Below are 57,671 nucleotides of genomic sequence, written 5' to 3'. Positions count from 1 at the left end.
GGATGACCGTGACGTACATGGTCTTGGCGTTGACGAGCGCCTCGGTGCTCTGCTGGACGATGCGGTCGTCCTGGTGCTCGGTGGACAGGCCCAGGTAGCCGTCGTTGTACGACGAGTCCTGCTCGCGCAAGGTCTGGATCAGCGTGTAGCTCGATGCGATGTCGCAGAAGGCGATCATCTTCACGCCCAGCAGGCGGTGCTCGAACTTGAGGTTGTACTGGACGTTGATCGGCAGCGTCTTGAGCTTGTCGAGCTGCGCGAACAGGCTCGCGCCGTCCTGCGTCAGCTTGAGGGTCACCGCGCGTCGGTTGGCGCCGACGCCGCCGAGCTTGCCGGTGCCCACGAGGGTCCGGACGAACTCGGCGTTCGTCGGGTCGCCGCCCGACTCGCCCGCGACCGTGACGGTGACGTCCCCCTCGACGAACGGCACGTACGCGAGGTCGACCTCGCCGCCCGCGATCTTGGCGAGATCCGCCTTCACCTGGTCGAACATCGACGACACGAGCTCGACGGTGAACGCCATGATCCCGCCGCCGACCTGCTGCGTGGCCGGGTCGGTGATGCCGGCCTCGTCCTTGCGGTAGACGATCAGCGAGAAGAGCGGGTTGCCCTTGTCGTCCTTCGCGATCTGCGGGCTCTCCGGCAGCAGGTAGTACTTCGGCAGCGCCGTCGTGTCCGCGCCGGTGGGCAGCCCCTTGCCCTTGACGGTCTGGACGTGGCCCTCGTCGTCGATGGTCCAGGTCGGCCGGTCGGCGATCGCCTGCTCGAAGGCGGCCAGCTCGTTCGCGTCGTCCTGGTAGACCGTCGCCCCGCGAACGGTGAGAGCGTTGGTCATCGTCAGCATGAGAGCTCCAGGGGTCGGTGGGGTGCGAGGTGGGGACCGAGCAGGCACGCGTCGCGGCGGCCGACCCGTGGGCGCTCGCGCTCCCGGTGCTCGCCGGGCCGCACGTCGACGCCGTGCCTGCGCTGCTGGCCCGGGTCGCGGCGCTGCGCGGCGCCGGTGCGCCGCTCTTCGAGGTCGTGGTGGGCACGCCGGTCGCGGCGTACGGTGCGCGGCTGACGTTCGAGACGGGCCGCCACGAGGCGGTCGCGAGGCAGGCCGGTGTCGGCGACCACCCGTGGGGCCCACCGGACTGGGTCGGGCTGCGGACCGCCGCCGGCGGGGCGGTGCGAGCGAAGGCGTACCACCGGCGTCCTCCTCTCGTCCCGACACTGGTCCACAGGGGTATGCCGGCCACGGCGAGGCCCGTGATGGCGGCGCTCGACGGCCAGACGACCGAGGTGTACGCCGTCCTGCCCGGCGCGACGGCATGGGAGAGGTTCGCGGCCGAGGCGCTCGCGCCGCTCGGCTGCGCCCCCGCGCGGCCCGGCGTGAGCATCGTCGCGAGAGCGGGCGGCTGCGCGGTCAGCGTGCGGCACGACGGCGACGAGCTCACGGGGATCACGCTGTTCGCGACGTCCGACGCGCTGCGTCCCGACGGCGCCGTGGAAGCGGAGTGGCTCGCCGGCATGACGGCCGACGAGGCCGCGTCCCACCGGCAGCGGGTCGCCGCAGCCGCGACCGTGAGCCGCACGCCCGGACGGCGCTACCGGATGCTCGCGTGGCACTACACGAGGGCGGGCCTCGTCTCGCGGGCGGCGTCCGTCCACAGCCGCGACGTCCTACCCGACCACTGACCGCGCCGGCGCGACCCGAGCCCACACCGTCATCCGCCGGCTCGACCGGCGCGCGCACCGCGGGCAGCGGTCGGCCTCGGGGTCGTGCGAGCCGGCGGCGCCGAACAGGTGGTGGCACTCGGTGCACAGCCAGCGCTGGAGCGGCACGTGACCGCGGTCCGCGGCGGCGGGCTCGATGAGCTGGTTCTTGTGCGGCTCGCGCCGCACCGAGCCGGCGCGGCGCGGGTGCGGCTCGGGGCAGCTCGTGCCCTCGAACGCGCGCCCGCACACGTCGCAACGTCCCCACTCGACGGTCCGGCACAGCAGCCGGCCCTCGCGCTCGAGCGCGCGGAACAGCATGCCGCCCGCGAATGCGCCGCCCATGATGCGCCGCTGCGCGGTGCCCCGCACGGCCTGGTCGACGAACGCGCGCAGGTGGCAGCGGTACGGGTCCCACGTCCGCAGGTCGTGGTCGGCGAAGCAGCAGCCGCGCCCGCACCCGGTACAGCCGCGCACGTGGTGGCCGCAGTCGCACAGTCCCGTGAGCGACAGACCGAACAGGGCCGCGAGCGAGCCGTGGTCGTCGCGCTCCACGACCGCCAGGCCCGTGGTCTCGGTCAGCATGCGCGACGTGACGGCGATCGAGGCGCCGGCCTGCTCGACGAGCGCGTAGAGCGCGTTCTCGGTGGGCTGCACGGCGACCGCGGGTCGCGGTCCGCGCAGCGGGCTCCAGCCGATCGACCAGGCGAGCGCGAGGTCGTACACGTTGGCACCGGTCGACGCACTGATCCGCAGCATCGCCTCGTGCTCGACGGGCGCCGGCGCGAGGTCGGAGAAGTAGACGACGGCGCTCGCGAGCAGCGCGTCGCGGGCCGGCGGCGCGACGTCGGACACGTCGTCGTCCGCGACGGCGTCGAGGTAGCGCAGGTACGCCTCGTGCTGGTGCTGCCACTCGATCGCGTCGCGGCGGGTGCGGCGCCACGCCCGCGCCTCGGTGCGCAGACGTCGGTAGTCGGGCAGACCGCGGTCGGCTCCGCGATCCAGGGTCATCGTCATGACGAGCTCCGCTCGGAGGCGCAAGACTGGTGACGTCTAGGAGGCTAGCCCGCTCGGCGAGATACGGGATGGGTGCGTGGTCCCCCCGGGCAAGCGGTGCTCGTGGGCCCGATCCACGGGCGGCACCGGCGCGGGGTGGCGGACCTCTGGAGGCCCCGCCGCACCCGGCGTAGCGTCGAGCCGACCGGAGGACCTGCGACGGAGGGCGACGACGATGAGCATGATGGCCGACATGATGAAGTCCATGCCGAAGGCCGAGGCCGGCATGGACATGTCGATGATGCAGGGCTGTGTCGAGGCGTGCTCCGCGGCGGCGATGGCGGCCACGATGTGCGCCGACGCCGACGGCGGCGAGGGCATGGGGCGGTGCGCGTCGATGTGCTGCAGCACCGCGGACGTCGCCACGACCACGATGCGGATGATGATGCGGCCCGCCGGCTACGACATGGGCGCCATGAACGCGATGATGACCGCCTGCATCGCCATGGGCGAGGCCTGCGCGGCCGAGTGCGACATGCACGCCGCGATGTCGGAGCACTGCCGGATCTGCGCGGCGGCGTGCCGCGCGATGGTCGACGCGTGCCGGTCGGCGATGTCGTCGATGCCCGCCGCGTGAGCCGCCGGGGCGAGGCTGGCTAGAGCGCGGGCTCGCCCGACTCGTCGAGCGTGGCGCGCGCGGCGAACCACGTGCCGCCGACCGCGAGAAGCTCGGCGACCGGGTGGATCGCCACCGGCTCCCCGGGGGCCGGCTGCGCGCGCGTGGTCAGCACGTGGACGCGCCCGTCCAGCGCGAGCACGGTGACCTGCGCCTCCGACCGGAGGGTGACGAGCCCGTCGCGCCACGAGGACGGGGAGGCGGCGGCGACGGCCTCCTGGATCGGGAGGACGTCGACGAGGGTGCGCTGGGGCATGTCTGCTCCGTGGGTCGTTGCCCGGGCCGGACGTGCGAGCCCGGCGGGGCGATGCTGTGTCGGTGGCCGCGTTCGCGGCGGGCGTCGCGGTGCGACGCGGGGGGTCCTGACCGCGGCGGGCGAGGCCGGGAAGGGGGCGCCGCGCGGCGGCTGCAGGACCAGCGCGGCTACAGGACCAGGGACGACGGGGTCGTCAGCGACACATTCGACACAGGCACCGGACCGTCGACGACGCGTCGACGGACCCCGCGAAGCGCGAGGTCGGCACGGTGGAGCCTGCGGTCAGCATGCGTCGAGTGTGCGGAGCCGTCCGGATGCTGTCAAGGCGTCCACATGCTGGACGAGCGCACGGGGCCGCGGGAGACGGCGGCCGTCACCGCGCCGCGCACGCGACGCAGGTGGCCGCTGCGGGCCGGACCGCGAGCCTGGCCGCGGCGATGGGCGCCCCGCACCGTTCGCACACCCCGTACCGGCCCGAGTCGACCCGCTCGAGCGCCGCGTCGATCTCGGCCAGCCGCTCGCTCGCGGCGCGCGCGAGCGCGTCCACCTGCGCGCGCTCGAACGCGATCGTCGCGCCCTCGGGGTCGTGCTCGTCGTCGGCGTTGCTGTCCCGCGACGCGGCGACCACCGCCGCGTGCTCGGCACCGAGCCTGCCGAGGGTGAGCTCGACCTCGCGCCGGAGCCCGAGCAGCCGGTCCCGGGCGGTCGTCACCGGGGCTGTTCCGCCGTGGCGGCGCCGCGCCGCGTGCGCTCGACCGTGACGAGCTCGCGCACGGCGGGCGCGACCTCGGCGGCGACCCGACGGAGCTCGTCCGGGTCGTCGCTCGCGACCACGAACGTGGAGACGCCGTCCTCGATCGCGAACGCCGCCAGGCGCTCGGCGTCCTGCTCGCTCGAGACGTTGAGCAGCCGCACGATGTCGTCGGGGCCGCGACCGGCGTCGGCGGCGGCGTCGTCGATGCGGGCGTTGCCGGCCGCGAGGTCGCCGACCCCGAGGTACGAGAGCGAGGGGAGCCAGCCGTCCGCTGTCGTGCCGACCAGCCGCAGCGCTCGCGGCTTGAGCGCGCCGACCCAGATCGGGATCGGGTGCGCCGGCGCAGGTCCGCGCTTGGCACCGCGCACCGGGTAGTGCTCGCCGCCGCGCAGCGGCGTGCGGTCGTCGACCCGCCAGATCGCCCGGACCAGGTCGACCGCCTCGGCCAGCGCGTCGATCGACTGGCCCGCAGTCAGCCGAGGCCGGCCCATGGCCTCGATCGCGTCCCAGAACGCCCCGGCGCCGAGCCCGAGAGCGAACCGCCCGCCGGAGAGCAGGTCGAGCGACGCCGCGGCCCGCGCCGTCACCGGTGCCGGTCGCAGCGGCAGGTTGAGCACGTTCGGCGCGAGCTCGATCCGGCGGGTCGCCGCCGCGACGTACGACAGGAGCGTCCACGTGTCGAGGAACGCCGGCTGGTAGGGGTGGTCCTGGAACGTGACGAGGTCGTAGCCGAGCTCCTCGCTGAGCCGCGCGAGGGCGACCGTCCGTTCGGGTGCACCGGCGCTCGGCGTGACGAACGTCCCGAACCTGACGGGGTGGCCGTAGTCCACGCGCGAGCCTCCTTGCCTGCACCGAGGCGGTCGCCGAACCCGCTGTCGTGCGGTGTCGATACGCGCCATCCTCGACCGTCTAGGGGCAGCACGCCCGTTCGGGCGCGCACGGCGAGGGGAGTCGGCGATGGCCAGGACGACGAGGGTGATCAGCGTGTCCGTCGAGGTGACCGACCAGGACGCGGCGCTCGCGTACTACGTCGACGTCCTCGGGTGCGAACTGCGCACCGACGTGGAGGTGTTCCCCGGCGGTCGGTGGGTCGAGGTCGTGCCGCCAGGTTCCACCGTCGGCATCGCGCTCGTGACGAGGGAGAGCGGCATCCCGGTCGCGCTGCGGCTCGGCACGAGCGACGCGGACGAGGCGCACGCACGCCTCACGTCCGCGGGAACCGCACCCCATCAGGCGGTGATCCGCGAGGCCTACGCACCGCCGATGTTCGCGTTCGACGACCCGGACGGGAACGCGCTCGTCTACCTCGAGGACGCGCCGGGCTGACGGCAGCGCGGTCGGGCGAGCCGTTCGCCCGGTGCGTGGCGGGTCGGACCGCCTCCGGCCCGCCCGCGTCCTCGTCGTCGGCGGGCCGCCGCCGCGCTGGTCGCGGCGGTCGCGCCGGTAGCATCGAGGTCGCCCGCCGCGTCGGTGGGCGTCCCACAGCCGAGGAGGCCACTGCCGTGCCCGAGCTCACCGCCCTGACCGTCGACGGAGTCGCGACCACGGTGGAGCCCGGCACGACGACGGGCGCCGACCTGTTCGCCGGCCGCAAGGACGTCGTCGTCGTGCGCGTCGACGGCGAGCTGCGCGACCTGTACCGGCCGATCCCCGAGGGCGCGCAGGTCGTCGAGGCCGTGACGATCGACTCGCCCGACGGCCTCTCCGTGCTGCGCCACTCGGCCGCGCACGTCCTCGCGCAGGCGGTCCAGGAGATCAACCCGACCGCGAAGCTCGGCATCGGGCCGCCCATCACCGACGGCTTCTACTACGACTTCGACGTCGACACCCCGTTCACGCCGGACGACCTGCGCGCGATCGAGAAGGTCATGGGCCGCATCGTCAAGGAGGGCCAGACCTTCCGCCGGTGGGACGTCACGGAGGACGAGGCGCGCGAGGAGATGAAGGACGAGCCGTACAAGCTCGAGCTCATCGGCCTCAAGGGTGACCCCGGCGCGGGCGAGGGCGCGTCGGTCGAGGTCGGCCTCGGCGGGCTGTCGATCTACCAGAACGTGCGCGGCGCCGGCCGCGAGAGCGAGCAGGTCGTCTGGCAGGACCTGTGCCGTGGGCCGCACCTGCCGAGCACCCGCCTGATCGGCAACGGCTTCCAGCTGACCCGCTCGGCGGCCGCGTACTGGCGGGGGAGCGAGAAGAACCCGCAGCTCCAGCGCGTCTACGGGACCGCGTGGCCCACCAAGGACGAGCTCAAGGCGTACATGGACCGGCTCGCCGAGGCCGAGCGCCGCGACCACCGCCGCCTCGGGACGGAGCTCGACCTGTTCTCGTTCCCGGACGAGATCGGCTCGGGTCTCGCGGTGTTCCACCCCAAGGGCGGCATCATCCGCATGGAGATGGAGGAGTACTCGCGCCGTCGGCACGTCGAGGCGGGGTACTCGTTCGTCAACAGCCCGCACATCACCAAGGCGAAGCTGTTCCAGACCAGCCGCCACCTCGAGTGGTACGCCGACGGCATGTACCCGCCGATGAAGCTCGACGCGGAGTACCACGAGGACGGCACGATCAAGCGCGAGGGCCAGGACTACTACCTGAAGCCCATGAACTGCCCGATGCACAACCTCGTGTTCGCGGCGCGCGGGCGGTCCTACCGCGAGCTGCCGCTGCGCCTGTTCGAGTTCGGCACGGTCTACCGCTACGAGAAGTCGGGCGTCGTGCACGGTCTGACCCGGGCGCGTGGCTTCACGCAGGACGACGCGCACATCTACACGACGCGCGAGCAGATGCGCGACGAGCTCTCGAGCCTGCTCACGTTCGTGCTCGACCTGCTGCGCGACTACGGGCTCAACGACTTCTACCTCGAGCTGTCGACGCGCGACCCCGAGAAGTCGGTGGGCGACGACGCGACCTGGCACGAGGCGACCGAGACGCTGCGCGAGGTCGCGACCGAGTCGGGCCTGCAGCTCGTCGACGACCCGGGCGGCGCGGCGTTCTACGGCCCGAAGATCTCGGTCCAGGCCAAGGACGCGATCGGGCGCACCTGGCAGCTGTCGACCATCCAGCTCGACTTCTTCGAGCCCGAGCTGTTCGAGCTCGAGTACACGGCGGCAGACGGCACGCGCCAGCGGCCCGTCATGATCCACCGCGCGCTCTTCGGGTCCATCGAGCGGTTCTTCGCGATCCTGCTCGAGCACTACGCGGGGGCCTTCCCGGCGTGGCTCGCGCCCGTCCAGGTCGTGGCGGTCCCCGTGGCCGAGCCGTTCGAGCCGTACCTGCAGGAGGTCGTGGACCGGCTGCGCACGCAGGGCATCCGCGCGGAGCTCGACACGAGCGACGACCGGTTCGGCAAGAAGATCCGCAACGCGAGCACGCAGAAGGTGCCGTTCGTGCTCATCGCGGGCGGCGAGGACCAGGCTGCCGGTGCCGTCTCCTTCCGCTATCGCGACGGTCGCCAGGACAACGGCGTGCCCGTCGACGAGGCGGTCGAGCGGATCGTCACCGCGGTGCGCGAGCGCTCGCAGGTCTGACCCGTGGCCGATCCCGACGACGAGCGCCCCACCGTGCCCGCGGTCGAGCCGGCGGCGGCGTTCGCCGGCGTGCCCGACGGGTTCGAGCGCCTCTGGACGCCGCACCGCATGGCGTACATCGGCGGCGAGGGCAAGCCGCGGGACCCGGAGTCGGGCGCGGGGTGCCCGTTCTGCCACATCCCGTCGCTGCCCGACGAGGAGGGGCTGATCGTCGCGCGCGGGCGCGTGGCCTACGTCGTCATGAACCTCTACCCGTACAACTCGGGGCACGTCCTGGTGTGCCCGTACCGGCACGTCGCGGACTACACCGAGCTCACGGACGACGAGGTGGCGGAGGTCGCCGAGCTGACCCGCACGGCGATGCGCGTGACGCGCGAGGTCTCCGCGCCGCACGGCTTCAACCTGGGGATGAACCAGGGCGAGGTCGCGGGCGCCGGGATCGCGGCGCACCTGCACCAGCACGTGGTGCCGCGCTGGGGCGGCGACTCGAACTTCCTGCCCATCGTGGGCCGCAGCCGGGCACTGCCCGAGCTGCTCGGCGACACGCGGAGCCGGCTGGCGGCCGCGTGGCCTGCGCGGCCCCAGGCCGGATCGAAGGGATGATCGGCGAGTGCTGAACCGACTGCGGGGTGCGATGACGCGCATCTTCACCCCGGTGGCCGCGGCCCTGCTGAAGGCGGGCGTCTCGCCCGACGCCGTGACGATCACGGGCACGCTCGTCGTCGTCGTGACCGCGCTGTGGGCGTACCCGACGGGCCACCTGTTCCTCGGCACGCTGATCATCGCGATCTTCGCGCTCACGGACTCGCTCGACGGCGTGATGGCCCGCCAGGCCGGGCGGTCCGGCCCGTGGGGCGCGTTCCTCGACTCGACGCTCGACCGGTTCGGCGACGGCGCGATCTTCGCGGGCCTGGTGCTCTGGTACACGGCGGGCGGCGACGACCGGCTCACGGCGATGCTCGCGCTGGCGTGCCTGGTGCTGGGCTCGATCGTGCCCTACGCCCGTGCCCGCGCCGAGGGCCTGGGCATGACGGCGTCGGGCGGCATCGCGGAGCGCGCGGACCGGCTGTTCATCGCGCTGACGGCGACGGGCATCGTGGGGCTCGGCGTGCCGCGGGTCGTGCTGACGGTGGTGCTCGCGCTGCTGTGCGTGGCGTCGGCCGTGACGATCGTGCAGCGCATGGCCAAGGTGCACCGCCAGGCCGTCGGGGCTGCCGAGTGAAGGTCGACGTCGCCCGGGCGTACGCGACGGCGTGGCGAGTGGCCGGTCACGTGCCGGGGCCGGTGCTGCGGTTCGCGGGCAACGTCGCGGCCGACGTGACGTGGCTGCTGCGCCGTGGCGGGGTGCGACAGCTCGAGAAGAACCTCGCCCGCGTCCGGCCCGAGCTCGACGGGCGCGCGGTCCGGCGCCTGTCGCGGGCGGGCATGCGCTCGTACATGCGGTACTTCGGCGAGGCGTTCGCGCTCTCCACGTGGTCGCACGAGCGCATCGACGCCCGCGTCCGTGCCGTCGGGCGCGAGAACGTCGACGTGCACCTCGTGGAGGGACGCCAGGTGATCCTCGCGCTCGGCCACTGCGGGAACTGGGACCTCGCCGGTGCGTGGGCCGAGCGGCACCTCAGCCACGTCACCACGGTCGCCGAGCGGCTCAAGCCCGAGGAGCTCTTCCAGGAGTTCCTGCGGTTCCGGGAGGGCGTCGGCATGCGGATCATCGCGCTCGGCGACGGCGACGTGTTCCGCGAGCTCGTGCGCACGGCCCGCACCGGCCCCGGTGTCCTGCCGCTGCTGGCGGACCGCGACCTCACCGCGCGCGGTGTCGAGGTCGACCTCTTCGGGCACCGGGCGCGCGTCGCGGCCGGCCCGGCGGCCCTCGCGGTCACCACGGGCGCGCCCCTGGTCACGACATGGATCCACCACGAACGGCTCCGGGGCGCGGCGCGCCGCGCCGCGGGGAGCCCGTGGGGTCTCGTCCTCGAGTTCTCGCCCGCCGTCGCCGTTCCCGACGGCGTGCCGCGCGCCGAGCGGGTGCGCGTCGCGACGCAGGCCTGGGTCGACCAGCTCGCGGACGGCATCCACCGTCGGCCGCAGGACTGGCACATGCTCCAGAAGGTGTTCGTCGAGGACCTCGACGCCGAGCGGTACGCGGCGACCCTCGCCCGTGAGTCGGCGACCGGCGCCGGTGCACCGGCGGCACCGCTCGCGCCGGACGCCGCCGCGGAGCGGGCATGACGCCCCGCCCGCCCGAGCGCGCGCTCCGCGTCGGCATCGTCTGCCCGTACTCGTTCGACGTCCCGGGCGGCGTCCAGTTCCACGTGCGCGACCTCGCGGAGGCGCTCCTCGCGCGGGGCCACTCGGTCTCGGTGCTCGCGCCGGCGGACGACGACACGCCCGTGCCGCCGTACCTGACAGCCGCCGGTCGCGCGGTGCCGGTCCGGTACAACGGCGCGGTCGCGCGGCTGACGTTCGGCCCGCTCACCGCGGCGCGCGTACGCAAGTGGCTCGCCGCGGGCGAGTTCGACGTCCTCCACCTGCACGAGCCCGTGACGCCGAGCCTGTCGATGCTCGCGCTCTGGATCGCCGACGGGCCGGTCGTCGCCACGTTCCACACCGCGCTGATCCGCTCGCGGTCGCTGCAGCTCGCGTACCCGCTGGTCCGGCAGTCGCTCGAGAAGATCTCGGCGCGGATCGCCGTCTCGGAGGACGCGCGACGCACGCTCGTCGAGCACATGGGCGGCGACGCCGTCGTCATCCCGAACGGCGTGTACGTCGACGCGTTCGCCGACGCGACGGCGGACCCGCGCTGGACGGGGACGCCCGAGGCGCCGACGATCGCGTTCCTCGGCCGGCTCGACGAGCCGCGCAAGGGCCTCGGGGTCCTGCTCGGTGCGGTCCCGGCCGTGCTCGACGCCATCCCGGGCGCGCGGTTCCTCGTCGCGGGTCGCGGCGAGAGCGGTCCGCAGCAGGCGGCCGAGATCCTGGGGGACCGCGCGGGCGCGGTCGAGTTCCTGGGCGGCGTGTCCGACGAGGACAAGGCGCGGCTGCTCACGTCCGTCGACGCGTACGTCGCGCCGCAGACCGGCGGCGAGAGCTTCGGCATCGTGCTGGTCGAGGCGATGAGCGCGGGCACCACGGTCGTCGCGAGCGACCTCGGCGCGTTCTCGCGCGTGCTCGACGACGGCGCCTCCGGGGTGCTCTTCGCCACGGGGGACAGCGCCGACCTGGGCCGCCGGCTCGTCGAGGTGCTGCGCGACGACGCGCTGCGCGCGCGCGTCGAGGAGCACGCCCGCGGGTCGGTGCGCCAGTACGACTGGTCCGCCGTCACCGACCAGGTCACGGCCGTGTACGAGATGGTGGTCGCCGGGCGCGACGCCCCCGTGGGCGAGGACCCGTCGTCGCTGCGCGGGGCTCGCCTGCTCGAGCTCAGGCACCGGGGGAACGGCCGATGACGTGGTCGGAGGTGTCGTTCTGGGTCGTCGTCGGGCTCGCCCTCGTCGTCTGGTGGGTGTGGGTCGCCGCGTCGCGTCTCGACCGGCTGCACCGCAAGGTCGGCGCGTCGCGCGCCGTGGTCGACGCGCAGCTCGTGCGGCGCGCCACGGTCGCCGCCGAGCTCGCGACGAGCGGCCTGCTCGACCCCGCGAGCTCGGTGCTGCTGGGCGAGGCGTCGTGGGCCGCCCTCGCGGTGGGCGGCTCGAGCGCCGCGTCGACGGTCGTCCTGCCGGCCGACCTCGCCGACCTGCTCGTCACGGACGGTGCGACCAACGACGTCGGCGAGTGGCACACGCCCGCCGGCATGCCCGACCGGGAGCGCATCGAGAGCGAGCTCTCCGCGACGCTGCGCGAGGTGCTCGACGACGCGGACGAGGTCGCGGCGCTGCTCGAGGACCCGACGGGCGACGAGCTGCTGGCGGGCCTGAGCTCCGCCTGGTACCGGGTGCAGCTCGCGCGCCGGTTCCACAACGAGGCCGTCGCGCAGACCCAGGCGGTCCGGCGCGGGCTGTTCGTCCGGACGCTGAGGCTCGCCGGCCGCGCCCCCGAGCCGCGCACGCTCGAGCTCGACGACGCGTGGCCCGAGAACCTCGACCGGCCCGGTGCGCGCACGCTCGCGCGGGCCGAGGACGAGGCCGACGAGCTGCGCTGAAACGCGCTCCGGTCGGCCGCCGACCACGCATTACGATGATCAGAAACCACCCGCTGCTACCTGTGAGGCCTGACGTGACCAGCGAGAACAGCCAGCCCGCCACCACGACGCACGAGGCCGCCGGCCAGGTCGGCACCGCTCGCGTCAAGCGCGGCATGGCGGAGATGCTCAAGGGCGGCGTCATCATGGACGTCGTCACGGCGGAGCAGGCGAAGATCGCCGAGGACGCGGGCGCCGTGGCCGTCATGGCGCTCGAGCGGGTCCCCGCCGACATCCGCGCGCAGGGCGGCGTGGCGCGCATGAGCGACCCCGACCTGATCGACGGCATCATCGAGGCCGTCTCGATCCCCGTCATGGCGAAGGCGCGCATCGGCCACTTCGTCGAGGCGCAGGTGCTGCAGAGCCTGGGCGTCGACTACGTCGACGAGTCCGAGGTGCTGACGCCCGCCGACTACAGCCACCACATCGACAAGTGGGCGTTCACGGTGCCTTTCGTGTGCGGCGCGACGAACCTCGGCGAGGCCCTGCGCCGCATCACCGAGGGCGCGGCGATGATCCGCTCGAAGGGCGAGGCGGGCACGGGCGACGTCTCGAACGCGACGACCCACATGCGCACGCTGCGCGACGAGATCCGCCGCCTGACGTCGCTCCCGGAGGACGAGCTGTTCCTCGCGGCGAAGGAGCTCCAGGCGCCGTACGACCTCGTCAAGGAGGTCGCGCGGGCGGGCAAGCTCCCCGTCGTCCTGTTCACCGCGGGCGGCATCGCGACCCCGGCGGACGCGGCGATGATGATGCAGCTCGGCGCCGAGGGCGTCTTCGTCGGCTCGGGCATCTTCAAGTCGGGCAACCCGGCGGAGCGCGCGGCGGCGATCGTCAAGGCGACGACGTTCTTCGACGACCCGGACGTGATCGCCAAGGTCTCGCGCGGCCTCGGCGAGGCGATGGTCGGCATCAACGTCGACGACGTGCCGGTGCCGCACCGCCTGGCCGAGCGCGGCTGGTGACCGACTCCCACGCGCAGCACGAGGCCGCGGACCCCGCCACGGGGTTCGCGGCCTCGGCCGTCTCGGTACCGCGTGCGCACGAGGACGGCGGGGGACCGGTGCACGCGCTCGGTCCCGAGTGGCAGCCCGGCCCGGACGGCCTGCTGTTCCGGCGCGCGGCGCGCGTGATCCTGCTCGACGAGGACGACCGCGTGCTGCTGATGCGCGGGCACGACGTCGACCAGCCCGAGCGCAGCTGGTGGTTCACCGTCGGCGGCGGCATCGACGACGGCGAGGACGCGGCCCACGCCGCCGTGCGCGAGCTCCGCGAGGAGACGGGCATCGCGCTCGCCGTCTCCGAGCTCGTGGGGCCCGTGTTCACGCGGTCCGCGATCTTCGACTTCTACGCCGCGCACTGCCGCCAGGACGAGGAGCTGTTCCTCGCGCGCGTGCCTGCGGCCGCGTTCGCCGGCACGGACCGCGCGGGCTGGACGCCGATCGAGCTCGACGTGATCGACGAGCTGCGCTGGTGGTCGCTCGACGACCTGGAGCGCGTCGACATCGAGGTCTTCCCCGAGAACCTGCACGCGCTCGTGGCGTCGCTGCTCCCCGCGTGGGACGGCACGACGCGCCACCTCGGGCTCGCGAGGGAGTAAGGCCGGGCCCGGGACCCGTCGCGGCCGGCGAGCCAGCCGTCAGGTGACGGTCGAGCGCCGCTCGTGCCGCGGGTCGAGGTGCTCCTCGTCGGCGAGCACCGCGGCGTAGGCGCGCGCCGCCGTGACCATGTCGGCGTGCGTCAGGTACGGCGCCGCGACGCCGAGGCGCACGATGTCGGGCGCGCGGAAGTCGCCGACGACGCGTCGCTCGGCGAGCGCGCGGACGACCCCGTAGGCGTGCTCGTGCCGCAGCGAGAGCTGCGAGCCGCGTCGCTCGTCGTCGCGCGGCGTGACCACGTCGACCCCCGGCACGAGCGACTCCAGGCACTCGCGCAGGAAGGCCGTCAGCGAGAGCGACCGCTCCCGCACCGCGTCGGCATCGACGCCGTCGAGCGCGGTGAGCGCGGCCTCGAGCGCGAGCAGCGACAGGAGCGGCGGCGTCCCGGTCCGTGCGCGGTCCACACCGTCGGCAGGCGCGTACTCGCCGGCCATCGCGAACGGGTCGGCATGGCCGTGCCAGCCGGGCACCGGGTTCACGAACTGCGGCTGGTGGCGGCGCGCGACGTAGAGGTACGCAGGGGCGCCCGGCCCGCCGTTGAGGTACTTGTAGCCGCACCCGACGGCCAGGTCGACGTCGTGCTCGTCGAGACCGACGGGCATCGCGCCCGCGGAGTGGCACAGGTCCGCCACCGCCAGAGCGCCCGCGTCGTGGGCGGCGCGCACGAGCCCGGGGAGGTCCCACGCCCGGCCCGTCCAGTAGTCGACGTGCGAGAACGCCAGTGCTGCGACGCGCTCACCGCGGGCCGTCAGGTCGGCGAGCAGGACGGGCATGGCGTCGGGGTCGGCGAGCTCGACGCGCCAGCCGACCTCGGCGGCGACGCCGTGCGCGACGTACAGGTCGGTCGGGAACGAGCCCGGGTCCGTGACGAGGACGCGGGCCTCGGGGCGCAGCACGGCAGCGGCGCGCAGCGCCTGGTAGAGCCGCAGCGTCGTCGTGTCGCCCGCGACGACCTGCCCGGGTCCGGCGCCGACGACGGCGCCGATCGCGTCGCCGACGCGTCCGGGCGCGTCCCACCAGCCGGCCGTGTTCCACGAGTCGATGAGGTCGCGACCCCACTCCTCCTGCACGACGCGCCGCAGCACCGGCGGCACGGCCGCAGGCAGCGCGCCCAGGGAGTTGCCGTCGAGGTGCACGAGCCCCTCCGGGAGCAGGAACCGGTGCCGGAGGTCGGTCTGCGCGTGCTCGGCGTCGAGGCGCGCGGCGCGCTCGTCGAGCTCGTCGTGCACCGCGCGGACGGTCGCGGCGGCGGGCGCGTGCGGGTGGCCGGTCTCGGCATCCGGGGTCATCGTCGGAGCGTAACCAGCGGGCACCTAGGATCGGACGCCGTGACAGCCACCCCCACCGTCGGTGTCCTCGCCCTCCAGGGCGACGTGCGCGAGCACCTGCACGCCCTCGAGACCGTCGGCCTGCGCGGCGTGCCCGTGCGGCGCGAGCGCGAGCTCGACGCGGTCGAGGCGCTCGTCATCCCGGGCGGCGAGTCCACGACGATCGACAAGCTGCTGCGCGCGTTCGACCTGTTCGGGCCGGTGCAGGCGCGGCTCCGCGCGGGCATGCCGGCCTACGGCTCGTGCGCCGGCATGATCCTGCTCGCCGACCGCGTGCTCGACGGCATCGACGGCCAGCAGACCCTCGGCGGAGTCGACGTGACGGTCCGCCGCAACGCGTTCGGCCGCCAGGTGGACTCGTTCGAGACGGACCTGACCATCGACGGGATCGACGAGCCGCTGCACGCCGTGTTCATCCGTGCGCCCTGGGTCGAGGAGGTCGGGCCGGCGGCGAGGGTCGTCGGCCGCGTGGAGAGCGGTCCGGCCGCCGGTAGGATTGTGGCGGTGCGCCAGGGACCGTTGCTGGTGACGTCGTTCCACCCCGAGGTGACGGGCGACGTGCGGGTGCACGAGCTGTTCGGACGGATCGTCCGCGAGAGTCTGTGAGCCGCGCCGGCGCGGCGGCGGCTGCAGGGCATCAGCGGTGACGAAGGAGTAGCAGAGTCGATGTCGGGTCACTCCAAGTGGGCCACCACGAAGCACAAGAAGGCCGTGATCGACGCGAAGCGCGGCAAGCTCTTCGCGAAGCTCATCAAGAACATCGAGGTCGCGGCGCGCACCGGCGGCGGTGACCCGGCGGGCAACCCGACGCTGTTCGACGCCATCCAGAAGGCGAAGAAGTCGTCGGTCCCCAACGACAACATCGACCGCGCCGTCAAGCGCGGCTCCGGCCAGGAGGCCGGCGGGGCGGACTACCAGTCGATCACCTACGAGGGCTACGGCCCCGGCGGCGTCGCGGTGCTGGTCGAGTGCCTGACGGACAACCGCAACCGCGCCGCGTCCGACGTGCGCGTCGCGTTCACGCGCAACGGCGGCCAGATGGCCGACCCGGGCTCCGTCGCCTACATCTTCAGCCGCAAGGGCGTCGTCGTGGTGCCGAAGGACGGCACCGACGAGGACTCCGTGATGGAGGCCGTGCTCGACGCGGGCGGCGAGGAGGTCAACGACCTCGGCGAGTCCTTCGAGGTGCTGAGCGAGGCGACCGATCTCGTGCCCGTGCGCACGTCGCTGCAGCAGGCCGGCATCGACTACGACTCCGCCGACGTCGTGTGGTGGCCGTCGACGCAGATCGAGGTCGACGTCGAGGGCGCGCGCAAGATCCTGCGCCTCATCGACGCCCTCGAGGACAGTGACGACGTGCAGAACGTGTTCGCGAACTTCGACGCGTCCGACGAGGTCATGGCGCAGCTCGACGACGAGTGAGTCGCGCGTCGACGGACGGGCCCGTCCCCTCGGGGGCGGGCCCGTCCGCCGTCCCCGCCGGGGTGTCGTCCCGGCGCCCCGGGCCCGGCGGTGCGAGCATGACGGGCATGCGGGTGCTCGGCGTCGACCCGGGCCTGACCCGGTGCGGGCTCGGCGTGGTCGACGGACTGCCGGGCCGGCGGCTGCGGTACGTCGCTGTGGGCGTCGCCCGGTCGGAGCCCGAGCTCGACGCGGACCAGCGCCTGCTGGCCATCGAGCGGACGATCGAGGAGTGGCTCGAGGAGCACGCGCCCGACACGGTCGCCGTCGAGCGCGTGTTCGCGCAGCACAACGTCAGCACGGTCATGGGCACGGCCCAGGTCGCCGGCATCGCGATGGTGGCCGCCGCCCGCCGGCGCATCCCGGTCGCGATGCACACCCCGAGCGAGGTCAAGGCCGCCGTCACGGGCAACGGACGGGCAGGCAAGGCGCAGGTTCAGGCGATGGTCGCGCGGCTGCTGCAGCTGGACGAGCTGCCGCACCCGTGGGACGCGGCCGACGCGCTCGCGCTCGCCGTCTGCCACCTGTGGCGGCCAGCCGGCGCACTCGGCGCTCCGCAGCGCGCCCCGGGCAGCATGACGCCCGCGCAGCGCGCGTGGGCCGCGGCCGAGCAGGCGGCCCGGCGCCGCTGACGCGCGTGTCGTTCGTACACGTGTTCGCGCCGGTGTGGCAGAGTCGGCGGCGTCCGCGGATGCGGGGACGCACGGAGGGGCCGCACGGGTTGGCGCACGGAATGGCGCACGAAGTTGCGCACGGAACGTCGCCGAGAAGAGGAGCAGTCGGGTGATCGCGTCGGTCAACGGGACGGTGCTGGCGGTGCGGCTCGACGCTGCGGTCGTCGAGGTCGGCGGCGTCGGGCTCCTGGTCAACGCGACGCCCACGACGCTCGCCGGCCTGCGGGTCGGCGCTCCGGCGCGGCTCTCGACGTCGCTCGTCGTGCGCGAGGACGCGCTCACGCTGTTCGGCTTCGCCGACGCCGACGAGCGCGACGTCTTCGAGATCCTGCAGACGGTCAGCGGCGTCGGCCCGCGGCTTGCCCTCGCCATGCTCGCGGTGCACACGCCCGACGGTCTGCGCCGCGCGGTCGCGACGGAGGACCTCGCGGCGCTGAAGCGTGTCCCGGGAATCGGCCACAAGGGCGCACAGCGCATCGTCCTCGAGCTGGGCGACCGGCTCGGCGCCCCCGTCGGCACGGCGCCCGCGTCGGCGGCTCCCGCGACGGCACCGGGCGACCGCCGCGAGCAGGTCGTCGAGGCGCTCGTCGGCCTGGGCTGGACGGCCAAGGCGGCGACCGACGCCGTCACGACGGTGCTCGACGGCTCGCTCGAGCCGGTCGGCGCCGACGAGGTGGCCGGCGTGCTGCGGGCCGCGCTGCGGACACTCGGCGGCGCGCGTGTCTGAGCGTCACGCGCACGAGGACGAGGAGCTCGTCACCGAGCGGTTCGCGGCCGACTCGCTCGTCCGGCCGGGCGCCGACGACCTCGAGCGCGCAGCGGAGGCCGCATTGCGCCCGCGCAACCTCGACGAGTTCGTCGGCCAGCGCGTGGTGCGCGACCAGCTGTCGCTCGTGCTCCAGGCCGCCAAGGCGCGTGGCCGCGCCCCCGACCACGTGCTGCTCTCGGGGCCGCCCGGCCTGGGCAAGACGACGCTCGCGATGATCATCGCCGCCGAGCTCGGCGCCTCGCTGCGGGTCACGAGCGGCCCGGCGATCCAGCACGCGGGTGACCTCGCCGCGGTGCTGTCGTCCCTCGAGGAGGGCGAGGTCCTGTTCCTCGACGAGATCCACCGGCTGGCGCGCCCGGCGGAGGAGCTGCTGTACGTGGCGATGGAGGACTTCCGCGTCGACGTCGTCGTGGGCAAGGGCGCCGGCGCGAGCGCGATCCCGCTCGCGCTCCCGCCGTTCACCGTGGTCGGCGCGACGACGCGCGCGGGCCTCCTGCCCGCGCCGCTGCGCGACCGGTTCGGCTTCACCGGCCACCTCGACTTCTACGCCGACGACGAGCTCGAGCGCGTGCTTCTCCGCTCGGCTCGCCTGCTCGACGTGCCGCTCGAGCACCGCGCGGCGCACGAGATCGCGTCGCGGTCGCGGGGCACGCCGCGCATCGCGAACCGCCTGCTGCGACGCGTGCGCGACTGGGCCGAGGTGCGCGGGGACGGCCGGCTGACGCTCGCCGCCGCACGCGCTGCGCTCGACGTGTACGAGGTCGACGTCCGCGGCCTGGACCGGCTCGACCGCGCCGTGCTGACTGCGCTGTGCACGCGGTTCGGCGGGGGACCGGTGGGCCTGACGACGCTTGCCGTGGCCGTCGGCGAGGAGCCCGAGACGGTCGAGACGGTCGCTGAACCGTTTCTGGTCCGCGAGGGGCTGGTGGGCCGGACGCCGCGTGGACGGGTCGCACTCCCTGCGGCCTGGGCGCACCTCGGTCTCGAGGCACCTCGTGAGGCCGGTACCCTCTTCGGCTGAGACGCCGTGGTCGGGAACCCGGCGTGGGGGCCGGGCGTTGGAGCGTCCAGCCGCTGCGCCTAGACTGCGGCGGACACCCACGACAGACCGGAGCAGCACCCCCTCATGGATGCCACCTTCCTGATCATCCTCGTCCTCGCCGTCGGCGGCCTCTGGCTCATGTCGAGCCGCCAGCGCAAGACGCAGGCCGCGGCGAACGAGTTCCGCAACAACCTGGTGGCGGGCGACGAGGTCATGACCGGCTCCGGGCTGTTCGGCACGGTCGTCGACGTCGAGGGCGACGTCGTGACGCTCGAGTCCACCCCCGGCCAGCAGACCCGTTGGCTGCGGGCGGCCATCGCCAAGAAGATCGAGCCGCCGGTCGAGGCCGACGAGATCGAGGCGGGCTCCACCGCGGTCGACCCGGCCATCGCCGAGGCCGAGCGGATCCAGCGCGCGAACGACGAGGTGATCGACGTCCCCGACGACCTGTCGTCGCTGCCGCCGCGCAAGGACGACGACGAGGACGGCAAGAACTAGGACCACCACCCGACCCGGGTGACGACGCCCGGGTCCTGGACCCCACCGACCGCACCGCGGTCGGTGCGCGCACGAGAGAAGACTTCCGTTGGCCCCTCCCACCCGCCGCTCGAGGCCCTGGCGCACGCTCGCGGCGCTCGGCGTGCTCATCGCGATCATCTACGGCGTGCTCGCCGTCGGCGTCGCCACCGGCAAGGCGTCCTGGACGCCGAAGCTGGCGCTCGACCTCGAGGGTGGTACGCAGATCATCCTCACGCCGAAGGCGACCGACGCGACGACCGGCAAGATCACGTCGAACACGATCAACCAGGCGATCGACGTGATCCGCCAGCGCATCGACGCCTCGGGTGTCGCGGAGGCGCAGATCTCGGCGCAGGGGTCGAACAACATCGTCGTCGCGCTGCCCGGGCACCCGAGCGAGGCGACGCTGGACCTCGTCCGCACGTCGGCGCAGATGCAGATGCGCCCGGTGCTGCTCGAGGCCGGGCCGGCCGTGAGCACGGAGCCGACTCCGTCGGCCACCGACGCCGCGACGCCCGCCGCCACGCCGACGCCGACGCCGGAGGCGACCGCGTCGCAGAAGTACGCGAAGGCCGCTGACCCGACGCCCGCGCCGACGGCGACCGCCCCGGCAGCGCCCTCGAGCCCGAGCGACGCGAGCTACTACCTCACGCCCGAGGTGCAGCAGCAGTTCGAGAAGCTCGACTGCACGGACGTGAAGAACCGCGGCGGCGGCGACATGGGCGACCCTGACAAGGCGTTCGTCACCTGCGACCAGCAGGGCCAGGCGAAGTACGTGCTCGGCCCGGTCGAGATCGAGGGCAAGGACGTCAAGAGCGCGGCCTCGGGCCTCAACACGCTGCCCGGCGGCGGTACCGGTTCCGACTGGGTCGTGGACGTCACCTTCAACAGCAAGGGCGCCAAGCAGTTCGCGGACATCACCGAGCGGCTCAAGTCGCAGACGAGCCCGCTGAACCAGTTCGCGTTCGTCCTCGACGGCAACGTCATCTCGGCGCCGTCCGTCAGCGTGATCATCCCCGACGGCCGCGCGCAGATCTCGGGCTCGTTCACGCGGGACTCGGCCGCGACGCTCGCCAACCAGCTGAACTTCGGCTCGCTGCCGATCCAGTTCCAGGTGCAGAGCGAGGAGCAGATCTCGGCGACGCTCGGCACCGACCAGCTGCAGAAGGGCCTCATCGCCGGCGCGATCGGCCTCGTGCTCGTGGTGCTCTACTCGATGCTCCAGTACCGCGCCCTCTCGTCGCTGACGGTCGGCTCGCTGGTCGTCGCGTCGATCCTCACCTACGGCGTCATCACGATCCTGTCCTGGATCCAGGGCTACCGGCTCTCGCTCGCGGGTGTCGCCGGTCTGATCGTGGCCATCGGCATCACCGCGGACTCGTTCATCGTGTACTTCGAGCGCATCCGTGACGAGCTGCGGGAGGGCCGGACGCTGCCCGCGTCCGTCGACCGGGGCTGGGAGCGCGCGCGCCGCACGATCCTGGCGTCCGACACCGTGAACCTGATCGCGGCCGTCGTGCTGTACTTCCTCGCGGTCGGCAGCGTGCGCGGCTTCGCGTTCACGCTCGGCCTCACCACCGTGATCGACGTCGTGGTCGTGTTCCTCTTCACGCACCCCGTCATGCAGCTGCTCAGCGGCACGCGCTACTTCGGTGGCGGTCACCGCTGGTCGGGCCTCGACCCGCGCCGCCTCGGCGTCACGACCGCCCGGTACGCCGGCCGCGGCCGCGTCGTCACGGCGGCGAGCACCGCACCGGCGGCCACCGAGGTCGCGGCGGACGAGCCGGCGCCGGCGCGCGAGCCCGTCCCGGTCGGCACGCCCGGCATGACGATCGCCGAGCGCCGCGCCGCCGCGAAGGCGGCGGCCGCCAAGGCGACCGCGGACGAGCCTCAGCAGTCCGAGCCCGAGGCCGGACGCACCGACGGGAGTGAGCACTGATGGCGCAGGGCTTCGCCCAGTGGGGCAACGACCTCTACACGGGGCGCCGGTCGTACGCGATCGTCGGCCGCCGTCGCATCTGGTACGCCATCTCGGCCGTCCTGGTCGTGCTCTCCGTGGTGTTCCTCATCAAGCCCGGCCTCAACCCGGGCATCGAGTTCCGCGGCGGCCAGGAGTTCGACATCGCGTCGACCGCGAACCCGGACCAGCAGCTCGCGGTCGACACCGTGCAGAGCATCGCCCCCGGCGAGGCACCCGAGGTGACGACGGTCGGCAAGTCCGGCCTGCGGATCCAGACCTCGCAGCTGACGGCCGACCAGGTCCAGCAGGTCAAGGACGCGCTGAAGACGGCGTTCGACGTCGACGACAGCAAGGTCAGCGCCGAGTACATCGGCCCCACCTGGGGTGCGGACATCACGAAGAAGGCCGTCACCGGCATCATCGTGTTCCTGATCTTCGTGACCGCGGTCATGACGATCTACTTCCGCAACTGGCGGATGGCGGTCGCGGGCCTCATCGCCCTGTTCCACGACCTGATCATCACGGTCGGCATCTACGCCGCGGTCGGCTGGGAGGTCACGCCGGCGACGGTGATCGGCTTCCTGACGATCCTCGGGTACTCGATGTACGACACCGTCGTGGTGTTCGACAAGGTCCGCGAGAACACGGCGGACACGCTCGACCAGACGCGGTTCACGTACGCCGAGAAGGCGAACCTCGCGGTCAACCAGACGCTCGTGCGGTCGATCAACACGTCGGTCGTGGCGCTGCTGCCGGTCGCGGCGATCCTGTTCGTCGGCGCGTTCGTGCTCGGCACGGGCACGCTGCGGGACATCGCGCTCGCGCTGTTCGTCGGCATGCTCGTCGGCACGTTCTCGTCGATCTTCCTGGCGACGCCCCTCGAGGTGTCGCTGCGCGAGCGCGAGACGGCGATCTCGGCGCACACCCGCAAGGTGCTCACGGCGCGCGCCGCACGCCCCGCGGGCGACGACGTCTCGCAGGTCGAGCTCGCGGGCGTCACCCACTCGGCGGGCCAGCTCCGGCCGGGCTCGCACCAGGGTCAGGGCGCGCAGCCGAAGCGGCGCAAGCCCACGCGATGACGCACCCCACCGCGTCGTCGGGGACGCCTTCGGGCGTCCCCGACGCACGCGACGAGCTCGTCGCCCGCATCGAGGGCCTCGTCCGGCTCGTGCCGGACTACCCCTCGCCCGGGATCCTGTTCCGCGACATCACGCCGCTGCTCGCCGACGGTCCGGCGTTCGCGGCCGTCGTCGAGGCGATCGCATCGAGCGTCGACGGGCCGGTCGACCTCGTCGCCGGCATGGAGGCGCGCGGGTTCCTGCTCGCGGCGCCCGTCGCCCTGGCGCTCGGCGCAGGGCTCGTGCCGGTGCGGAAGGCCGGCAAGCTGCCCGGACCGACCGCGTCGGAGAGCTACGCGCTCGAGTACGGGGAGGCGACGGTCGAGCTGCACCCGTTCACCGTGCCCGAGGGCGCGCGCGTGCTCGTCATCGACGACGTCCTCGCCACGGGAGGAACAGCCGCGGCGACGGTCGCGTTGTTCGAGCACTGCAAGGCGCACGTCGTCGGGTTGTCGTTCCTCGTCGAGCTCGACGCCCTCCGCGGCCGGGACCGGCTCGCCGGTCATCGGGTGGAGACCCTGCTGCACATCGCCTGACCTGCGCCTTCGGGGTGCTGCGTGCCTCGGGACGTAGACTGACCGCCTGTCCAGCAAGGGGGTGCGCATGGCCGACGACGTCCGGACGTCCGATGTCGCGACGGGCAACGCCTCCGACAGCGCTGCGCTGTCGGCGAGCCGGGTGCGCGCGCGACTCGCCCGGTTCGGCTCGCGCGGCGGCCCCGCGTTCCCCGCGCTGGAGCCCGTGCTCCAGGCGGCCCGCACCAACCACCCGAAGGCCGACCTGACGGTCGTCGAGCAGGCGTACGTGGTCGCCGAGAAGGCGCACCGCGGGCAGCTCCGCAAGAGCGGCGACCCGTACATCACGCACCCCGTCGCCGTCGCGACGATCCTCGCCGAGCTCGGCATGACGCCCTCGACGCTCGCGGCGGCACTGCTGCACGACACGGTCGAGGACACCGAGTACTCGCTCGAGCAGCTGCGCCGCGAGTTCGGCCCCGAGGTCGCGATGCTCGTCGACGGCGTCACGAAGCTCGACAAGGTGACGTACGGCGACGCCGCGCAGGCCGAGACGGTCCGCAAGATGGTCGTCGCGATGGCGCGCGACATCCGCGTGCTCGTCATCAAGCTCGCGGACCGGCTGCACAACGCGCGCACCTGGAAGTTCGTCTCGCCGCAGTCCGCCGAGAAGAAGGCGCGCGAGACGCTCGAGATCTACGCGCCGCTGGCCCACCGGCTCGGCATGAACACGATCAAGTGGGAGCTCGAGGACCTCTCGTTCGCGACCCTGTACCCCAAGGTCTACGACGAGATCGTCCACCTCGTCGCCGAGCGCGCGCCCGCGCGCGAGGAGTACCTCGCCGTCGTCCGCGAGCAGGTCGGCGCCGACCTGCGCACCGCGAAGATCAAGGCCACCGTGACGGGCCGGCCGAAGCACTACTACTCGATCTACCAGAAGATGATCGTCCGCGGCCGCGACTTCACGGACATCTACGACCTGGTGGGCGTGCGCGTGCTCGTCGACACGGTCCGCGACTGCTACGCGGCGCTCGGCGCGCTGCACGCGCGGTGGAACCCGGTGCCCGGCCGGTTCAAGGACTACATCGCGATGCCGAAGTTCAACCTCTACCAGTCGCTGCACACCACGGTGATCGGGCCCGGCGGCAAGCCCGTCGAGATCCAGATCCGCACGCACGACATGCACCGCCGCGCGGAGTACGGCGTCGCCGCGCACTGGAAGTACAAGGAGAGCGCGAAGGGCTCCGGCGGGGCGCAGGACACCGCGAGCAACGACATGGCGTGGCTGCGCCAGCTCGTGGACTGGCAGAAGGAGACGGCGGACCCGACCGAGTTCCTCGACTCGCTCCGTTTCGAGATCGCGGGCTCCGAGGTCTACGTCTTCACGCCGAAGGGCGACGTGATGGCGTTGCCGCAGGGCTCGACGCCCGTCGACTTCGCGTACGCCGTCCACACCGAGGTCGGCCACCGGACGATGGGCGCGCGCGTCAACGGCCGGCTCGTGCCGCTCGACTCGGTGCTCGAGAACGGCGACGTGGTCGACGTGTTCACGTCGAAGTCCGAGACGGCCGGGCCCTCGCGCGACTGGCTCGGGTTCGTCAAGAGCCCGCGTGCCCGCAACAAGATCCGCCAGTGGTTCTCCAAGGAGCGCCGCGAGGAGGCCGTCGAGCACGGCAAGGACTCGATCGCCAAGGCGATGCGCAAGCAGAACCTGCCGATCCAGCGGCTGCTCTCGCACGAGGCGCTCGTCGCGCTCGCCAACGAGATGCGCTACGCCGACGTCTCCGCGCTGTACGCGGCGGTGGGCGAGGGCCAGGTGTCGGCGGCGAACGTCGTGCAGCGGCTCGTGCAGTCGCTCGGCGGCGAGACGGGTACCGAGGAGGACCTCGCCGAGACGGCGCGCCCCGGCCCGACCGCGCGGCGCGTCCGGACCGGCGACCCCGGGGTCGTCGTCAAGGGCGTCGACGACGTGTGGGTCAAGCTCGCGAAGTGCTGCACGCCGGTGCCGGGCGACGACATCGTGGGGTTCGTGACACGCGGTGCGGGCGTCAGCGTGCACCGGACGGACTGCATCAACGTCGAGAGCCTGCGGCGCGAGCCGGAGCGCATGGTCGACGTGCAGTGGAGCCACACGAGCTCGTCGCTGTTCCTCGTGCAGATCCAGGTCGAGGCGCTCGACCGCAGCCGGCTGCTCTCCGACGTGACGCGGGTCCTCTCGGACCACCACGTGAACATCCTGTCCGCGTCGGTGTCGACGTCCCGGGACCGGGTCGCGTTGTCGCGGTTCGTGTTCGAGATGGCGGAGCCGTCGCACCTCGCGTCCGTGCTCGCCGCCGTGCGCAAGGTCGAGGGCGTGTTCGACGTGTACCGGATCACGGGCGCGAAGGCGGCCGAGACGCCGGTCGTCCGGGCCTGACCGCGGCGTCGGCGCCGTGACGCCTCGCGGTCGCCTCAGGGACGGCCGTCCGCGGGCCGCAGCGGGGCGCCCGCCCGCCGGCGGTGCGGTGCTGGCTCAGCCGGGTGCCGCACGTGCGCAGTCGGTGAGCACGGTCCGGGCGCGCCGGACACCGCGCGCCGGCCCGAGCCGGGCGAGCTCGTCGAGCGCGAGCAGCGGGTCGAAGCCGACGCCACGCAGCGCCGCGAGCAGCGGCGCGGCCCGCGCGGGGGGCTCGCTCCGCGCGACGTCGAGGCCGGTCCGCTGCACGGACGTGACGCGAACGGGTCCGATCGGCTGGGCGTCGCCGGGGGAGAGGTGGGCCTCGGCCGCGGTGCGCAGCGGGTGCGGGTCGGTGCGCCGGCTTCCCGGCGCGAACAGCAGGTCGACGCGCGCCGGCAGCGGTCCGCCGACGTGCACCCACGCGGCGCTGGCTCGTCCCACGACGGCGCGCGTCGGCACGAGCGGCGACAGGCCGCGCGCACGGAGCTCGGGCGTCTCCGCGAGGTCCGCGCGCACCGCGACGTCCTGCCACAGCGGCCGCAGCACGCCGTCGCGCAGCAGCCCGAACCAGGCCGCGTCGCCGACGTCCTCGCGGCGCACGGTCGACGGCACCGGCACGTGGGCGGGGCGGCTGCGAAACGGTGCCAGGGCGGTCATCCCGTCAGGATGCCGGGGGACCTCGTGGCCGAGCGCCTCCGGGCGCGGGGCTGTGGACGACTGCGGGCACCGGCCGTCGGTGGACGGCTCGGTGCCCGCGGAGGTCGTGGCGTGCGTCAGCCGCGTGCGTCCTGCGCGGCCCGCTGGACCTGCTCGAGCCAGGCGCGTCGGGCGTCGAGCGCGGCCTGCGCGTCCGCGATCTTGCGGGCGTCACCGGCGGCCTTCGCCTGGGCGAGGTCGGCCTCGAGGCCCGCGATCGCCTGCTCGAGCTGCGCGGCGGCACCCTCGGCGCGGGCGCGCGTCTCCGGGTTCGTGCGCCGCCACTGCGACTGGTCGGCCTCGCGCACCGCGGACTCCACGGCCCGCAGGCGACCCTCGATGCGCTGGATGTCGCCCCGCGGGACCTTGCCAGCCGCCTCCCAGCGGTCCTGGATCGAGCGCAGCGACGCCTTCGCGGCCGCGAGGTCACGCACGGGGACGAGCGCCTCGGCCTCGCTCAGCAGCTGCTCCTTGACCTCGAGGTTCGCGCGGAACTCGGTGTCCGTGGCGGCAGCCTGCGCGTCGCGCGCAGCGAAGAACGTGTCCTGAGCGGCCCGGAAGCGGGCCCACAGCGCGTCGTCGTCGGCGCGGCTCGCCCGGCCGGCCGCCTTCCACTGCGTCATGAGGTCGCGGAACTGGCCCGCCGTCGCGCCCCAGTCCGTGCTGGACGACAGGCTCTCGGCCTCGGCGACGAGCCGCTCCTTGGCGTCCTTCGCCGCGGTGTTGCGGCTCTCGAGCTCGGCGAAGAAGTGCCGACGCTCGCGGTCGAACGTCGTCCGCGCGTGGCTGAACCGCTTCCAGAGCGACTCCTCGGTGGGCCGGTCCAGGCGCGGACCCGAGCGCTGCGCGTCCTTCCACTGGTCCAGCAGGGCACGGAGCTGCTCGCCCGCCGGTCGCCACTGGATGCGCGAGGGATCCGTCGACGCGATCTTCTCGGCCTGCTCGACGATCGCCGTGCGGGCGGCGACGGCGGTCTCGCGCGCGGCGGCGCGCTCGGCCTCGGCCACGGCGCGACGCTCGGCGGCGGTCCCGCGCAGGGCCTCGAGCCGCGCGCGCAGGCCGTCGAGGTTGCCGACGGCCGCGGGCTCCGCCACCTCCTCGGTCAGCCGCGCGAGCGTCTGGTCGATCTCCTTGATCGAGAGGTCGGTCGCGCCGAGGCGCTGCTCGAAGAGCGAGACCTTGGCCTGCACGTCGAGGAACCGCCGCACGTAGAGCGCGAGCGCCTCCTCGGTGCTCGCGCCCGGGAACTGCCCGACGGCGCGCTCGCCCGCGGCCTCGCGGACGTAGACCGTGCCCTCCTCGTCGACGCGACCGAACGTCGCGGCGTGCGCGGCCTCCGCCGCGTCGACCGGGGGAGCGACGGGCGCCGCGGGTGCAGCCGCCGCGGGCTGGCTGGGTGCCTGCACGGCCGGGGGACGCGGCACCGGACGGATCGAGGCGGGCGTCGGGTGCGGGCCGGGCGTCGGGCGCGGCGCCGGGGCGGGGCTGGGGGTCGCCGCAGGCGCCTCGTCCGCGGGAGCGGCGGGCTCGTCCGCCGGCGTGGCGGCCTCAGACGGCTCGGCGTCGCCGTCGGCAGGCGCCGCGGCGTCGTCAGCAGGGCGACCGGTCACGGCCGCACGGGCCTCCTCGGCGGGCGCGTCGGCCTCGGGCGCGGGTGCTGCGATCTCGTCGGCGTCTGCGGCCGGCTCCTCGGCCTCGGACGCGGAACCGCCGGCCGCGGGCTCGTCGGCCTCGGCCGTCGGCGCCGCGGCGGCCGGCTCGTCTTCCCCGGCCGTCGCACCGTCAGCCTCAGGCTGAGCCGCCTCAGGCTCGCCGGCCTCGGCCGTCCGGGCCTCGCCCTCGGGCGCGCCGGTCTCTGCCGTCGCGCCCTCGCCCTCGGGTGCGCCGGTCTCTGCCGTCGCGACGTCACCGTCAGCGAGGTGGCTCGGGGTCGCGGGTGCGGCGTCGGTCGTCTCGGTGGTGGAGACGGTCACCTCGGGGGCCTCGTCAGGCTCGGGGGAGGAGGACGTCGGGTTCTGGGTCACTGGGTCTCCACCTTCTGGATGATGACGTCGTTCTTCGGAGCGCCGTCGGGCTGGCCGTCGGCGGTCCCGGCGGCGGCGATGTCCTTGATCACCTGCAGCCCGGACGTGACCTTGCCGAAGATCGTGTAGCCGCCGGCCGAGTCGGCGGGGATGGTCGAGTCCTGGTAGACGATGAAGAACTGGCTCCCCATCGAGCTGGCGTCGTTCCCGGCGCGGGCCATCGCGATGGTCCCGGCGGGGTAGACGTTGTCGCTCGGCGCGTTCTCGATCGGGCCCCAGGTGTAGCCCGGGGTGCCGGAGGCCGTGCCGTCAGGGGAACCGCACTGCAGCACGTACAGCCCGGACCCCTCGGTCGTGACGCGGTGGCACTTCGTGTCGTCGAAGAACCCGGCCGCGGCGAGCGTGGTGAAGTTCGCCACCGCCTGCGGCGCGGCATGGCCGTCGAGCGAGATGCCGACCTTGCCGCCGTTGAACGTGATGTCGCCCGTCCAGGTGCGGTCGCCCGCGACGGAGGGGTCGGGTGCCGAGAGCGTCGAGGTCGGCGTGGGGGTCGGGCTCTGCGCGGCCGACGAGCCGCCGTTCGCTACGGCGATCCACACGACGACCGCGAGGACGAGGACGACGCCGCCGGCGATCGAGCCGGCGAGCACGCGCTGCCGGCGGTGACGCGCGCGCGCCTCCACCTGACGCTGCTGCCACTTCTCGAACCGGCGGCGCTCGTACTCACGTTCGCGCTTGGTCGACACGCACGCTCCTCGCATCACGACGACGGCAGGGGCGTCCTGCCGCGCTGCACCCAGGGACTCGGCACAGTCTAGGCAAGCGAGCGGGTCCCGCCGCCACGCAGGTCGGCGCCCGGATGCGTCGCCGGCCGACGGAGCCCCGGCTACGTTGGGCCGGTGCAGCTCGTGAGCATCGGAGGCGCCGTCTTCGGGGCGTGGTGCCACCTGCTCGTCGACGGGGACGCGCGCTGCGTCGTGGTGGACGCCGGCGCGGGCGTGGCCGCCGAGGTCGCGGGTCTCGTCGCCGCGCGACGCGTGCGGCCGACGGCGGTCCTCGCGACGCACGGTCACGCCGACCACACGTGGGACGCCGCGCAGCTCGCGGACGCCTGGGACGTGCCCGTCGTGCTGCACGCGGCCGACGCGTACCGGCTGCGTGACCCGTTCGGCACGCTCGGCGTGCTCGGGTCGGCGCCGCACGACCCGCGGGGCCCGCTGGCCGAGGCGCTCGCGAGCGTCGGGCGCGACCCGGCGTCGTACCGGCCCCCGAGCCGCGTGGAGACGTTCGGCGCGGTCGACGACGACCCCACGCCCGACGTCGAGCTCTACCTCGGCGGCGTCCACCTCGTCGCGCGTCACGCGCCGGGGCACACCGAGGGCTCGACGCTCTACCTCACGGAGCTCGACGACGGGACGCCGCTCGCGCTGACGGGCGACGTGCTGTTCGCGGGCACGATCGGCCGGACGGACCTGCCCGGCGGCGACGAGCGGCGCATGGCCCGCACGCTGACCGAGGTGGTGCGCGGCCTGGACCCCGGCACGGTCGTCGTTCCTGGTCACGGTCCGACGAGCACCATGGGGCGCGAGCTGCGCACCAACCCGTTCCTCCTCGGCTGACGAGCCGCCGCCGGGCCGGGCATCGGTCCGCGCGGGCCCGACCGTCTGGAAGGATCGGGGGCCATGGCGCGACCGACCCCCCTGTCCGGATTCCCCGAGTGGCTGCCCGACGGGCGCATCGTCGAGCAGCACGTGCTCGACACGCTGCGCCGGACGTTCGAGCTGCACGGGTTCGCGGGCGTCGAGACGCGCGCGGTCGAGCCGCTCGACCAGCTGCTGCGCAAGGGCGAGACCTCGAAGGAGGTCTACGTGCTGCGCCGCCTGCAGGAGGACGCCGCGGCACCCGACCGGGGTGACCAGCTCGGCCTGCACTTCGACCTGACGGTGCCGTTCGCGCGGTATGTGCTGGAGAACGCCGGCCACCTCGCGTTCCCGTTCCGGCGCTACCAGATCCAGAAGGTGTGGCGCGGCGAGCGTCCTCAGGACGGCCGGTTCCGCGAGTTCGTGCAGGCCGACATCGACGTGGTCGGCGCAGGGGAGCTGCCGTACCACTACGAGGTCGAGCTGCCGCTCGTGATGGCCGAGGCGCTCGGCGCGCTGCGCGACATCGGCGTGCCGCCGGTGCGCATCCTCGTCAACAACCGCAAGGTCGCCGAGGGCTTCTACCGCGGGCTCGGGCTCGACGACGTCGACGCCGTGCTCCGCAGCATCGACAAGCTGGACAAGGTCGGCGGGGACGAGGTCGCCCGCCTGCTGGTGGCCGAGGCCGGCGCGTCCCCCGAGCAGGCCGCGGCGTGCCTCGAGCTCGCGGCGATCAGCGGCGACGACGCGACGGTCGTCGACCGGGTGCGCGCGCTCGCCGCGTCGCGCTCCGTCACGCACGAGCTGCTCGACACGGGCCTCGACGAGCTCGGTGCGCTCATCGCCGCGGCCACCGTCCGAGCGCCGGGCGTCGTGGTCGCCGACCTGAAGATCGCCCGCGGCCTCGACTACTACACGGGTTCCGTCTACGAGACGGTGCTGGTCGGGCACGAGCAGCTCGGCTCGATCTGCTCTGGCGGGCGGTACGACACCCTGGCGTCCGACGGCGCGACCACGTACCCCGGCGTCGGGCTCTCGATCGGGGTGTCACGCCTCGTCTCGCGGCTCATCGGCGGCGGGCTCGTGCGGGCCACGCGTTCGGTGCCGAGCGCCGTGCTCGTCGCGGTGACGAACGAGGACGCCCGGCCGCAGTCCGACGCGGTCGCCGCGGCGCTCAGGTCCCGCGGTATCCCTGTCGAGGTCGCGCCCAGCGCCGCCAAGTTCGGCAAGCAGATCCGCCACGCCGACCGTCGCGGCATCCCGTTCGTGTGGTTCGCGGGCGAGGCGGGCGACGAGGTCAAGGACATCCGGTCGGGGGAGCAGGTGCCGGCCGACGCCGCGACGTGGGAGCCCCCGGCGGACGACTGGTGGCCCCGCGCGGAGCCCGCGCTCAGCTGAGGACGGCGACGCCGAGGTTGAGCGTCGTCGCGTACGCGACCCACGCGCGGTAGGGCACGAGCAGCCTTGCGGCCGCCCGGCTGTGACGGCTGAACGCGACGGCCGTGGCCACGAGGACACGAGGCGCCCGTTGAAGAAGACGGGCGTCCAGGCGGCGTTGAGCGCGAGCTGGACGACGTAGAGCGTCAGCGGGCCCGACGCCTCCGACCAGCCGCCGCGCCGCCAGACCAGCCACGCGGCGACCGCCATCAGCACGTACAGGACCGTCCAGACGGGCGCGAACACGCCGTTCGGCGGCGTCCACGGGACCTTGTTGGCGTCGGCGTCCCAGCCGTCGACGCCCTGCTGCGCGGCGAGGCCATCGAGGGCGCCGACGGCCAGGTTGACGACGACGAGCACCGCGAGGACGAGTACCTCGACCCCGGGGCGACGGGCCAGTGCTCGGTCGTTCGTCACGGAAGCGCTCATGGTTCGACCCTCGGTCGCGCCGCGCCACACCCAAGACGCTTGACGTGCCATCGAACACGTGTTCGACTCGTGGTATGCGGTGGGACGCGCAGAAGCTCGAGGTGGAGGACCCGGCCCTGCCCGGGCTCGCGCTCCGGGGGCTCGTGCGGACGGTCCGGACTCCCGACTTCGCGGGCATCACGTTCCACGAGGTCCAGGCGCGCAGCGCGCTCAACAAGGTGCCCGCGGCGTCGCAGATGCCGTTCCGCTGGACGATCAACCCGATGCGGGGCTGCAGCCATGCCTGTGCCTACTGTCTCCATCCGGACACGCTGGTCACGATGGCTGACGGCCGGCAGCGAGCCATCGGCGCGCTTGTCGCGGGCGACCTGGTGCTCGGCACGAAGGCCGAGGGCCGTTACCGCCGGTACGTCGAGACGCCCGTGCTCGATGTGTGGAGCACCCGCAAGCGCGCCTACCGGGTGACCCTCGCGGACGGGACGTGGATCGTCGCGAGCGGCGATCACAGGTTCAGGACCACGCGCGGTTGGAAGCACGTCACGGGAACGGGCTCGGGCGCTGGGCGGCGACCCCATCTGACGCACAACGACAAGCTCATCGGCTTCGGGCTCGGATCACTGAGCAACGTGCCGGTCGCGCGCCAGACGGCGTCGTACCGGCAGGGATACCTGACCGGGATGATCCGCGGCGACGGGATGATCCTCCGGCGCACCTACGTGCGTCGGACGGGCGCCCTGAACAACGTGACGGCGTTCCGGCTCGCGTTCGCGGACCCCGAGGCGCTCGACCGGACGCAGCGCATGCTCGAGGAGGTCGGCCTACCGACCCACCGGAAGCCGTTCCCCGGCGCTGCACATCGCCGAGCGATGACCGCGATCCACACCGCGCGCGCCGCGCATCTCGACCAGATCGAGCGGGTGATCGCGTGGCCGGAGCGTCCGGAGCTCGAGTGGCAGAGGGGATTCCTCGCGGGCATCTTCGACGCAGAAGGCGGTTCGAGCGGCGGCGTCGTGCGGATCAGCAACGGCGACGCGGCGATGCTCGACCACACGATGGCGGCGTTCGGCGCGATCGACCTCCGTACCGTTCTGGAGCCGCCGGCACCGAACGGCGTGCGGAACGTCCGGCTCCTGGGGGGTCTGCCGGCGGTCCGCAGGTTCGTGCACCTCGTGGACCCGGCGATCACCCGCAAGCTCGCTGTCGCGGGTGCGGCCATCAAGAGCGCGGCGCCGTTGCACGTCGTCTCCGTCGAGGACCTCGGCGTCGACACAGAGATGCGCGACATCACGACCGGCACCGGCGACTTCATCGCCAACGGGGTCGTGAGCCACAACTGCTTCGCCCGCCCCACCCACGAGTACCTCGACCTCGACGCCGGCCACGACTTCGAGTCGCAGATCGTCGTCAAGACCAACGTCGTCGAGGTGCTGCGCACCGAGCTGGCCCGGCCGTCCTGGGCGCGCGAGCACGTGGCGCTCGGCACGAACACCGACCCGTACCAGCGCGCGGAGGGCCGCTACCGGCTGATGCCCGGCATCGTCGAGGCGCTCGCGTCGAACGGCACGCCGCTGTCGGTCCTGACGAAGGGCACGCTGCTCAAGCGTGACCTCCCGGTGCTCGCCGCAGCCGCGGAGCAGGTGCGCGTCGGCATCGGGGTGTCCCTGGCGGTCGGTGACGAGGAGCTGCAGCAGGCGCTCGAGCCGGGCACGCCCACGCCGCGGGCCCGGCTCGACCTGATCCGCGCGGTCCGCGAGGCCGGGCTGGGGTGCGGCGTGATGGTCGCGCCGGTGCTGCCGTGGCTGACGGACACCGTCGAGCACCTCGACGACGTGCTCGGCCGGCTCGCCGAGGCGGGCGCCACCGGGGTCACCGTGCTCCCGCTGCACCTGCGGGGGAGCGTCAAGCCGCTGTTCCTCGGCTGGCTGCGCGACCACCACCCCGCGCTGGTCGGGCGGTACGAGGCCCTGTACGGGCCGCGGGCCTACGCGCCCGCCGAGTACGTCAGGTGGCTCGGCGACCGCGTGCGCCCGCTGCTCGTCCGGCACGGCTTCGCCGGGGGAGCGGGTCACCGTCGGGGTCGCGACGAGCGGTGGGGCGAGGGTGCCTTCCCGTCCGGCAGCCTGCCGAGCCTCGCGACGGCCGAGGCCGCGATACCCGGGATCGCGCAGCCCACGCTGTTCTGACCCGCGGCCGAGCGCTCACGCGCGGCAGTCGTCGGGCGGCCCTCGGCGCACCGGGCACTAGGATCGACCGACGCCACCCCACTCGACCGGAAGGCCCTTTCCGTGCTGCGCACCCACGACGCCGGCTCGCTGCGAGCCGAGCACATCGGCACCACCGTCACCCTCACCGGGTGGGTGGACCGGCGGCGCGATCACGGCGGCGTGGCCTTCGTCGACCTCCGTGACGCGTCCGGCATCGCGCAGGTCGTCGTCCGCGACGAGGCGGTCGCGCACGGGCTGCGCGCGGAGTACGTGCTGCAGGTGACGGGCGAGGTCGGCCGCCGTCCCGAGGGCAACGAGAACGCTCACCTCGCGACGGGCGAGATCGAGGTCGTCGCCGCCAAGGTCGTCGTGCTCAACGAGTCGGCGCCCCTGCCGTTCCAGGTGTCGACGTCGCTCGACGAGCCGGTCGGCGAGGAGGCGCGTCTCAAGTACCGCTACCTCGACCTGCGCCGCCCGGCACCCGCGCACGCCATCCGACTGCGCGCGAAGGCGAACGCCGCCGCCCGCGCGGTGCTCGACGCCCAGGGCTTCGTCGAGGTGGAGACGCCGACGCTGACGCGCAGCACGCCCGAGGGTGCGCGCGACTTCGTCGTGCCCGCTCGCCTCGCGCCGGGCTCCTGGTACGCGCTCCCGCAGTCCCCGCAGCTGTTCAAGCAGCTCCTGATGGTCGCCGGCCTCGAGCGGTACTACCAGATCGCCCGCTGCTACCGCGACGAGGACTTCCGCGCGGACCGCCAGCCGGAGTTCACGCAGCTCGACATCGAGATGAGCTTCGTCGAGCAGGACGACGTCATCGCGCTCGGGGAGCAGATCGTCACCGCGCTCTGGGCGCTCGCGGGCGTCGACATCCCGACGCCGATCCGCCGCATGACGTTCGGCGACGCGATGGCCCGCTACGGCAGTGACAAGCCGGACCTGCGCTTCGGGCTCGAGCTCGTCGAGCTGACCGAGTACTTCGCGAGCACGCCGTTCCGCGTCTTCCAGGCGCCCTACGTCGGCGCGGTCGTCCAGCCGGGCGGCGCCTCGACGCCGCGCCGCGGGTTCGACGCGTGGCAGGAGTGGGCCAAGCAGCGCGGCGCCAAGGGCCTCGCGTACGTGACGGTCGGTGACGACGGCGAGCTCGGTGGCCCGGTCGCCAAGAACATCTCCGAGGACGAGCGCGCCGGGCTGGTGGCGGCCACCGGTGCGAGCCCGGGCGACGCGATCTTCTTCGCCGCGGGCAAGACGTCGGAGGCGCGGGCGCTGCTCGGCGCGGCGCGCCTCGAGATCGGGCGCCGCGGCGGGCTGATCGACGACGACGCGTGGGAGTTCGTCTGGGTCGTCGACGCACCGCTGTTCAAGCCCACGGGCGAGGACGACGACGTGGCGGTCGGCGAGGGCGCCTGGACGGCGGTGCACCACGCGTTCACGTCGCCGACGCCCGAGTGGATCGACACGTTCGAGCAGGACCCGGGCCGCGCGCTCGCCTACGCCTACGACATCGTCTGCAACGGCAACGAGGTCGGTGGCGGCTCGATCCGTATCCACCGCCGCGACGTCCAGCAGCGCGTCTTCGAGGTCATGGGGATCGGCCCGGACGAGGCGCAGGAGAAGTTCGGCTTCCTGCTCGACGCGTTCCAGTTCGGCGCACCGCCGCACGGCGGCATCGCGTTCGGCTGGGACCGCATCGTCGCGCTGCTGACGAAGTCCGAGTCGATCCGCGACGTCATCGCGTTCCCCAAGTCCGGCGGCGGCTACGACCCGCTGACGGGCGCGCCGGCCCCCATCACGGCGGAGCAGCGTCGCGAGGCGGGCGTGGACGCCAAGCCGAAGCAGGCGGCCCCGGCCGGGGCTCCGACCGCGTCGTGACCTCGGTCCGCCTGCCCGAGCGGTGGCGGACGGACCGGCTCGTCCTGTCGGACGCTGCGGTGTACTCGATCGAGCACGCCGACGGCGACGACGACGCCGTGCTGCTCTCGGTCGCGGCGCGCCGGCCCGGGACCACCGTGGTGGGCCGAGGTGACGCGGCGCGTGTCCGCGGGCTGCTCGACGAGCGCCTCGCACGCGGTCGGATCGTGCCCGCGGGGTGGATGAGCGTCCCGCGCGGCACCGAGCCCGGCGCGGCCGTCCTCGCGGCGCTCGGTCTCGAGCGCTTCTCGTCGTGGGACTGGCTCGTGACGGACGTCGCGCCGGCGATGCCGCGACGCGCGGACGGTGGCTCGGTCGTCGAGCTCGACCGTCGGGCCGACGCCGAGGCGATCCGCGCCTGCCTGGCCGCCGCCAACCCGTCGACGTCCGCCGACCCGAGCGCCGACGGCGAGGCCGCGTGGTTCGGCGCGCGCGCCGCAGACGGCGAGCTCCTCGGCGTCATCGGTGCATCGCTGCGCGGCGGCCGACCGACGGGTGGCGCGTCCTGGCACCTGCACGGGCTGGGCGTGCGACCCGCGGCGCGGACGTCCGGCTGGGGCAGCGCGCTCACCGCGGCTGCGACCCGGACGGGCCTCGAGCGGGGCGCGGCGTGGGTGTCCCTCGGCATGTACGCGGACAACCACGCGGCGCGGCGGATCTACGAGCGGCTCGGCTTCGTCGGGCACGCCGAGTTCGACTCGTACGGCCCCGCGGGGTCCGCGCGGCCGCCGGCCTGACGAGACGGCGACGCGGACGGCCCCGCGCGTCCCTCACCAGCGAGGCGGCGGATCGACCTGCCCCGAGAGCCCGAGGTGCGCCCCCGACGGCTCGTCCAGCTCGGGGACGCCGGCGGCGACGGCGCGCGTGGCGTCCACGGGCAGCACCACGGGGCGGACAGCCAGCCAGCGCCGCCACTGCCACACGACGACGGTGACCAGCAGGATCGTCTCGAGCGCGAGCCAGAAGAAGATCCACGCCGCGGTGGCATGCGTGAACGGGTCGTCGGAGCGCGCGTACGGCTGGAGGAACGCGATGCGTCCGGCGAGCTCGCCCGTGGCCAGGAGCGTGACCACCCAGGCCCAGAGCAGGCGTCGCCGGGCGACGACCCGGTCGACGGGCAGCGGCGACGGCACTCCGTCACCGCCGCCCGGGAGCCGGCCGGTCCGCGGCGCGCGGCGGCTGCCCGTCGCTCCGACGGGTCGCGGGGGTGCTGCGGCTCATAGCGGAGTCCTACCGCACACCGACGTGCCGAGCCGGCGTACCCCGCCGCGACCTCACCCGTCCGGACCAGCGTCAGTGCACGAGGTGCCAGCGCTCGTGCAGCCGGCGCAGGGGCGCGGGAGCCCACCAGTTCCACCGGCCGAGCAGCGTCATCGTCGCGGGCACGAGCAGCAGGCGTACCACCGTCGCGTCGACCGTCACCGCGACGGCGAGCGCGAAGCCGACCTCCTTGATCACGAGCAGCTTGCCCGCGACGAACCCGGCGAACACCACCACGACGATGGCCGCGGCGGACGTGATGATCCGGCCCGACCGCTGCAGCCCGCGGCGAACCGCCTCGTCGTTGGGCACCCCGGCGCGCACGAGCTCCTGGATCCGCGACAGCAGGAACACCTCGTAGTCCATGGCCAGCCCGAACGCGAACGCGATCACGAGCGCGACGACGTACGTCTCGATGCCGCCGGTCGGCTCGAAGTTCAGGAGCCCCGCGAGGTGCCCGTCCTGGAACGCCCACACGAGGACGCCGAGCGACGCGGCGATCGAGACGGCGTTGGTCAGCAGCGCCTTCACGGGCATGACGACCGACCCGGTCATCAGGAACAGCAGGACGAGCGTCGCGAGCGCGACGATCGCGATCGCCCACGGAGCGCCCTCGCCGACCGCGTGCGTGAAGTCGATCTCGGAGGCCGCCTGCCCGGTGACCCACGTGGGGAACTGCGGGTCGAGCGCGCGGATCTCTCGCACGACCTGGCGCGCCGTCGGGCCGCCCCCGTCGGGTGACGCCGGCCGCACGCCGACCGTCACGTACGAGCCCGAGGCCTTCGGCGGGTCGACCGACGCCACGCCGTCGAGCTCGCCGAGCTGCTGCGCCCAGGGCTGGACCTCGGCCAGCTGGCCCTGCGCGACGACCGTGATCGCCGGCGACGTCGCGGCGGGGTAGTCGCGGGCGAGCACCTGCACGTACTCACGCTGCTGGCTGCCGAGCGGCAGGAGCTCGGTCGTCGAGTTGCGCAGCTCGATGTGCGCGAGCGGGGCGGCGAGCACCCCGAGCAGCACGAGGGTCCCGGCGAGCACGATCCACGGGCGCCGCTGCGTCCAGGCGGCGAGCCGCGAGAACAGGCCGTCGTCGTGCTGCACGTCCGACGTGCGGACGAAGACGCGCCGCAGCAGCGGGACACGCGCGATCACCGACGGCTTCCCGAGCCGGCGCCCCGCGAGGGCGAGCAGCGCGGGCACGAGCGTCATCGCCGTGGCCAGGGCGATGAGGACGATCGCGACGCCGGCGCCGCCGAACGACCGCAGGATGGGCGGCGAGAACGCGAGCAGCCCCGCGATCGCGATGGCGACCGTCAGCGCGGAGAAGGCGACCGTCCGGCCGGCGGTCGCCATGGTGGCCTCGATCGCCGTCAGCACGGCGCCGTCGCCGCGCCGTCGGCGCGCCCGGGTGCCGCCCTCGTCGGCCATGATCGCCGTCAGCTCCTCGCGGAAGCGCGACACGATCAGCAGGCCGTAGTCGATCGAGAGCCCCAGCCCGAGCACCGTGACGACGTTGACGACGGACGAGTCGAGGTCGATCCAGTACGAGAGCGCGAGCAGCGCGGCCAGCCCGCCCGCGATCGAGGCGATCGCGCCCGCCAGGGGCATCGCCGCCGCGAGGAAGCCGCCGAACACGAGCAGCATCACGAGCAGCGCGATCGGCAGCGCGATGGCCTCGCCCGTGCGCAGGTCGCTCTTGACCTGCTCGGTGATCGCGCTGACGACGAGCGTCGTGCCGCCGACGATGCCGCGTGCCTCCGGTGCGACGGCGTGCAGGTCGGCGGGCACCTGCGCGAACCGCGCCTCGACGGCACCGAGCGCGCGATGCTGCGCCTCGTCGGAGAGCCCGGGCTCGAGCTGCGCGATCATCAGCATGCCCTGCCCGTCGCGGGCGACGAGCGGGGCGGCTGCCGCGTTGTCCGCGCCGTCCGGCAGCGCGAGCGGGTCGACCACCGACGCGACGCCCGGGATCGCCGCGACCTGCGAGCGCGCGGTTGCGACGGGTGCCGCGACCGCCGGGTCGCTGACGTCGACGCCCTGCAGCACGAGCGTCAGCGAGGCGCCCGAGTCGTCCTGGTCGTCGAGGATCGCGCGGCCTGCGGCGCTCTCGGAGCCGGGCACCGTGGGCGCGCCGGTGTGCAGGCGCTCGAACAGGTTCTCGCCGTGCACGCCCTGCACGGCGAGCGCGTAGCCGAGCACGGCGAGCACGATCCAGACGGCGACGACGACGCGGGGTCGCAGCGCGACGGCGCGACCGAGACGGGCGAACACCGCGTCATCGTCGCAGATCGCGAGCCGCTTCCCGGCCGCGGCGACCGGCGCGGGTCCGAGGCGGGGAGTGTGGGTGTCGCTGCGTAGGCTCGAACCCGTGGATCTGTTCGACGACCTGTTCGGCGCGGCCTCGTCGACCGCCGAGGGCCTGCCGGCTGTGCGGGAGGGTGCGCCGCTCGCGGTCCGGATGCGTCCCCGGACGCTGACCGAGGTCGCGGGGCAGGAGCACCTCCTGGTCGCCGGCTCGCCCCTGCGGCGCCTCGTCGAGCCGGCGTCCGAGGCGGCCCGCCGCGCCGCACCGACGTCGGTCGTGCTGTGGGGCCCGCCGGGCACGGGCAAGACCACGCTCGCCTACCTCATCGCCTCGACTTCCGGCCGGCGCTTCGTCGAGCTGTCGGCCGTCACCGCCGGCGTGAAGGACGTGCGCGCGGTGATCGACGACGCGCGCCGGCGGCTCGCGACCGACGGGACCGAGACGGTCCTCTTCATCGACGAGGTGCACCGCTTCACCAAGGCGCAGCAGGACGCGCTGCTGCCGAGCGTCGAGAACCGCTGGGTCACGCTCGTCGCGGCCACCACCGAGAACCCGTCGTTCTCCGTGAACTCGCCGCTCCTGTCCCGCTCGCTCCTGCTCACGCTCCAGCCGCTGTCCGTCGACGACGTCCGGGCGCTCGTGCGCCGCGCGGTCGACGACGAGCGCGGCCTGGCCGGTGGGGTCGAGCTCGAGCGCGACGCCGAGGAGCACCTGCTGCGTCTCGCGGGCGGAGACGCGCGCAAGGCCCTCACGATCCTGGAGGCCGCAGCCGGCGCGGCGCTCTCGGCCCAGGACGAGCCGGGCGACGACGACGAGCACGGCCCGGTCGTCGTCGACCTCGCGACGGTCGAGCGCGCGATCGACGTCGCGGCGGTCCGGTACGACCGGGACGGCGACCAGCACTACGACGTCATCAGCGCGTTCATCAAGTCGATGCGCGGCAGCGACGTCGACGCCTCGCTGCACTACCTCGCGCGCATGATCGCGGCGGGGGAGGACCCGCGCTTCATCGCGCGGCGGATCGTCATCGCGGCGGCGGAGGACGTCGGGATGGCGGACCCGAGCGCGCTGCAGACGGCGGTCGCCGCGGCGCAGGCCGTCGCGCTCATCGGCATGCCCGAGGCCCGGATCATCCTGGCCGAGGCGGTGGTCCACCTGGCCACCGCGCCGAAGTCGAACGCGGCGTACGTCGGCATCGACCGCGCGCTGGCCGACGTCCGCGCGGGCCGGATCGGCTCCGTGCCGGCCCACCTGCGCGACGCGCACTACGCGGGTGCCCAGAAGCTCGGCCACGGCCAGGGCTACGTCTACGCGCACGACGAGCCCCATGCGGTGGCGGCCCAGCAGTACCTGCCCGACGAGCTCGCCGGCACGCACTACTACGAGCCGTCCGACCGCGGGTTCGAGCGCCAGGTCACCGACCGGCTCGCGCGCATCCGCTCGATCTTGGGGGGCGACGGACCGGACGCCTGAGCCAGCCGCAGCACAGGTCGGCGCCGCGCCGGGGCGTCGGAGGGCAGACGGGCCGGTGGCCTCGAGCCGGATTCGGGCCTGCGGACGTTTGCCGGTACAGTAGGGCGGTCGTCCGGACCGGCTGTCAGCCGAGGCCCGACGGCCACCTGGGGTCCTAGCCCGCGCAGCACGCTCCGCAGCCGCGCACACATGGTCGGCCCCACGCCCGCAACGCACCGGCCTTGCGGGTGTGACGTCAACAACGACAGGAAGCAGAACCGTGACCAGTGTCACCCGTTCGCGCCGCCAGGTGCGCCTGAGCCGCGCCCTCGGCCTCGCGCTCACGCCGAAGGCCGTCAAGCACTTCGAGAAGCGCCCCTACCCCCCGGGCGAGCACGGCCGCGCGCGTCGTCGCACCGAGTCGGACTACGCGGTCCGTCTCCGCGAGAAGCAGCGTCTCCGCGCGCAGTACGCGCTCCGCGAGAAGCAGCTCGCCCGTGCGTACGAGGACGCCCGCAAGGCCCCGGGCCTGACCGGTGAGGCGCTCGTCGAGAACCTCGAGACCCGCCTCGACGCGCTCGTCCTGCGCTCCGGCTTCGCCCGCACGATCCTGCAGGCGCGCCAGGTCGTCACGCACCGCCACATCCTCGTGGACGGCAAGATCGTCGACCGCCCGTCGCTGCGCGTGAAGCCCGGCCAGACCATCCAGGTCAAGCCGAAGAGCCAGGCCACGACGCCGTTCCAGGTCGCCGCCGCCGGCGCGCACCGCGACGTGCTGCCGGCCGTCCCGGGCTACCTGGACGTCCAGCTCGAGAAGCTGTCGGCCGTGCTGACGCGTGCCCCCAAGCGCGCCGAGGTCCCGGTGACGTGCGAGGTCCAGCTGGTCGTCGAGTACTACGCCCGCTGACGAACGTCGTCGAACGCCCCGCCGCGCAGCCGCCGGCGGGGCGTTCGCGTTCCTGGGCGACGGCCCGGGGACGGTAGGGTTTCGCGCGGGTTCGACGAGGAGGCGTCAATGTCGGGTGGAGACATCGCGGGGCTGATCGCCGCGGTCGCGTTCGTGCTGCTCGTGGGGCTGTGCGCGGTGCCGTTGCTGAAGCTCGGACGCGTGCTCGACGAGACGCGCGACTCCGTCAAGGAGCTCACCGACCACACCGTGCCGGTGCTCGACGAGGCCGCGGCGCTCGTGGCGTCCTCGAACACGCAGCTCGAGCGCGTGGACACCGTGACCACGGCCGCCGCGCAGGTCTCGGAGAACGTCGCCGCGCTCACCTCGCTGTTCGCCGCGACGCTGGGTGGCCCGCTGGTCCGCGTGGCCGCCTTCTCCTACGGCGTGCGCCGCTCGTTCGCCGGGCTGTCGGCCGGCCTGCGGAAGGGTCGCTGATGCGCCGGCTCGTCTGGGTCGGCGTCGGCGTCGTCGTCACGGTCGTGGTGATCCGCAAGGGTCGCCAGCTGCTCGAGGCGTACGCGCCGGCCGGCACCGCGGAGGCCGCCGCCGGGGTCGGCCGCCTCGCGACCGCCCTCGCGCACGCGCGCCGCGACTTCGCGGACGCCGTCGCGGAGCGAGAGGCCCAGCTGCGGCACGACCTCATCGGTGACGCCGACGTCGACGCGCTCCGTGCGTCGCGGGCGCAGCGCACCGACGAGCTCCGCCAGGCGTTCGGCCGTCCGGGCCGCCACGAGGCCGCGCCACGCGTGCCCGCCGACTGGGCCGGTCCCACGGAGGACCCGGACGACGACGGGGAGGCCGCCTTCTTCTGACGAGGGCGCATCCTGGGAACACCACGAGCGCGTCGTGCGCTCACCATCACCACCCGGGCGCTCCGGCGCCCCCGCCCGGTACCGCTCGGGCCGACCGACGAAGGACACCATGAAGACCGCCGAGATCCGCCAGCGCTGGCTCGACTACTTCGCGAGCAAGGATCACGCGATCGCTCCGTCGACCTCGCTCATCTCGCCCGACCCCTCGATCCTCTTCACGATCGCGGGCATGGTGCCGTTCATCCCGTACATCCTCGGGACGCAGCCGGCGCCGTGGCCGCGCGTCGCGAGCGTGCAGAAGTGCATCCGCACGAACGACATCGAGAACGTCGGCCGCACCACGCGGCACGGCACGTTCTTCCAGATGAACGGCAACTTCTCGTTCGGCGACTACTTCAAGCAGGGCGCCGTCGAGCTGGCGTGGGAGCTGCTGACGACGTCGCAGGACGCGGGCGGCTACGGCCTGGACGGCGACCGGCTCTGGGTCACGATCTGGGACCAGGACGCGGAGGCGGCCGACGCGCTGCGCTCGGTCGGCATCGACGACCGGCACATCGTGCGCCTGCCGCGCGAGGAGAACTTCTGGGACACGGGCCAGCCCGGCCCGGCGGGCCCCTGCGCCGAGTTCCACTACGACCGCGGGCCCGAGTACGGCCCGGACGCGGTGGGCGGCACCGTCGACCCCGGCGGAGACCGGTACCTCGAGATCTGGAACCTCGTCTTCGACCAGTTCATCCGAGGCGAGGGCTCGGGCAAGAGCTACCCGCTGCTCGGCGAGCTCGACCAGAAGGCGATCGACACCGGCGCGGGCCTCGAGCGCATCGCGTACCTGCTGCAGGGCAAGCAGAACCTCTACGAGATCGACGAGGTCTTCCCGGTCATCGAGCGCGCCCAGGAGCTGACGGGGCGCCGGTACGGCGCGGTCGACGGCGACGACGTGCGGATGCGCGTCGTGGGCGACCACGTGCGCAGCTCGCTGATGCTGATCGGCGACGGCGTCACGCCGTCGAACGAGGGTCGCGGCTACGTGCTGCGCCGCCTGCTGCGACGCACGGTGCGCTCGATGCGCCTGCTCGGCGTCGACGAGCCGGTGCTGCCGCACCTGCTGCCCGTGAGCCGCGACGCGATGAGCGCGTCGTACCCGAACGTGGCGGACGACTTCGACCGCATCGCGCAGGTCGCGTACGGCGAGGAGGAGGCGTTCCGCCGCACGCTCGCGTCGGGCACCACGATCCTCGACACGGCGGTCGCCTCGGCGAAGGAGTCCGGCTCGCCGGTGCTCAGCGGCGAGAAGGCGTTCCAGCTGCACGACACGTACGGCTTCCCGATCGACCTCACGCTCGAGATGGCGTCCGAGCAGGGCGTCGAGGTCGACGAGCCCGCGTTCCGCAGCCTCATGGCGGAGCAGAAGGCGCGGGCGCGCGCGGACGCGCTCGCGAAGAAGACCGGTCACGCCAACACGGCGGTCTACGCCGACCTGCAGCGCGCGCTCGTCGAGGAGACGGGCACCGCGGTGCGGTTCGCGGGCTACACCGACGCGGAGACGGACTCGCAGGTCGCGGGGCTGCTCGTCGACGGCGTCGCGGTGCCCGCGGCGACCGCACCCGCCGACGTCGAGGTCGTGCTCGACGTGACCCCGTTCTACGCGGAGTCCGGCGGCCAGCAGGCCGACGAGGGCGTGATCCTGCTCGAGGGCGGCGCGCGCATCGAGGTCGACGACGTCCAGGCTCCGATCAAGGGCCTGTCCGTGCACCGCGGACGCCTCGTCGACGGCACCGCGACCGTGGGCGAGAAGGGTGTCGCGCGCATCGACCGCGGCCGCCGGCAGGCGATCGCCCGCGCGCACACCGCGACGCACCTGGTGCACAAGGCGCTGCACGAGCACGTCGGCGAGCACGCGACGCAGGCGGGGTCGCTCAACGCGCCGAGCCGCCTGCGGTTCGACTTCCGGTCGCCGTCGGCGGTGCCGAACGAGGTCATGGGCGAGATCGAGGCGCGGGTCAACGACCGGCTCCAGGACGACCTCGAGGTGACCGACTCCGTCATGTCGCTCGAGGCGGCGCGCGCGAAGGGCGCGATGGCGCTGTTCGGCGAGAAGTACGGCAACGAGGTCCGCGTCGTCTCGATCGGTGACGGCTGGTCGCTCGAGCTCTGCGGCGGCACGCACGTCAAGCGGTCCGGCGAGCTGGGTCTCGTCACGCTGCTGTCCGAGTCGGCGATCGGCTCGGGCGTGCGACGCGTGGACGCGCTCGTCGGCGCGGGCGCGTACGGGTTCCAGGCGCGCGAGCACGCGCTCGTCGGACAGCTCTCGGGCCTGCTCGGTGCGCGCCCGGACGAGCTCACCGAGCGCGTGTCGTCGATGCTCACGCGGCTCAAGGAGTCCGAGAAGGAGCTCGCCGCGCTGCGGGCGCAGCAGCTGCTGGCCGCGGCGGCGGGCCTCGCGGGCTCGGCGAAGACGGTCGGTGGCACGCGGCTCGTGACGCACGACGCCGGCGAGGTCGCCTCGCCCGACGAGCTGCGCGCCCTGGTGCTCGACGTGCGCGGTCGCCTCGGTGAGGCCGAGCCCGCCGTGGTCGCCGTCGGCGGCACGAGCAAGGGACGCCCGGTCGTGGTGGTCGCGACGAACGCCGCGGCGCGCTCCGCCGGTGTGCGTGCCGGTGCGCTCGTCAAGGTCGCGTCCGGCGTGCTCGGCGGCGGTGGCGGCGGCAAGGACGACCTCGCGCAGGGCGGCGGTGCCGACGCGAGCAGGCTCGTCGAGGCCCTCGCGGCGGTCGCCTCCGCGCTGGCGGGATAGGCGCGTGGGTCCGACGGACGGCGAGCCGGACGGCGCACCCGACCAGGCGCCCGACCCGGGCGAGGTCGTGGTGCGCGGGTCGCGGCTCGCGGTCGACGTCGGGAGCGTGCGCGTGGGTCTCGCGTCGAGCGACCCCGACGGCCTGATCGCCACGCCGGTGGCGACGCTGGCCCGCGACGGCGCACGTCCGCCCGCTGGACAGCTGTCCAAGGACGTCGCCGCGATCGTGGACGAGGCACGCGACCGATGTGTGGCTCTCGTGTACGTCGGGCTGCCACGACACCTGTCGGGAGCCGAAGGTGCAGCCTCGCAGGCCGCGCGCGCGTACGCTGTGGCACTGGCGCAGGCTGTCGCTCCGATCCCGGTGCGACTCGTCGATGAGCGGATGAGCACCGTCACCGCGCATCACGCGCTCCAGGCGTCCGGCCGATCCGGGCGCCGCCACCGGCAGGTCGTCGATCAGGCGGCCGCGGTGGTGATCCTGCAGTCCGCGTTGGATGCGGAACGCGCGACCGGGCGACGCCCGGGGGAAAGGGTCGTTGCCGACCCGGGGGACGCGCGATCCGGCAACGCGAGGGGGGACCGCAGGGACGGACGGACGACTCTGGAGTGACGCACTGGTGAGCAACAGCCAGACCGAGTGGTGGGCGCCTGTCGAGCGAGGCGGCGACACCCCCACCGACTTGTTCGGAGGCGATCTCGGCGGGGGCACCCCCACCCGCCGTTCGCGCTCCGCCGGACGTCAGCGCGACCACCGGGACCGCAAGCGGCGACGCCGTCGGTCCGTGTGGGTGCTCGTCGTGGCGCTCCTGCTCGTCGCCGGAGCCGGCTACGTCGTGTACTCCGTGGCGGGCGACATGTTCGGCGGGAGCGGTTCCAGCAGCAAGGACGTGACGGACTTCCCCGGCCCGGGCAGCTCGGCCGTGCAGGTCGTCATCAAGCCCGGTGACACCGGGGCGATGATGGGCCGCCGGCTGGTCGACGCCGGGGTCGTCGCGTCGACCGGCGCCTTCAACAAGGCGTTCGCGGCCAACGCGGACGCCGCCTCGATCCAGCCGGGCACGTACAACCTGCTCCTCGGCATGCGCGCGTCCGACGCGGTCGGCGCGCTGCTCAACCCGTCGACCAAGGCGACCATGCGTGTGACCGTCGCCGAGGGCCTCACGGCCGCGCAGATCTACGACAAGATCAACGCCACGACGCTCATCCCCGTCAAGGACCTGGAGAAGGCCGCGACCGACCCGTCCGCGATCGGGCTCCCGGCCCAGGCGAAGGGCAAGGTCGAGGGCTGGCTGTTCCCGGCGACGTACGACGTGGAGCCGGGAACGAGCGCCGCGGACGTGCTGAAGCAGATGACGGCCAAGACCGTCCAGGTGCTCAAGGCGAACGACGTGCCGCAGTCGCAGTGGGAGACGGTGCTGAACAAGGCGTCGCTCATCGAGCGCGAGGCGAAGCACGACGTCGACCGGCCGAAGATGGCGCGCGTCATCGACAACCGGCTCGATCAGGGCATCGCGCTCGGCATCGACTCCACGACGTCCTACGGTCTCGGGATCAGCGGCGCGCCGACGCTCGCGCAGACCAAGGACCTGTCGAACAAGTGGAGCACCGGTGCCCGGACCGGGCTTCCGCCGACGCCCATCGCGTCTCCCGGTGAGAAGTCGATCCAGGCCGCGATGCACCCCGCGAACGGCCCGTGGATGTTCTGGTGCACCGTGAACCTCGAGACGGGCGAGACGAAGTTCGCCGAGAACGCCACCGGGTTCAGCGCCTGCGTGGCCGAGCTGCGCGCGTGGCAGAAGGCCCACCCGGGCTACGGCGGCTGAGCGGCGCGTGACGGAGCACGACGTGCGCCGAGCCGCCGTGCTCGGCCACCCGATCGCGCACTCGCTGTCCCCGGTGCTGCACCGGGCCGCGTACGCGGACCTCGGGCTGGCGTCGTGGCGCTACGAGGCGGTCGACGTCACCGAGGACGCGCTGGCGGCCTTCGTCGCGGGGCTCGACTCCTCGTGGGCCGGGCTCAGCCTGACGATGCCGCTCAAGCAGACGGTGCTGCCGCTGCTCCACCACGTCGAGCCCCTCGCCCTGGTGGTCGGCGCCGTCAACACGGTGCTCATCCAGGGCGCGGGGGCGTCGCGCGTGCTGACCGGCGCGAACACCGACGTGCACGGCATCGTCGCCGCGCTGGCCGAGGGCGGGCTGACGCGAGCCGGGCGCGCCGTCGTGCTCGGCGGGGGCGCCACGGCCGCGTCGACGCTCGCGGCGCTCGCGCAGCTCGGCTGCCCCAGCGCGACGGTCCTCGTCCGGTCGCAGGCGCGCGCCGGCGGTCTGATGCGGGCGGCGCACCGGATGGGCGTCACGCCGGTGTTCCGGTCGCTCGACGAGGCGGCCGCACGTCTCGGCGGAGCGGACGTCGTGGTCTCGACCCTCCCGCCGCACGCGGCGGACACCCTCGCCGCGACGCTCGACGGGACGCCGAGGGGCGTGCTGCTCGACGTCGCGTACGACCCGCGACCGACCGCTCTGCAGGCCGCGTGGGAGCGGGCCGGCGGGGTGGCCGTCGGGGGCGAGCGGATGCTGCTGCACCAGGCGGCGGAGCAGGTCCGGCTGATGACGGGCCGGCCTGGGCCGGTCGGCGCGATGTCCGCGGCGCTCGAGGCGGTCCTCGCCGCGTAGGCCGCCGCCGACCGCGGGACGTCCACCGGACGGTCGACCGACCGCGGGACGTCCGCCGGACGGTCGACCGACCGGGGGATGTCCGCCCGACGGTCGACCCGGCCGGGTGGAAGCGCTCAAGTCCTGCGCGCGCGTGCCGATGCACCGATGAGGGCCGATCTCGCGGCCCGTCATCAGGCGGAGGTCGCGCGTGAAGCAGCTCGGGGAGATCCTGCTCGACGAAGGACTCGTCACCGAGGCGCAGCTCCTGGCCGCGCTCGACGAGCAGATGGCCGGGGGAGCGTCGCTCGGGCGCACGCTCGTCGAGCTCGGCATCCTCACCGAGGCGCAGCTCGTGCGCGCCCTCGCGGCGCAGGTCGGCATGGCGTTCGTCGACCTCGACGAGTACCCCGTGGACCGAACCGCGGTGACCCTCGTGCCGGGTGCCCTGTGCCGCCGGTACAGCGTCCTGCCGATCGGCTTCGACGGCCCCAACCTGCTCCTCGCCACCGCTGACCCCGGCAACGTGATGGCCGTCGACGACGTGCGGACCATGTCGCGCCGCCAGGTCGTGGCGGTGATCGCGACGCACGAGAACCTGCTGCGCGCGATCGACCGGTTCTGCCGCGCCGACGACGAGATGGAAGACCTCTCGCAGGCGTTCGAGGAGGTCGAGGCCGAGCCGTCGCAGGACCTCAGCAAGCTCAACGAGATCGGCGACGACGACGCGCCGATCGTCCGGTTCGTCAACCTCATCGTCACGCAGGCGATCACCGACCGCGCCTCGGACATCCACATCGAGCCGGCCGAGCACGACCTCCTCGTGCGGTACCGCATCGACGGCGTGCTCAAGGAGACGCAGCGCGCGCCGAAGAACATCCAGGGCGGCGTCATCAGCCGCGTCAAGATCATGAGCGACATCGACATCGCCGAGAAGCGCAAGCCGCAGGACGGCCGCATGTCGATCAACCACAACGGTCGCAAGATCGACCTCCGCGTGGCGACGCTGCCGACGGTGTGGGGCGAGAAGATCGTGATGCGCATCCTCGACAACTCGACCGCGAGCCTCGACCTGCGCGACCTGAGCTTCCTCGACCACAACTACGAGCGGTACCGCGAGTCGTACCAGAAGCCCTACGGGATGATCCTCGTCACCGGCCCGACCGGGTCGGGCAAGTCGACCACGCTGTACGCGACGCTGAACGCGGTCTCACGTCCCGAGATCAACGTCATCACGGTCGAGGACCCGGTCGAGTACCGACTCCCGGGCATCAACCAGGTGCAGGTGAACCCGAAGGCGGGCCTGACGTTCGCCGCGGCGCTGCGCTCGATCCTGCGGTCCGACCCGGACGTGGTGCTGCTCGGTGAGATCCGTGACCACGAGACGGCGCAGATCGCGGTCGAGGCGGCCCTCACCGGTCACCTCGTGCTGTCGACGCTGCACACGAACGACGCGCCCTCTGCCGTCACGCGTCTGACGGAGATGGGCATCGAGCCGTTCCTCGTGGGCTCGGCGCTGGACTGCGTCGTCGCCCAGCGGCTCGCGCGGCGCCTGTGCTCCAAGTGCAAGCAGCCGTACCAGCCGACGCCCGAGGAGATGCTGGCCGCGCGGTTCCCGTGGATGCCGGGGGAGCCCCTGCCGGAGCTGTTCCGCCCCGGCGGCTGCGTCGCGTGCTCGCGCACCGGCTACCGCGGTCGCCTCGCGCTCCACGAGGTCATGACGGTGACCGAGGAGATCGAGCGGCACGCCGTCGCCCACTCGTCGAGCGCGGACATCGGCACGACCGCCGTCAAGCAGGGCATGATCACGCTCCGCGACGACGGCTGGCACAAGGTCGCCCTCGGCCAGACGACGATCGAGGAGATCCTCCGCGTCGTCGCCTGAGCCCGCGCGGAGCGCCCCCGCGACGCCCCACGCAACGTGACGTCCGCGCTCAAGTCGGGCACGTCGGCGGCCGATGAACCGACGAGAGCGGACGCTGTGTCGTCGCACGTCGTCGCAGTTCCGCACGCAGACGCACGGTCGCACCAGGCGAAGGGGATGACGTGAGCGACTCCTACCAGGGACCCGGCGGCGAGCCGGCCCGACCGCTGCCGCCCTACCGGCCCGCGGGGCCGCAGTCGGGCGCGCCGGGTCCGGTGCCGGGGCAGACGGTGTTCTCGCCGGTCCCGTCCCAGAGCCAGGTGGCCCCGCCCGCCTACCCGCAGCCCGCAGCGCCGCAGCCGGGGTACGGCGCGCCCGCCGCGCCAGCCCAGGCCGCGTACCCGGCCCCGCCCGCAGGCGCCCCCGGCGGCCAGTTCCAGCCGCCGCCGGCGCGCGGCCTCGACGTCGGCCCGGGCACGTTGAACCCGGGTCAGATCGCCGCGTCCTCGCTCGGTCCCGCGTACCAGTCGACGCCGACGCGCGAGTTCGACGCGAACGGCAACCCCGTCGCGCCCTTCGTCCCGGCGCAGGCCGGCCCGCCGCCCACGTCGGTCGCCGCCGCGCGTGCCGCGGCCGCGCCGCCCGCCCCTCCCGCGTTCGGTGCGCCCGCGGGCGGCGCGCCCGTCTTCCTGCCCGCCGCCGAGCCCGCGCCCAGCGCGGCACCCGAGGCTCCCGCGCCGCAGCAGCCCGCCGCGACGGCGGCCGCCGCCAAGCCCGCCGACGGACGCCGCGACCGCGTGCGCTCGGGCGTCGGCCAGGCGGCGCAGGAGGGCGACCTGCCGATCGACGAGGTCCTCACCGAGATGGTGCGCCTCAACGCCTCCGACGTGCACCTGACGACCGGCTCGGCGCCGATGGTCCGCATCTCCGGCTCGCTGCAGGCGATCGAGGGCTTCGGCGTCATGACGCCGGACAACCTGCGCCGGACGATCTACGCGATCCTCACGCAGAAGCAGCGCGAGACGTTCGAGACGAACCTCGAGCTCGACTTCTCGTACTCGGTGCGCGGGCTCGCGCGGTTCCGCGTGAACATCTACCAGCAGCGCGAGTCCATCGGCGCCGCGTTCCGCGTGATCCCCTACGAGATCAAGGAGCTCGAGAAGCTCGGCGTCCCGGCGGTGGTCGGCACGTTCGCCGGCCTGCCGCGTGGCCTCGTGCTCGTCACGGGCCCGACGGGTTCCGGCAAGTCGACGACGCTCGCGTCGATCATCGACCTCGCCAACCGCACGCGCAGCGACCACATCATGACGGTCGAGGACCCCATCGAGTTCCTCCACCGCCACAAGAAGTCGCTGATCAACCAGCGCGAGGTGGGGCAGGACACGCTCTCGTTCGCCAACGCGCTCAAGCACGTGCTCCGTCAGGACCCCGACATCATCCTGGTCGGCGAGATGCGTGACCTCGAGACGATCTCCGTGGCGCTCACCGCGGCCGAGACCGGTCACCTCGTGTTCGCGACGCTGCACACGCAGGACGCCGCGCAGAGCATCGACCGCGTGATCGACGTGTTCCCTGCCCACCAGCAGGCGCAGGTGCGCACGCAGCTCGCGGGCGCGATCCAGGGCGTCGTCTGCCAGACGCTGTGCAAGCGGTCCGACCAGCCGGGGCGCGCCGTCGCCACCGAGGTCCTGGTCGCGACGCCCGCCATCCGGAACCTGATCCGCGAGGGCAAGACGCACCAGATCTACTCGGCGATGCAGGCCGGCGCGAAGCAGGGCATGCACACGATGGACCAGCACCTCGCGGAGCTCGTCAAGGACGGGAAGATCACGTACGAGGTCGGCCTCGAGAAGTGCCACCACATCGAGGACTACAACCGCCTGACCGGGCGGTTCTCCGGCGGCACGCAGGGTGCGGCCGGCCTGGGTGACGCGTCGGCGGTCGGCGCCGGGATGGGTGGTCTGTGATGGCGACCGCGACGAAGACCTACGAGTACGCGGTCCGCGACCGTGGCGGCAAGGTCGTCAAGGGCCGCGTCGAGGCGCCGAACCAGGCGGCGGTCGCGAACCGCCTTCGAGAGATGGGGCTCGCGGCGATCTCGATCTCCGAGGTCAACACGGGTGGCCTCAACGCCGAGATCAGCATCCCGGGCTTCGGCGGCAACAAGATCTCGCGCAAGGACCTGGCGGTGATGTCGCGGCAGCTCGCGACGATGATCGACGCGGGTCTGTCGCTGCTGCGCGCGCTGTCGATCCTGGCGGACCAGACGGAGTCCAAGGCGCTCGCCAAGGTGATCGCCCAGGTCCGCAACGAGGTCGAGGTGGGCACCGCCTTCTCGATCGCGCTCGGCAAGCACGAGGCCGTGTTCCCGCCGCTGATGATCAACATGGTCAAGGCCGGCGAGGTCGGTGGCTTCCTCGACAAGGCGCTCATCTCGGTGGCCGACAACTTCGAGGCCGAGGTCAAGCTGACGAACAAGATCAAGTCGGCGATGACCTACCCCGTGGTCGTGTTCATCATCGCGGTGCTCGCCGTCATCGGCATGCTGCTCTTCATCGTGCCGATCTTCGCGAACATGTTCGCGAGCCTCGGCGGGACGCTGCCCCTGCCGACCCGCATCCTCGTGGTGCTCTCGAACATCATGAAGGTCGGCATCGTGCCGCTCGTGGTCGGCTTCATCGTCTTCATGGTGTGGTGGCGCCGCCACAAGAACGACAAGATGATCCGCGAGAAGCTCGATCCCTGGAAGCTCAAGGTCCCGGTGTTCGGCGGCCTGTTCCGCAAGATCGCCGTGGCGCGCTTCACGCGCAACTTCGGCACGATGATCCATTCGGGCGTGCCGTTGCTCCAGGCGCTCGACATCGTCGGCGAGACGAGCGGCAACCTGGTCGTGGAAAGGGCCGCGAAAGCCGTCCAGGAATCGGTCAGAAAGGGCGAGTCGCTCGCCGGCCCGTTGTCCGAGCACCCGATCTTCCCGCCCATGGTCGTGCAGATGATGGCCGTCGGTGAGGACACCGGTGCGCTCGACACCATGCTCGAGAAGGTCGCCGACTTCTACGACGACGAGGTCGAGGCGACGACCGAGCAGCTCACGAGCCTGATCGAGCCCCTGATGATCGTCGTCATCGGCGCGATCATCGGCGGCATGATCGTCGCGCTCTACATGCCGATCTTCAGCATCTTCAGCATCATCCAGTGACGTTCACGCGTGCGGGTTGCTCCGCACGGGTGAATCGCGGGGCGGCTCGGGCTTCGGCTCAAGTCGCCCCGTTTCGCGTCCGATGACCGCATTGCATGACTGAACCGGCCCTCCGGCCGGGCTGAATGTGACAACGAATCCGTCCCGACTGACCTGGGGAGCTCGCAATGATGGCTCGCATCCGTAAGTCCATGGAGGAGAAGGACAAGGGCTTCACCCTTATCGAGCTCCTCGTCGTCATGATCATCATCGGCATCCTCGCGGCGATCGCGATCCCGGTGTTCCTGAACCAGCGCAAGAAGGCCGAGGACACGGCGGCCAAGGCTGACGTCTCGACGCTCGGCAAGGAGATCGCGACCTACTTCGTCGACTGGGACGGCACGACCCAGGTCACCGCCGGCGAGAACGGCAACAAGTGGCAGGTCAACGGCACCGACATCGGCAACCGCTCGAAGAACGTCCGCTTCGGTGGCCTGACGAACGCCGCGGACGACCAGACGTGGTGCGTCTACGTCACCGACGCCAAGGGTGACAAGGCCGTGACCGGCTACAAGTACTCGGCTGAGGGCGGCCTCGAAGAGGGCACCTGCTGATCTAGCACCACCTTCCAGTGGGGCGGGGGCCCAGCCTCCGCCCCACTGGTGTACCCGGAGCACCAACTCCGACATCCCTCGCAATGCTCCGACCACCCCAGGGGCCCCAGATGCGCGGAACGCTGGCCGCGGCAAGACCGGACACCGACGTCCGAGAGCGTGGCTTCACGCTGATCGAGCTCGTCGTCGCGATGGTGATCCTCGCGGTCGTCTCGCTCGCGGTCATCGCCGTGATCCTCCAGGCGCAGGGCGCCGGGGTCGCGAACCGTAGCCGCATCGCGGCCTCCAACCTCGCGGACCGCGAGATCGAGATGGTCCGCCAGCAGTTCACCGCGACCGACGCCGGCCCCCTCGCCGTCGCGAACGCCGGCACGGTGGTCGACGCGTACCCGCTCCAGGGCGGCACCGCCGGTCAGCCGCTCGTCGTGGACGGTCGCCCGTACACCGTGACGCGCTCGGCCCAGTGGAACGCCACGGGCAGCGGTGCGTCGGCGTGCGAGGGCGGCGCCGCGGTCGTGTACCCCGCGCTGACGGTGACCGTGAAGGTGACGTGGGAGGACATGGGCCAGGCCCGACCCGTCACGGTGTCGACGCGGCTCGCTCCCGAGAAGGACCTGGGCCTCTCCGACAAGACGGCCTACATCGCCGCCAAGGTGCGCGACCAGGACGACAAGCCGCTGGCGAACGTGGCGGTCTCGGCGACCGGGAGCGGAACGGTCACCGGCAAGACCGACGACACGGGGTGCGTCGTCCTGCCCGTCACCCCCGCCGCCTCGACCGGCACGACCTACACCGTCCAGATCGCCGACTCGTCCTACATCGACATCTCGGGGACCACCAACCCGAGCAAGAGCACGGGCATCATCAAGCAGGGCACGCTCTACAGCGGCGCGTCGTTCTCGATCGCGAAGCCCGGCAAGGCGATCGTCACCCTCGTGCGTGACGACGGAACGCCGCTCACAGACGCGCAGGTGGCGGGATCCAAGGTGACGCTGGTCGCGTCCGAGTACTCGGGCGCCACCGGCGCGGTGACCAAGACCGTCTCGACCGTCAAGACCACGTTCACCAACCTGTGGCCCACGACCTACGGCGCGTACTTCGGGACGGTCCCGCCGCTGGCCGGCTACACGGTCCAGGAGCTCCTCGCGGACGGCGCGATCACGCTCGACGTCCCCTTCACGATGGCCAGCGTGCCGGTGCAGAACCTGCCCGACGGCACGACGACCGTCTACGCGGTGCCCACCGGGACCGCGGTGACCGCCACCAGCTGTGCGCCGTCGGGCACGCAGACCGCGTCCGCCTCGGGCACGACGGCCACGTTCGACGCCATGCCGGGGGAGTACGACCTGTACTTCTCGGGCGCGACGTTCAAGTGCGCGAGCGGGCCGGTCGACGTGCCGTTCGCGAGCGGCACCAACGACCCCGTCGTGCTGGCGAACACCACGATCTCGATCTCGGGCGCTCCCGGCGGCACGGTGTGGGCGCTCAACCAGGCCAAGGCGGGCATCACGTCGTCGCCGACGACCTGCCCGAGCGGCTACGGCACGCTCGCGGTCAACATCGACACCGCGCGGAGCGGCACCGCGAAGCTCCCCGCCGGTGTCTGGTACTTCTGGCAGGGCAGCGCGGACGGCTCGACGTGCACCGCCTACCCGAACGTCTCGAGCCCGACGACGATCATCTACGGGCAGAACAACCCGGTGGCGTGGTCGGCGACGACGACGCTGACGCTCACCGGCATGACGAAGAACTACTACTTCTTCGTCATCGACGGGACGTCGGGCAGCCCGACCTGCCTCAAGTCGTCGATCACGCCGCCGGCGGGCTCGAGCTACTGGATCTCCAGCTCGGCGACGACGACCACGCCGCAGTCGCTGAGCCTGACGATCCCGCGTCCGTCGACCACCAAGACGTACAAGGCGTTCCAGTCGCTGAGCACCGCCACCACCAGCAACAGCTGCGTCTCGGTGGGGAGCTTCTCGGTCGGACCCTCGACCGCGTCGGCCTCGATGGTGGGCAAGTGATGCGCCGGCTCCTCCGGGCTGTGCGGCCCGAGCGGACGGAGCGGACCGACGAGGGGACGACGCTCGCGGAGCTGCTCGTCTCGATGACGCTGCTCTCGCTGATCCTGATGGCGGTCGTGACGATCTCGATCGGGTTCACGCGGGCCAACGCCGACACGATGACCCGCCAGGACCAGGTCGACGTCGGCCGCGTCGCGAGCGAGGCGATGACCAAGACGCTGCGCACCGCCGTCCTGCCGAGCCAGCTGATCACCAACTGCGCCGACAAGACGGCGTGCGAGGACAAGGCGTTCCTGCTCGGGCAGAAGTTCACGGTGCGCTTCTACGCGAACCTCAACAACCCGGGGAACACCGTCGGCCCGAGCCAGGTGTCCTACGTGCTGACGACCTCCGGCCCGAACGCGGGGGCGCTCGTCGAGAGGATCCAGGTCCCCGACAGCGCGAGCGTCGCGCTGGCCGGCGGCTACTACACGTACTGCGACGCCGAGGCGTCGGGGGCGACGGCCGCGTGCAAGAAGCGTCTGAAGAAGCACACGATCGCCGAGGGCGTCGTCGGCTCGGGTGCGGCGGTGTTCGCGTACTACGACGAGAACGGCAACGCGCTGAACCCCGGCAGCACCGGCCTCTCCTCCGACGACCTGGCCAAGGTGGCGGCGGTCGAGCTCACCGTGACCGTCAAGAGCTCGCCGAAGATCCACTCGACCACCTACATCCAGCGCGTCTCCCTCCCGAACGTCCAGGCGTCCATCAACGAGAAGCAGGACGTGAACCCATGAGGCACCTGCTGCGCCGCCGCGACGACGAGGGCATGGCCCTCGTCTTCGTGGTCGGCACGATGCTCATCCTCGCGATGCTGGCCCTGACCGCTCTGGCGTACGTGGGCCAGTCGACGACGCTCGCGCGCTTCGACGCCGACCACGGATCAGCCATGGCCGCGGCGCAGGCCGGGGTCGACGACTTCGTGTCGCACCTCAACGCGAACGACACCTACTGGAAGACGGCCGACTGCACCAACGCGGCGCTCAAGGGCCCGGCCCAGGCCGGCGGCGCGGCGTGCGGCTGGAACGCGGCGACGGCCAACGGCTGGGAGCCCGTCCGGCCCGGCGTCACCGGCGACAAGGCGGCGTACTTCCACTACTCGTTCGACTCGTCCGACGCGGTCAACGGCGGCCCGGTCGTGCTCACTGTGACCGGGCGCGCGAACGGCGAGTACCGGTCGATCCAGGCGACCGTCGGCAAGGGGTCGTCGACCGACTACGTCTACTACACCGACTTCGAGTCGGCGGACCCGTCCAACAAGCAGGCCTACCCGACGACGCCCTCCGCATCCTGCGGCGGCGCGGGGTACTCGAGCGCCAAGTACTTCTACGCGGGGCGCAGCGGGTGCGTGGAGATCACCTTCGTCACCGGTGACACGCTGAGCGGGCCGGTGTTCTCCAACGACGCCGTCCTGTCGTCCGGCGCGACGTTCACGAGCGCGTTCACGTCGTCGAACCCGCCGTGCGACTCGGTCACTGCGACGAAGTCGACGTGGAACAGCTGCCTGCGATCGGGTAGCACGGCGAACTTCGGCAAGCAGCCCAACTACTCCAAGCCGCAGTACCTGGACGACACCTCGGCGCAGTTCGCCAACGACCCCGGGTGCCACTACTACGGGTCGACGCGGATCGTGTTCAACGCGAACGGCACGATGACCGTCTGGAACAGCTCGCTCAACGGCGGCGGGAAGGCGCCGCTCTCGATCCGGGGCCCGGGCGACACCGCCGACCCGAACTGCGGCGCGTTCCCCGCGCTCGGCTCTGCGGCCGGCACGACGGTGCCGGTGCCGAACAACGAGGTCGTCTACGTCTCGGCCGACGCCACGGGCCTGGCA

General features: G+C 73.1%; 53 protein-coding genes and 1 pseudogene (2 of these 54 cut by a window edge). 41 read left to right on the top strand and 13 right to left on the bottom strand.

From position 1 onward, the window contains the following. A protein-coding gene (locus QRT04_RS00820; RefSeq protein WP_289452984.1) for a hypothetical protein crosses the window boundary here: on the bottom strand, positions 1-835 show its beginning. It extends 1,649 nt beyond the left edge of the window; the window shows 835 of its 2,484 coding nt (coding positions 1-835); its start codon is at positions 833-835; its stop codon lies off the left edge, out of view. 38 nt (positions 836-873) lie between these two features. Between QRT04_RS00820 and QRT04_RS00815 the strand changes: the two genes are divergently transcribed. Then, positions 874-1,677 (top strand): hypothetical protein, encoded by an 804-nt coding sequence (locus QRT04_RS00815; protein WP_289452983.1) that lies wholly within the window; start codon positions 874-876, stop codon positions 1,675-1,677. On the opposite strand, the gene QRT04_RS00810 is transcribed toward QRT04_RS00815, so the two are convergent. Then, positions 1,663-2,712: a hypothetical protein gene (locus QRT04_RS00810; RefSeq protein WP_289452982.1), complete on the bottom strand. Its 1,050-nt coding sequence runs from the start codon at positions 2,710-2,712 to the stop codon at positions 1,663-1,665. The two genes, QRT04_RS00815 and QRT04_RS00810, sit on opposite strands and share 15 nt — an antisense overlap. Positions 2,713-2,926: 214 nt before the next feature. Between QRT04_RS00810 and QRT04_RS00805 the strand changes: the two genes are divergently transcribed. Next, positions 2,927-3,328, top strand: a complete 402-nt coding sequence (locus QRT04_RS00805) for an aldehyde dehydrogenase (protein WP_289452981.1) — start codon at positions 2,927-2,929, stop codon at positions 3,326-3,328. Between the two features lie 19 nt (positions 3,329-3,347). Here the strand turns inward: QRT04_RS00805 and QRT04_RS00800 are convergent, their stop codons facing one another. The 3 genes from QRT04_RS00800 to QRT04_RS00790 all read right to left on the bottom strand — a co-directional run bounded on the left by QRT04_RS00800 (position 3,348) and on the right by QRT04_RS00790 (position 5,207). Then, positions 3,348-3,623, bottom strand: coding sequence for a nuclease (locus QRT04_RS00800; RefSeq protein WP_289452980.1), 276 nt, complete (start codon positions 3,621-3,623; stop codon positions 3,348-3,350). 373 nt (positions 3,624-3,996) lie between these two features. After that, positions 3,997-4,335 carry a TraR/DksA family transcriptional regulator gene (locus tag QRT04_RS00795; RefSeq protein ID WP_289452979.1) on the bottom strand — a complete coding sequence of 113 codons (339 nt, stop codon included), beginning with the start codon at positions 4,333-4,335 and terminating at the stop codon, positions 3,997-3,999. Next, positions 4,332-5,207, bottom strand: a complete 876-nt coding sequence (locus QRT04_RS00790; protein ID WP_326522445.1) for an LLM class flavin-dependent oxidoreductase — start codon at positions 5,205-5,207, stop codon at positions 4,332-4,334. The genes QRT04_RS00795 and QRT04_RS00790 overlap by 4 nt, the downstream gene beginning before the upstream one ends. 154 nt (positions 5,208-5,361) lie before the next feature. Here QRT04_RS00790 and QRT04_RS00785 point away from each other — a divergent pair, with 154 nt between their 5' ends. The 9 genes from QRT04_RS00785 to QRT04_RS00745 all read left to right on the top strand — a co-directional run bounded on the left by QRT04_RS00785 (position 5,362) and on the right by QRT04_RS00745 (position 13,675). Continuing rightward, positions 5,362-5,703, top strand: a complete 342-nt coding sequence (locus QRT04_RS00785; RefSeq protein ID WP_289452977.1) for a VOC family protein — start codon at positions 5,362-5,364, stop codon at positions 5,701-5,703. Positions 5,704-5,879: 176 nt separating this feature from the next. Further along, entirely contained in the window at positions 5,880-7,898 is a 2,019-nt protein-coding gene (gene thrS, locus QRT04_RS00780) for a threonine--tRNA ligase (protein ID WP_289452976.1), read from the top strand. Between the two features lie 3 nt (positions 7,899-7,901). Further along, positions 7,902-8,501, top strand: coding sequence for an HIT family protein (locus tag QRT04_RS00775; protein WP_289452975.1), 600 nt, complete (start codon positions 7,902-7,904; stop codon positions 8,499-8,501). Positions 8,502-8,508: 7 nt separating this feature from the next. Further along, on the top strand, positions 8,509-9,120 hold the full coding sequence (gene pgsA / locus QRT04_RS00770) for a phosphatidylinositol phosphate synthase (protein ID WP_289452974.1): 612 nt from the start codon (positions 8,509-8,511) through the stop codon (positions 9,118-9,120). Continuing rightward, positions 9,117-10,127 carry a phosphatidylinositol mannoside acyltransferase gene (locus tag QRT04_RS00765; protein ID WP_289452973.1) on the top strand — a complete coding sequence of 337 codons (1,011 nt, stop codon included), beginning with the start codon at positions 9,117-9,119 and terminating at the stop codon, positions 10,125-10,127. Before pgsA ends, QRT04_RS00765 begins: the two co-directional genes overlap by 4 nt. After that, positions 10,124-11,344: a glycosyltransferase family 4 protein gene (locus tag QRT04_RS00760; RefSeq protein WP_289452972.1), complete on the top strand. Its 1,221-nt coding sequence runs from the start codon at positions 10,124-10,126 to the stop codon at positions 11,342-11,344. Before QRT04_RS00765 ends, QRT04_RS00760 begins: the two co-directional genes overlap by 4 nt. Continuing rightward, on the top strand, positions 11,341-12,036 hold the full coding sequence (locus tag QRT04_RS00755; RefSeq protein WP_289452971.1) for a hypothetical protein: 696 nt from the start codon (positions 11,341-11,343) through the stop codon (positions 12,034-12,036). The genes QRT04_RS00760 and QRT04_RS00755 overlap by 4 nt, the downstream gene beginning before the upstream one ends. Before the next feature lie 35 nt (positions 12,037-12,071). Further along, positions 12,072-13,040, top strand: a complete 969-nt coding sequence (gene pdxS, locus QRT04_RS00750) for a pyridoxal 5'-phosphate synthase lyase subunit PdxS (RefSeq protein WP_407653520.1) — start codon at positions 12,072-12,074, stop codon at positions 13,038-13,040. After that, positions 13,037-13,675, top strand: coding sequence for an NUDIX hydrolase (locus tag QRT04_RS00745; protein WP_407653519.1), 639 nt, complete (start codon positions 13,037-13,039; stop codon positions 13,673-13,675). Before pdxS ends, QRT04_RS00745 begins: the two co-directional genes overlap by 4 nt. Before the next feature lie 39 nt (positions 13,676-13,714). On the opposite strand, the gene QRT04_RS00740 is transcribed toward QRT04_RS00745, so the two are convergent. After that, the gene (locus tag QRT04_RS00740) at positions 13,715-15,022 is read right to left on the bottom strand and encodes an aminotransferase class V-fold PLP-dependent enzyme (RefSeq protein WP_289452969.1); all 1,308 of its coding nucleotides are present in this window, start codon (positions 15,020-15,022) and stop codon (positions 13,715-13,717) included. Positions 15,023-15,061: 39 nt separating this feature from the next. Here QRT04_RS00740 and pdxT point away from each other — a divergent pair, with 39 nt between their 5' ends. The 10 genes from pdxT to QRT04_RS00690 all read left to right on the top strand — a co-directional run bounded on the left by pdxT (position 15,062) and on the right by QRT04_RS00690 (position 25,535). Continuing rightward, positions 15,062-15,667, top strand: a complete 606-nt coding sequence (pdxT, locus tag QRT04_RS00735; RefSeq protein WP_289452968.1) for a pyridoxal 5'-phosphate synthase glutaminase subunit PdxT — start codon at positions 15,062-15,064, stop codon at positions 15,665-15,667. A 60-nt stretch (positions 15,668-15,727) separates the two neighbouring features. Further along, the gene (locus QRT04_RS00730) at positions 15,728-16,483 is read left to right on the top strand and encodes a YebC/PmpR family DNA-binding transcriptional regulator (RefSeq protein ID WP_289452967.1); all 756 of its coding nucleotides are present in this window, start codon (positions 15,728-15,730) and stop codon (positions 16,481-16,483) included. Positions 16,484-16,590: 107 nt separating this feature from the next. Next, the gene (gene ruvC, locus QRT04_RS00725; RefSeq protein ID WP_289455669.1) at positions 16,591-17,154 is read left to right on the top strand and encodes a crossover junction endodeoxyribonuclease RuvC; all 564 of its coding nucleotides are present in this window, start codon (positions 16,591-16,593) and stop codon (positions 17,152-17,154) included. Positions 17,155-17,305: 151 nt separating this feature from the next. Beyond that, positions 17,306-17,923, top strand: coding sequence for a Holliday junction branch migration protein RuvA (gene ruvA / locus QRT04_RS00720; protein WP_289452966.1), 618 nt, complete (start codon positions 17,306-17,308; stop codon positions 17,921-17,923). After that, positions 17,916-18,986, top strand: a complete 1,071-nt coding sequence (ruvB, locus tag QRT04_RS00715) for a Holliday junction branch migration DNA helicase RuvB (RefSeq protein ID WP_289452965.1) — start codon at positions 17,916-17,918, stop codon at positions 18,984-18,986. Before ruvA ends, ruvB begins: the two co-directional genes overlap by 8 nt. Positions 18,987-19,091: 105 nt before the next feature. Next, positions 19,092-19,505 carry a preprotein translocase subunit YajC gene (gene yajC, locus QRT04_RS00710; protein WP_289452964.1) on the top strand — a complete coding sequence of 138 codons (414 nt, stop codon included), beginning with the start codon at positions 19,092-19,094 and terminating at the stop codon, positions 19,503-19,505. Positions 19,506-19,593: 88 nt separating this feature from the next. Continuing rightward, entirely contained in the window at positions 19,594-21,465 is a 1,872-nt protein-coding gene (gene secD, locus QRT04_RS00705; RefSeq protein ID WP_289452963.1) for a protein translocase subunit SecD, read from the top strand. Further along, positions 21,465-22,565 carry a protein translocase subunit SecF gene (gene secF, locus QRT04_RS00700; RefSeq protein WP_289452962.1) on the top strand — a complete coding sequence of 367 codons (1,101 nt, stop codon included), beginning with the start codon at positions 21,465-21,467 and terminating at the stop codon, positions 22,563-22,565. Before secD ends, secF begins: the two co-directional genes overlap by 1 nt. Beyond that, complete coding sequence (locus tag QRT04_RS00695) at positions 22,562-23,140, top strand: adenine phosphoribosyltransferase (protein ID WP_289452961.1); 579 nt, start codon at positions 22,562-22,564, stop codon at positions 23,138-23,140. The genes secF and QRT04_RS00695 overlap by 4 nt, the downstream gene beginning before the upstream one ends. A 67-nt stretch (positions 23,141-23,207) precedes the next feature. Then, positions 23,208-25,535, top strand: coding sequence for a RelA/SpoT family protein (locus QRT04_RS00690; RefSeq protein WP_289452960.1), 2,328 nt, complete (start codon positions 23,208-23,210; stop codon positions 25,533-25,535). A 96-nt stretch (positions 25,536-25,631) separates the two neighbouring features. Here QRT04_RS00690 and QRT04_RS00685 read toward each other — a convergent pair whose 3' ends face one another. From QRT04_RS00685 to QRT04_RS00675, 3 genes are all read right to left on the bottom strand, one after another. Next, complete coding sequence (locus tag QRT04_RS00685) at positions 25,632-26,213, bottom strand: hypothetical protein (RefSeq protein ID WP_289452959.1); 582 nt, start codon at positions 26,211-26,213, stop codon at positions 25,632-25,634. 116 nt (positions 26,214-26,329) lie between these two features. Next, entirely contained in the window at positions 26,330-28,276 is a 1,947-nt protein-coding gene (locus QRT04_RS00680; RefSeq protein WP_289452958.1) for a DUF349 domain-containing protein, read from the bottom strand. Then, positions 28,273-29,022 carry a peptidylprolyl isomerase gene (locus QRT04_RS00675; protein ID WP_289452957.1) on the bottom strand — a complete coding sequence of 250 codons (750 nt, stop codon included), beginning with the start codon at positions 29,020-29,022 and terminating at the stop codon, positions 28,273-28,275. The genes QRT04_RS00680 and QRT04_RS00675 overlap by 4 nt, the downstream gene beginning before the upstream one ends. Before the next feature lie 153 nt (positions 29,023-29,175). Here QRT04_RS00675 and QRT04_RS00670 point away from each other — a divergent pair, with 153 nt between their 5' ends. Together QRT04_RS00670 and hisS are read left to right on the top strand one after the other, a co-directional pair. After that, positions 29,176-29,895 carry an MBL fold metallo-hydrolase gene (locus QRT04_RS00670; protein ID WP_289452956.1) on the top strand — a complete coding sequence of 240 codons (720 nt, stop codon included), beginning with the start codon at positions 29,176-29,178 and terminating at the stop codon, positions 29,893-29,895. Positions 29,896-29,958: 63 nt separating this feature from the next. Continuing rightward, positions 29,959-31,314, top strand: a complete 1,356-nt coding sequence (gene hisS, locus QRT04_RS00665; RefSeq protein ID WP_289452955.1) for a histidine--tRNA ligase — start codon at positions 29,959-29,961, stop codon at positions 31,312-31,314. Here the strand turns inward: hisS and QRT04_RS00660 are convergent. Continuing rightward, positions 31,307-31,426 carry a tryptophan-rich sensory protein gene (locus tag QRT04_RS00660; protein WP_289452954.1) on the bottom strand — a complete coding sequence of 40 codons (120 nt, stop codon included), beginning with the start codon at positions 31,424-31,426 and terminating at the stop codon, positions 31,307-31,309. The two genes, hisS and QRT04_RS00660, sit on opposite strands and share 8 nt — an antisense overlap. Positions 31,427-31,497: 71 nt before the next feature. Continuing rightward, positions 31,498-31,782, bottom strand: a pseudogene (locus QRT04_RS00655) (TspO/MBR family protein); the annotation flags it as partial. Between the two features lie 74 nt (positions 31,783-31,856). Here QRT04_RS00655 and QRT04_RS00650 point away from each other — a divergent pair. From QRT04_RS00650 to QRT04_RS00640, 3 genes are all read left to right on the top strand, one after another. Beyond that, on the top strand, positions 31,857-33,965 hold the full coding sequence (locus tag QRT04_RS00650) for an intein-containing Rv2578c family radical SAM protein (protein WP_289452953.1): 2,109 nt from the start codon (positions 31,857-31,859) through the stop codon (positions 33,963-33,965). A 102-nt stretch (positions 33,966-34,067) separates the two neighbouring features. Next, a complete protein-coding gene (gene aspS / locus QRT04_RS00645) occupies positions 34,068-35,855 on the top strand; it encodes an aspartate--tRNA ligase (RefSeq protein ID WP_289452952.1) in 1,788 nt (595 codons plus the stop codon). Further along, a complete protein-coding gene (locus QRT04_RS00640) occupies positions 35,852-36,631 on the top strand; it encodes a GNAT family N-acetyltransferase (RefSeq protein ID WP_289452951.1) in 780 nt (259 codons plus the stop codon). The genes aspS and QRT04_RS00640 overlap by 4 nt, the downstream gene beginning before the upstream one ends. Before the next feature lie 33 nt (positions 36,632-36,664). On the opposite strand, the gene QRT04_RS00635 is transcribed toward QRT04_RS00640, so the two are convergent. Both QRT04_RS00635 and QRT04_RS00630 read right to left on the bottom strand, forming a co-directional pair. Continuing rightward, the gene (locus tag QRT04_RS00635; RefSeq protein WP_289452950.1) at positions 36,665-37,027 is read right to left on the bottom strand and encodes a hypothetical protein; all 363 of its coding nucleotides are present in this window, start codon (positions 37,025-37,027) and stop codon (positions 36,665-36,667) included. 160 nt (positions 37,028-37,187) lie between these two features. Next, entirely contained in the window at positions 37,188-39,422 is a 2,235-nt protein-coding gene (locus QRT04_RS00630; protein WP_289452949.1) for an MMPL family transporter, read from the bottom strand. Between the two features lie 103 nt (positions 39,423-39,525). On the opposite strand from QRT04_RS00630, the gene QRT04_RS00625 reads away from it, so the two are divergent. The 15 genes from QRT04_RS00625 to QRT04_RS00555 form a co-directional block, all read left to right on the top strand. Then, the gene (locus QRT04_RS00625; RefSeq protein WP_289455668.1) at positions 39,526-40,929 is read left to right on the top strand and encodes a replication-associated recombination protein A; all 1,404 of its coding nucleotides are present in this window, start codon (positions 39,526-39,528) and stop codon (positions 40,927-40,929) included. A 259-nt stretch (positions 40,930-41,188) separates the two neighbouring features. Next, positions 41,189-41,815, top strand: a complete 627-nt coding sequence (gene rpsD, locus QRT04_RS00620; protein WP_289452948.1) for a 30S ribosomal protein S4 — start codon at positions 41,189-41,191, stop codon at positions 41,813-41,815. A 108-nt stretch (positions 41,816-41,923) separates the two neighbouring features. Beyond that, entirely contained in the window at positions 41,924-42,292 is a 369-nt protein-coding gene (locus QRT04_RS00615) for a DUF948 domain-containing protein (protein ID WP_289452947.1), read from the top strand. After that, positions 42,292-42,669: a hypothetical protein gene (locus QRT04_RS00610; RefSeq protein ID WP_289452946.1), complete on the top strand. Its 378-nt coding sequence runs from the start codon at positions 42,292-42,294 to the stop codon at positions 42,667-42,669. The genes QRT04_RS00615 and QRT04_RS00610 overlap by 1 nt, the downstream gene beginning before the upstream one ends. A gap of 109 nt (positions 42,670-42,778) precedes the next feature. Continuing rightward, a complete protein-coding gene (alaS, locus tag QRT04_RS00605; protein ID WP_289452945.1) occupies positions 42,779-45,463 on the top strand; it encodes an alanine--tRNA ligase in 2,685 nt (894 codons plus the stop codon). 67 nt (positions 45,464-45,530) lie between these two features. Next, entirely contained in the window at positions 45,531-46,076 is a 546-nt protein-coding gene (ruvX, locus tag QRT04_RS00600) for a Holliday junction resolvase RuvX (protein WP_289452944.1), read from the top strand. A gap of 187 nt (positions 46,077-46,263) precedes the next feature. Continuing rightward, positions 46,264-47,289, top strand: coding sequence for an endolytic transglycosylase MltG (gene mltG, locus QRT04_RS00595; protein ID WP_289452943.1), 1,026 nt, complete (start codon positions 46,264-46,266; stop codon positions 47,287-47,289). A gap of 22 nt (positions 47,290-47,311) precedes the next feature. After that, positions 47,312-48,139, top strand: a complete 828-nt coding sequence (locus QRT04_RS00590) for a shikimate dehydrogenase (RefSeq protein WP_289452942.1) — start codon at positions 47,312-47,314, stop codon at positions 48,137-48,139. A 190-nt stretch (positions 48,140-48,329) separates the two neighbouring features. Continuing rightward, a complete protein-coding gene (locus tag QRT04_RS00585) occupies positions 48,330-50,003 on the top strand; it encodes a GspE/PulE family protein (protein ID WP_289452941.1) in 1,674 nt (557 codons plus the stop codon). Between the two features lie 161 nt (positions 50,004-50,164). Further along, positions 50,165-51,949, top strand: coding sequence for a type IV pilus twitching motility protein PilT (locus tag QRT04_RS00580; RefSeq protein ID WP_289452940.1), 1,785 nt, complete (start codon positions 50,165-50,167; stop codon positions 51,947-51,949). Beyond that, on the top strand, positions 51,949-53,181 hold the full coding sequence (locus QRT04_RS00575; protein ID WP_289452939.1) for a type II secretion system F family protein: 1,233 nt from the start codon (positions 51,949-51,951) through the stop codon (positions 53,179-53,181). The genes QRT04_RS00580 and QRT04_RS00575 overlap by 1 nt, the downstream gene beginning before the upstream one ends. Before the next feature lie 170 nt (positions 53,182-53,351). Then, a complete protein-coding gene (locus QRT04_RS00570; RefSeq protein WP_289452938.1) occupies positions 53,352-53,774 on the top strand; it encodes a type II secretion system protein in 423 nt (140 codons plus the stop codon). A 110-nt stretch (positions 53,775-53,884) separates the two neighbouring features. Next, positions 53,885-55,798: a prepilin-type N-terminal cleavage/methylation domain-containing protein gene (locus QRT04_RS00565; RefSeq protein ID WP_289452937.1), complete on the top strand. Its 1,914-nt coding sequence runs from the start codon at positions 53,885-53,887 to the stop codon at positions 55,796-55,798. Next, the gene (locus tag QRT04_RS00560) at positions 55,798-56,574 is read left to right on the top strand and encodes a PulJ/GspJ family protein (protein ID WP_289452936.1); all 777 of its coding nucleotides are present in this window, start codon (positions 55,798-55,800) and stop codon (positions 56,572-56,574) included. The genes QRT04_RS00565 and QRT04_RS00560 overlap by 1 nt, the downstream gene beginning before the upstream one ends. Then, on the top strand, positions 56,571-57,671 hold the 5' portion of the coding sequence (locus tag QRT04_RS00555) for a hypothetical protein (RefSeq protein ID WP_289452935.1). Its footprint extends 744 nt past the window's final position; 1,101 of the gene's 1,845 nt are visible here — the first part of the coding sequence; the start codon lies at positions 56,571-56,573; its stop codon lies off the right edge, out of view. The genes QRT04_RS00560 and QRT04_RS00555 overlap by 4 nt, the downstream gene beginning before the upstream one ends.

The organism is Cellulomonas alba (genome assembly GCF_030362835.1).
In the GTDB taxonomy this organism is placed as follows: Bacteria; Actinomycetota; Actinomycetes; order Actinomycetales; family Cellulomonadaceae; genus Cellulomonas; species Cellulomonas alba.
Note: the sequence above shows the minus strand (reverse complement) of the source record. Positions and strands in the feature narration are given on the sequence as shown.

Excerpts from the sequence above, each read along its gene's own strand:
- secF (WP_289452962.1), top strand. The coding sequence starts at position 21,465 with ATGGCGCAGGGCTTCGCCCAGTGGGGCAACGACCTCTACACGGGGCGC.
- QRT04_RS00650 (WP_289452953.1), top strand. The coding sequence starts at position 31,857 with ATGCGGTGGGACGCGCAGAAGCTCGAGGTGGAGGACCCGGCCCTGCCC.
- ruvC (WP_289455669.1), top strand. The coding sequence starts at position 16,591 with ATGCGGGTGCTCGGCGTCGACCCGGGCCTGACCCGGTGCGGGCTCGGC.
- QRT04_RS00810 (WP_289452982.1), bottom strand. The coding sequence starts at position 2,712 with ATGACGATGACCCTGGATCGCGGAGCCGACCGCGGTCTGCCCGACTAC.
- QRT04_RS00760 (WP_289452972.1), top strand. The coding sequence starts at position 10,124 with ATGACGCCCCGCCCGCCCGAGCGCGCGCTCCGCGTCGGCATCGTCTGC.
- QRT04_RS00800 (WP_289452980.1), bottom strand. The coding sequence starts at position 3,623 with ATGCCCCAGCGCACCCTCGTCGACGTCCTCCCGATCCAGGAGGCCGTC.
- QRT04_RS00740 (WP_289452969.1), bottom strand. The coding sequence starts at position 15,022 with ATGACCCCGGATGCCGAGACCGGCCACCCGCACGCGCCCGCCGCCGCG.
- hisS (WP_289452955.1), top strand. The coding sequence starts at position 29,959 with ATGGCGCGACCGACCCCCCTGTCCGGATTCCCCGAGTGGCTGCCCGAC.
- QRT04_RS00690 (WP_289452960.1), top strand. The coding sequence starts at position 23,208 with ATGGCCGACGACGTCCGGACGTCCGATGTCGCGACGGGCAACGCCTCC.
- QRT04_RS00570 (WP_289452938.1), top strand. The coding sequence starts at position 53,352 with ATGGCTCGCATCCGTAAGTCCATGGAGGAGAAGGACAAGGGCTTCACC.
- QRT04_RS00805 (WP_289452981.1), top strand. The coding sequence starts at position 2,927 with ATGAGCATGATGGCCGACATGATGAAGTCCATGCCGAAGGCCGAGGCC.
- QRT04_RS00755 (WP_289452971.1), top strand. The coding sequence starts at position 11,341 with ATGACGTGGTCGGAGGTGTCGTTCTGGGTCGTCGTCGGGCTCGCCCTC.
- QRT04_RS00565 (WP_289452937.1), top strand. The coding sequence starts at position 53,885 with ATGCGCGGAACGCTGGCCGCGGCAAGACCGGACACCGACGTCCGAGAG.
- QRT04_RS00730 (WP_289452967.1), top strand. The coding sequence starts at position 15,728 with ATGTCGGGTCACTCCAAGTGGGCCACCACGAAGCACAAGAAGGCCGTG.
- yajC (WP_289452964.1), top strand. The coding sequence starts at position 19,092 with ATGGATGCCACCTTCCTGATCATCCTCGTCCTCGCCGTCGGCGGCCTC.
- pdxS (WP_407653520.1), top strand. The coding sequence starts at position 12,072 with ATGATCAGAAACCACCCGCTGCTACCTGTGAGGCCTGACGTGACCAGC.
- QRT04_RS00560 (WP_289452936.1), top strand. The coding sequence starts at position 55,798 with ATGCGCCGGCTCCTCCGGGCTGTGCGGCCCGAGCGGACGGAGCGGACC.
- QRT04_RS00575 (WP_289452939.1), top strand. The coding sequence starts at position 51,949 with ATGGCGACCGCGACGAAGACCTACGAGTACGCGGTCCGCGACCGTGGC.
- alaS (WP_289452945.1), top strand. The coding sequence starts at position 42,779 with ATGAAGACCGCCGAGATCCGCCAGCGCTGGCTCGACTACTTCGCGAGC.
- QRT04_RS00615 (WP_289452947.1), top strand. The coding sequence starts at position 41,924 with ATGTCGGGTGGAGACATCGCGGGGCTGATCGCCGCGGTCGCGTTCGTG.
- QRT04_RS00695 (WP_289452961.1), top strand. The coding sequence starts at position 22,562 with ATGACGCACCCCACCGCGTCGTCGGGGACGCCTTCGGGCGTCCCCGAC.
- QRT04_RS00685 (WP_289452959.1), bottom strand. The coding sequence starts at position 26,213 with ATGACCGCCCTGGCACCGTTTCGCAGCCGCCCCGCCCACGTGCCGGTG.
- QRT04_RS00610 (WP_289452946.1), top strand. The coding sequence starts at position 42,292 with ATGCGCCGGCTCGTCTGGGTCGGCGTCGGCGTCGTCGTCACGGTCGTG.